The sequence below is a fragment of the Actinoplanes sp. NPDC051411 genome, from assembly GCF_040682075.1.
GTDB lineage: Bacteria > Actinomycetota > Actinomycetes > Mycobacteriales > Micromonosporaceae > Actinoplanes.
Genome location: NZ_JBFBAD010000017.1, coordinates 1 through 54,955 on the forward strand (window position 1 = coordinate 1; position 54,955 = coordinate 54,955).

Genomic DNA, 54,955 nt, shown 5'->3' on the forward strand with positions numbered 1-54,955 from the left:
CAGGGATACGGGCGTAACTGCGCTGTGTGACGAAATCGGCGCCGGACAATACTGTCGGTTTATCGACACAGGTCAGGGGCCTGTGTCCGCGGGCACAAAGCCGGCGACAAGGTTCAGGCAACCGATCCCACGACGGGGAAGACAACGAGCCAGACGGTCACCGCCATTCATGTCGACCACGACAAGGCATTGACCGATCTCACCGTGAAGGTCAAGGGTCGCAACACCGTCGTGCACACGACGCAGCAGCACCCGTTCTGGGACAAGACCAGAAAGATGTGGGTCGGTGCCGGCGACCTTGCGCCTTCTGACAAGGTCGCGACCGGCGACGGATCAGCCGCGGTCGTCGCGGTCGTCAACTTCGCCGCGGCGCGGGACATGTACGACCTCACGGTCAGCGCCGTCCACACTTTCTACATCGTGGCGGGCTACACCCCGGTCATAGTGCACAACTGCCCGGGTGGCACGGACGCGCAGGGAAATGCCTGCTCGTGCTCGAAATCACTTGCGGCGAAGTTTGGAATCAAAGGCGGCCAGGGCGGCGTCTATACCATCCATCTTCCGGGCCGGGCCAAGTACGTCGGAATGTCATTGAACGACGTCGCCGGACGCGTGAACGCATCCGTCTCCAGTGCGTCCCACTCGGTATACAAGGCGGGGTACCGGGAACAGGACGTTCTAAATGTCACCTTCGTACCGTTGACCGGCTTCTCGAGAACTGTGCTGAGGACCATCGAACAGACAACGATGGACTCCCTCACCAATATGGGCTTTAATGTGGTAAACACGCGTAACCCCGAAATACGCCTGCCCTCTTAGTCGCTGAGTCGGCGGCCTCGGAGTCCGGTGCGTCGTTAGGGAGGATCGTGCAGTCGACCGAGTTTTGGAGCATCGTCGGGAAGTGTCGGGAAGACGCCGAGCTACTGGTGGATTTCAACACGAACCTGGTGCTCGAACTTGACGCGTTACCCGTCGAGGAGATTGCAAGTTTTCGTCTGGCCTGGCTGGCGGCGTCCGATGGTCTCTATTCATGGGACGTCTGGGATGCCTCTGCCCTTATGCTGAACGGGACCGACGACGACTCGTTCATGGACTTTCGTTCGTGGGCTATCAGCCTGGGTCGGCCGGATTATGATTCGATACGCGCTGACGCGGACAATCTCGCAGAATATGGCCGGATCGTGGCCGATGCGGAATCCGCGGAGGCTGAGGAATTGAGTGGCATCCCGGAGCGTCTGTATTTGGCTCGTGCCGGCGTGAGTCCTCCAGACCCGCCGGATCAGTCAGTGCTGACGAAGCCATTCGGAAAGCGGACCGATCTTCATGACACCGAAGCCGTCATGGCTCGCTTCCCTCGCATCCATGCTTGGCGATCACGAGCGGTTCGATAGCAGAATTGCGATCGGGACGATTCAGGGGAGGCCGGTCAGCAGGCGCAGGGAACCGTTGAACTGGGGTTGGGCGCGCCACGACGCGTACGTCTCATCCCACCGGCCGGAGGCCAGGTCCTGGCGCAAGCCGGCGACGGTGCGCTGGGTCGCCTCCGGCGTGATGAAGCCCCACGCCGACTGCGCCGCCCGCACCCGTGGGTCGAGGAAGCTCTCCGGCCGGGCATAGAACGCCTCGGTGAAGCCGTCGACGCAGTCGATCGGAATGGGGACCTCGGCGACCGATGACGAACGGCCGATGGCGTCGGCGAGCAGCGGGATCGCGGGGTAGCGGCGGCGTTCGGCGGCGATCAGCTCGGGGGCGTAGGCGGCCAGCCAGAAGCGGTCCAGCGCGTCGCCGTCGAAGGTGAGGATGACGACCGGGCCCCGGGCGACTCGCCGCAGTTCGGACAGGCCGCGGGCAAGGTCGCGCCACTGGTGGACGGTGACGGTGGCCATGGCCGCGTCGAAGGAGTTGTCGTCGAACGGGAGTTGCTCGGCGGTCGCGTTCACAGCGGTAACCAGAGAAGGTGGCCGCTGGGCGCGCATAGCGGCCGACGGTTCGACGGCGACCACGTGCCGGTCGGAAGGCTCGTAAGAACCGGCGCCGGCACCGACATTGAGCACGGTGGGGGCGTCGCCCAGCGCGGAGTGGATCAGGGACGCGATCCGCGGGTCGGGGCGTCGGATGGTCGCGTAGTCGTGGCCGTGAGCGTCGTAGTCGAAGTCGCCGGAAGACATGCGGCGACGTTAAACCCGCACCTCAGGGCCGGGTCGAGAGTGGGTTTCGTCACGCTCGGGTAAGAAATGGGCGTAAGGCGCTCGTAAGCGTCGATTAATAACATTCTCCCGGAGGCGGTGATGGAATTCCGTCGATCGGTTCCCACGGATGGGAACCGTCGTCCAGGAGGGGCAGAAATGGGATTCCTGAACAGCCGTGTCCGGCCGGCCATGCTGGCGATCGGGGTGGCGGCGGCCGTCGTCGCGGTGCCCGCCGCGGCCCACGCTTCGACGTCGGACTCGTTCCACGTGTTCTCGCGCAGCTTCGTCGAGGACCCGGCGACCCACACGGTGAGCCTGCCGCTGCACACCGGTTATGTCGCCGGGAAACCGGTGTCCTATGTGATCACCGACGCTTCGACCGAGAAGGCGGCCGAGGCGCTCGGCGTGAACTTCGCGCCCCGGCTGGCCAACGCCCGCGGCACGGCCGCCGTGCAGAAGGCGACCGCTACGCCGGCCGGGCTGAAGATCCCGGCCACGGTCGACTTCACTCCCTCCCGGGTCGTGGTTCCCGGGCCGACCGGATTCCCGCCGGACCAGGCCGTGCCGGGGGCCGAGGCCCAGCCCGGCTACAGCTCGCTGCTCCAGCTGCCCGACGGTACGGTGATCAACGCTCCGCAGATCGCCAACGCCAGCGGGCAGGCCGACAAGGTGGTCACGATCGACCGGAAGCACGGCCGGGTCGTCTACCGCGAGACCGACGGCTTCTACGACCACCAGCGCGTGCACTACGTCTCGTTCGAGGCGTCGATTCCGCTGACGGCGGCGCTGGAGAACGCGGCCGACGTGCCCGCCCTGAACGCGGCCCCGGCCGACGACGACTCGACCGGCGTCCAGCCGGCCCGGGAGGAGATCGGCATCGTGACCAACGGGCAGCTCGGTAAGGACAACCCGCAGCGACAGGGCCTGTCGAGTGCGCTGCTCGACGGTCTCGACCCGCTGAACATCCTCGGCGAGGTGCCGGAGAACGACCCGGCCTCGGAGTACAGCCCGCTGTGGGACGCCAACCTCGCCCAGTGGACCCCGGCCGCGGTGACGGCCGGTCAGGTCAAGCGGGTCACCGACTTCGACGACCTGCGCGCGCTGGCCGGCAAGGGCCTGATCACCGCGCCCGACGGCAGCAAGTTCGGCCGTTCCGGCTTCCTGATCAACTGCCCGGCCATCAGCATCGCCAAGTGACGCGGTTCTAACGCGCCTCGAGCCACTGCGCGAGGCCGTCGAGGATGCGCTCCAAACCGAAGGCGAAGCCCTCGTCCCAGATTTTCACCGGGTCGAAGGCTTCGCCGGCGTTTTCGCGGCGCCACTTGTCGTAGTTGGGGTGCTCGGGGGCGAGCCGGTCGAGGTAGGGCTCCATCTGGGCGGCCAGCTCGGCCATCGGGACGCCGGCCTGGCGGGTGGCGCGGGCCACGGCGTTCTGCGTGGCGGCCGAGCCGAGGGCGTGGGCGTTGACCAGCGATATCACGTGGGTGACCTCGAGCCCCCGGAAGCCGGCCCCGGTGAGCAGGGTGATCGCCCGCTCGCCGATGCGCATCGCGTTGGGGCCGATGGTCGGCCGGGTGCCGAGGAGGCCGGTGACCCAGGGGTGGCGCAGCAGCATGGCGTGCATGCCGTTGGCCCAGACCGAGAGGCCGATCCGCCACGAGGTGTCGCGCGCCTCCGGAACGTACGCCTCGCCCATCACCTCGTCGACCGCCAGCTCCAGCAGTTCGTCCTTGTTGGTGACGTGCCAGTACATCGAGGTGGCGCCGGCGCCGAGGCGGGTGCCGAGTTTGCGCATGCTCAGGCCGGACGGGCCCTCCGCGTCGAGCAGTTCGATCGCCGCCTTGACGATCTGTTCGCGGCTCAGGGTGGGCTGGCCGCTCCGGGTGCGGGGCGGTCGCAGGAACACCGAGTCGGCGAAGAAGTCCGGCATTGCGCTATCTTAGCCGGCCTCGTACGGTGTGCGAGTGAGTAGTACAGCGTACGAGAAAGAGCGCGACCCGCGTCGCTGGCTGATCCTCGCCGTGCTCTGCCTGAGCATGTTGGTGGTCGTCATCGACAACATGGTGCTCAACATCGCGATCCCGTCGCTGATCCGCGACCTCGGCGCGAGCACCGCCGACATCCAGTGGATCATCGACGCCTACATCCTGGTCTTCGCCGGACTGCTGCTCACCGCGGGCGGTCTCTCGGACCGGCACGGGCGGCGGAAAGGCCTGGTCACAGGCATGGCGATCTTCGGGATCGCCTCGGCCGTCGCCACCTTCTGCCAGACGCCGGGCCAGCTCATCGCCGTACGCGCGGTGATGGGTGTCGGCGCCGCCTTCCTCATGCCCGGCACGCTGTCGATCCTGACCACGGTGTTCGACGACGCCGAGCGCAAGAAGGCGATCGCCATCTGGAGTTCGGTGCTGATGCTCGGCGCGCTCGGTTCCCCGCTGGTCGGTGGCGTTCTGCTGCAGCACTTCTGGTGGGGCTCGATCTTCCTGATCAACATCCCGGTCGCCGGCCTGGGGATCGTCGCCGCGCTGGCCATCATCCCCGAGTCGCGCGGACCGTCCGGCCGGCCCGACCTGCTCGGCGCGCTGTTCTCCACGATCGGCATGACCGCGCTGGTCTGGGGCGTGATCAACTCGTCCCGGCTCGGGTGGGGCTCGGCCCAGACTCTCGGCGGGTTCATGACCGCGGTCGTGGGCCTGGTCGCGTTCGTCCTCTGGGAGCGCCGGGTCGCCGAGCCGATGCTGCCGATGACCCTGTTCCGCGACCGCAACTTCGGCGGCGCCAGCTTCTCGATCGTGCTGCTCTCCTTCTCAGCCGGCGGCATCGGGCTCGCGCTCACCCAATATCTGCAGTTCGTGCTCGGCTACACCCCGCTCAAGGCCGGGCTGGCGTTCATTCCGATGCTGGTCACCGCGATGGCGTTCAACGGGATCGGGGTGCTGGTCGACAAGAAGCTCGGCACCCGGGCCGCCGTCGCCACCGGAATGTTGCTGATGGCGGCCGGCTTCGGGGTGCTGGCCTCGCTCGGGGCGTACGACGGCTACGTCAAGCTGGCGATCGCGATGGTCGTGATCGGCATGGGCAGCGGGATCACCGGGCCGGCGGCGTACGGGACGCTGCTCGCGGCGCTGCCGCAAGAGCGGGCCGGAGTCGGGTCGGCGGTCAACGACACTGTGCAGCAGATCGGGTCGGCGCTCAGCGTCGCCGTGCTGGGAAGTGTGCTGACCACGGCCTACCAGTCGGCGATGCCGCACGGATTGCCGGCGGCCGCCCGCCACTCGATCGGTGAGGCGCTCGGAATCGCGGCCGCGACCGGAGACGGCCAGTTGGCTCAGGTCGCGAAGAGCGCGTTCGTGCACGCGACCTCCACGGCGTCCCTGATCGGGGTCTTCGGCGGGATCGCGGCCGCGGTGGTGGCGGTGTCGGTGCTCAGGCCGGCGAAGAAAGAGGCGGGGGATAAGGCGGAACTCGTCGAACAGGCGTACTAATATGGCCGCATGAGCTACCAGCCTTCAATGCTCGGCGACCTCGATGCGGCACCCGCGCTCAGCCCTCTGCGGCCGCAGAGACACCGGCTGACCGCCGGCGCGTGGGTCGACGTGCTGCCGGGCTGGCTGAGCAACTCCGACGAGGTTTTCGAGCGCCTCCTCGGCATCGACTGGCGAGCCGACCGCCGAAAGATGTATGACAACGTCGTCGACGTGCCGCGGCTGCTGCGCTGGTTCGGCGCCGAGGAGACGCTGCCTCATCCGGTGCTGACCGCGGCCCGGGCCGAGCTCTCGTCGCACTATGCCGACGAGCTCGGCGAACCGTTCGTCACCGCCGGCATGTGCCTCTATCGCGACGGCCGCGACAGCGTCGCCTGGCACGGCGACACGATCGGCCGCTCGTCGCGGCACGACACCATGGTCGCGATCCTCTCGCTCGGCTCACCGCGCAATCTGGCGCTGCGCCCGCGGGCCGGCGGTCACGAGTCGCTGCGGTTCCCGCTCGGTCACGGCGACCTCATCGTGATGGGCGGCTCCTGCCAGCGCACGTGGGAGCACGCGATCCCCAAGACGGCCAGGGCGGTCGGGCCACGCATCAGCGTGCAGTTCCGGCCGGTCGACGTCGCCTGAGAAGCCCGCCCGAGCGGGCGCCGCTCGGCGGTGCGTGGAAACGACCGCGCGACGGGGCCGGGTGGTGCGTGGAAATGATCGCGCGACGGGGCCGGGTGGTGCGTGGAAATGATCGCGCGACGGGGCCGGGTGGTGCGTGGAAATGATCGCGCGACGGGGCCGGGCGGTGCGTGGAAATGATCGCGCGACGCGGCCGGGCGGTGCCTGGAGACGATCGCGCGACGCGGCCGGGTGGTGCCTGGAGACGATTGCGCGACGAGGGTCGCCCGGTGGCGCGCGGAAACGACCGCGCGACCGGCGACGGGCTCAACGACTGGGACGGCCGCGGCGCTCGACGGCGCCTGGGAACGACCGCCCGGCAGGAGCTGCCCGGCGCCTCGGGACGCCCGGCGCCTCGGGACGCCCGGCGCCTCGGGACGCCCGGCGCCTCGCGACGCCCGGCAGCTCAGCGACGCCCGGCAGCTCAGCGACGCCTGGCAGCTCAGCGACGCCTGGCAGCTCAGCGACGCCTGGCAGCTCGCGACGTCCGAGTTGAAGCGGCCGCGGACGGCCGTTGGGCGGCGGGCCTTATATGTTCGTCCGGCTTGACGCCTCGGTCTTCAAGGTCCGCGAACCCGGCCGCATCATCAACGTCCGTGCCCTCGTCGCGGTTGGCGTCAACGCCGACGGCAGCCGTGAGGTAGCTGGGCCTGTACATCCGCTCGGATGAGGGCGGCGCCGGCCCTGCGCTGGCGGTTCGGCGGTCGTCTCCGACGCTCACCTCGGCCTCGTGACGGCGATCGGCGCCGCGCGTCCCGGCAGCGCTGCCGGACCCCACTGCCTGCGGCAACCTGCTGGCCGAGGTCCCTGAGACGCCTGACCAAAGAGATCCGTCGGCGCCGGGATCTGCCCGAATCGGGCCGCGATCATCCGCCTCGTCGGCTCTCTCCTGGCCGAGCGGACCGACGAGTGAGTCGAAGGCCGCCGCTGCACGGGCCCCGACCGGCCCCGCAAAGCCCAGCCAGGACACCCGAACGCGACCAGGCGTCCGAGATCGCTCCACAGCATCAACCCGCGAGGGCCGGCGAGCGCCGACCCTCACCCGGCGAGTCGCCCGACCGGGCCCGGGCGGCGGTGGCCTGACCTCCCCGGTAACGCTTCGAAAATGCCGGTTGACCAGCGCGCGCTGAAAGTTACACTCCAAGTGTAAATAGTTGACCTTCACGCTCCACAAGGGATCGCCATCGGTCCGGCTAGGGGTGCACCATGTCAACAAGCACCGCGTCAACAACCGGGCTCGCGCTCGAACACCTGACCGTTCGCTTCGGCGGCCTGACCGCGCTCGATGACGTCTCGCTCCAGGTTCCGCCCGGCCGGGTCGTGGGCATCATCGGTCCCAACGGGGCCGGCAAGACCACCCTCTTCAACGTCGTCTGTGGCTTCGTCCGCCACAACGGGGGCGCGATGACGCTGGACGGCCGTCCCTTTCGGCCCCGGCCGCACCATCTCGCGCGGCACGGCATCGCGCGCACGCTTCAGGGGGTCGGCCAGTTCAACGGCATGACCGTGCTGGAAAACGTGCTGGTCGGCGGGAAGAACGCCAAGGGCGCGCTGGAGCGTTGCGGGGTCGCCGAGCACGCCCACGAGTTACCCGGCCGGCTGCCCTATGCCCTGCGCAAGCGGGTGGAGCTGGCCCGGGCCCTCGTCGCCGAGCCGCGCATTCTGCTGCTCGACGAGCCGGCCGGCGGTCTCGACGCCGACGAGATCGCCTGGCTGGAGGGTCTGATCCGCGAGCTCGACACCACGATTCTGCTGGTCGAGCACCATATGGATCTCGTGATGGCGGTGTGCGACGAGATTCTGGTGCTCGACTTCGGCAAGCCGATCGCGATCGGGCCGCCCGATCAGATCAAGGATGATCCCGCGGTGGCCGATGCCTATCTGGGGGCTGCCGCATGATGGAGGTCGAGGGCCTGACCGCGGGTTACGGGGCGGCCCCGGTGCTGCACGAGATCAGTTTCCAGGTGCCGGCCGGCAAGATCGTCGCGGTGCTGGGGGCGAACGGGGCCGGCAAGACGACCCTCCTGCGTACGCTCTCCGGGCTCGTCCCGGCGACCGCCGGGCGCATCCTGTTCGACGGTGTTGATCTTCGCAAGGAAAGCGTCGAGCGGATGGTCCGCCGGGGCGTCGCGCACGTGCCGGAGGGACGTGGCGTGATCACCGAGCTGACGGTGGACGAAAATCTGCGGCTCGGTGGCCTGTGGCGCAAGCCGCGGCCGGCACTCGACGAGATCTATGAGCTCTTTCCGCCGCTCGCCCAGCGGCGCGACCGGCCCGGAAGTGAACTCTCCGGTGGCGAGCGCCAGATGCTGGCGATCGGCCGCGCGCTGGCCGCCGGCCCGCGCCTGCTCCTGCTCGACGAGCCGTCGCTCGGGCTGGCGCCCCGGGTGACCGCCCAGATCATGTCGCTGCTGCGAGACCTGCGCGACCGCACCGGCCTGGCCGTGCTGCTGGTCGAGCAGAACGTGCGCAGTGCGATGTCGGTGGCCGACGAGGCTCTCGTGCTGGCGCTCGGCCGGGTCGTCGCTCGCGGGCCGTCCGCCGACCTGCGCGACGACGCCGAACTGCGGCACGCCTACCTGGGGTTCTGACATGGACAGATTCATTTACCTGACCTTCGACGGGCTCAGCCGGGGCGCGGTCTACGCGGCGTTCGCGCTGGCCCTGGTGCTGATCTGGCGGGCCGCCCGCATCGTCAATTTCGCCCAGGGCGCGATGGCGATCGCCACCGTCTACGCCGGCTATTCGGTCAGCACCGCGACCGGCTCCTACTGGCTCGGCTTCGCCGTCGCGATCATCGGCGGGCTGGTGCTCGGCGCGGCGGTCGAGCGGGTGGTGATGCGGTTCGTCGACCATTCGTCGCCGCTCAACGGGGTGGTGGTCGCGCTCGGCCTGGTGCTGATCATCCAGGGCGTGCTCGGGATGATCTACGGCGACGACTACAAGCCGGCCGCGGCCCCGTTCAGCCGGGACGGGTTCGAGGTCGGTGGCGTCGCGTTGCTGTCACGCTACGACCTGTTCGTGTTCGCCGCGGTGGGTGCGGTCGTCGTTCTTCTCTCGCTTCTGTTCCGGGGCACGTCGACCGGCCTGCGGATGCGGGCGGCCGCCTTCGCGCCGGACGTCTCCCGGCTGCTCGGCGTGCCGGTCGGCGGCATGCTGACGCTGGGCTGGGCGCTGGCCGCCGCGACCGGGTCGCTGGCCGGGATGCTGGTCATCCCGACCGAATTGGGGCTGCATCCCAACGCGATGGATCTGCTGTTCATCTCGGCCTTCACGGCCGCGGTGGTCGGCGGCCTCGACAGCCCGATCGGCGCGGTGGTCGGCGGCGTGATCGTCGGGCTGCTGCTGTCCTACGTCAGCGGCTACATGGGTGCCACGGTCGCCCCGATGGCGGTCCTGATCCTGCTCGTGGTCGTGCTCCTGGGCCGGCCGGACGGGCTCTTCGCCCGCTCGAAAGCGAGGACGGCATGACGTTGATCAAGGACCGCATCAAACCGGCCAGCGTGCCGGCGATCACAACCCGGCGGCTCAACCCGATCGTGGTCTTCGTCGCCGGCGCGATCGTGATCGTCGCGCTGACCTACATGCTGCCGCCGTTTCGCACCTATCAACTGGCCACGATCGGGGCCTACTTCTGCGTCACCGCCGGCCTGACCGTTCTCACCGGACTCAACGGGCAGCTCTCCCTGGGCCACGGCGCCCTGCTGGCGACCGGGGCCTACACGTTCGCGCTGATGCAGAACAAGTTCGACCTGCTGATCGCCGGAATCGTGGTGGCGATCCTGGTCACCACCGCCGTGGGGGCGGTGATCGGGCTGGCCGCGGCCCGGCTGCGCGGTCCCTATCTGGCCGGGCTCACCCTGGCGGTCGCGGTCGTGGTGCCGTCGGTCACCAGCACGTTCGACGGCACGTTCAACAGTGACCAGGGTCTGCCGGTGGCGCTCGAGCCGCCGCCCGGCACGATCCCGGTCGAGCGCTGGCAGGCGTGGCTCTGCTGGGCCGGTGCGCTGGTCACGGTGCTGGTGCTGGCCTATCTCACCCGCAGCCGGTTCGGCCTGCGGATGCGGGCGGTGCGCGACGACGAGACGGCGGCGAGGCTGGCCGGCATCGGCGTGGCGCGTACACAAGTTTTGGCCTTTGTCGTCTCGGCCGCCTGCGCCGGCCTGGCCGGCGCCCTGTTCGCGCTCCTCGCCCAGAGCGTCTCGCCGGGCGCCTTCCCGCTGACCCTTTCGCTGTTCCTGGTGATGGCGATCGTGATCGGTGGGCTGGGCCGGCTGGCCGGGGCGCTGATCGGCGCGTTTCTGCTCGTCGCACTGCCCGCGGTCGCCCAGTCGATCGGGGAGAACGCGGGCTCGCAGCGGCTGGAGGGCAACCTCTCGCTCACCTTCTTCGGCGTCGTCCTCGTCGCCGTCATGCTGGCCGCCCCCGGCGGTCTCGCGGCGTTGCGAATCCGCCCTCGGCGGGCTCGCGGCGCCGCGAAGCAGCACTGATCCCTCCGGAATACCGCGCAGAAAGGCCAAGAATGAAACGCACCGCGACCGTCCTCGCCGCCGTGCTGCTGGCCGCCGGCTGTAGCAGCGGAAACAGCAGTGGAGGCGGGGGGAGTTCCAGCACCCCCGGCGTCACCGATTCGTCGATCCTGATCGGCACCCATCAACCGCTCACCGGGCCGGCCGCCGCCGGCTACTCCGAGATCTCCCCCGCCACCAAGGCCTACTTCGACTTCGTCAATGCGAACGGCGGCGTCTACGGCCGGCAGATCACATACAAGATCATGGACGACACCTACAACCCGGCCACCACCCAGCAGGTGGTGCGGCAGATGGTGCTCCAGGACAAGGTCTTCGCGATCCTCAACGGGCTCGGCACGCCGACCCACACCGGTGTGCTCGACTTCCTCAAGACCAACCGGGTGCCCGACCTCTTCGTGGCCAGCGGCAGCCGCAGCTGGAACCAGCCCGACAAATATCCGGGCACGTTCGGCTTCAACCCGGACTACACGGTCGAGGGCAAGATCCTGGCGACCTACGTCAAGACGTCGCTGGCCGGCAAGAAGGTCTGCTTCCTCGGCCAGGACGACGACTTCGGCCGGGACAGCCTGGCCGGCATCGAGCAGATCCTCGGCCCGGTCGCGGCCAAGCAGTCCTACGTGACCAGCAACCCCAACGTCGGCCCGCAGATGGGCGCGCTCAAGGCGGCCGCCTGCCAGGTCGTCATGCTGGCGACCGTGCCCGGTTTCACCGCGCTGGCGATCGGCACCGGCGCCAAGATCGGCTTCAAGCCGCAGTACGTGGTGAGCAACGTCGGCGCCGACCCGACCACGCTGACCAAGACCCTGGGCCCGGCCGCCGGGCTGCTCGAAGGTGTCGTGGCGGCCAACTACCTGCCGCTGGCCAGCGACACCAGCAACCCGTGGATCCAGCTGTTCCAGAAGGTCAACACGCAGTACAACAAGGGCGCCCAGTTCGACGACAACGTCGTCTACGGCATGTCGGTCGGCTACCTCTTCGTGCAGACCCTCCAGGCCGCGGGGAAGGACCTCACCCGCGACAAACTGACCGCCGCGGTCGAAAAGGGCGGATTCACCGGGCCTGGGATGGTTCCCTTGCGCTTCTCGGACAAAGATCATTCCGGGTACGCGGGTGAGCAGTTGACCAAGCTCGTCGGCGGCAAGTCCACGTACTTCGGCACGGCGTTCCAGACCGACGACGCCGCCGGACCGGTCAGCCCGTACTCGGGCACCGCGGCCGCGCCCCCGGCCAACGGAATCCCGCCGGCGCAGTAGCGTCGGGGCTGAGCGCTAATTACTGTTCGCACGTCAAGTGCACAAACTGGAGAAGGAGCGGCGATGGCAGACCAAGTGGCGATCGTGACCGGGGCCAGCCGAGGGATCGGTTTCGCCATCGCCCAACGCTTCGTCGCCGAGGGCTGGAAGGTCGCCATCACCGGCCGCAACGCGGAGGCGCTCGACCAGGCGGCCAAGGACCTGGGCGGCCCGGAGGTGGCGATCGGCATCGCCGGCAAGGGTGACGATGCCGACCACCGGGCCGCCGTGGTCGACACCGTCCTCGGTCAGTTCGGGCCGGTGACGACGCTGGTCAACAACATCGGGATCAACCCGGCGTACGGCCCGCTCGGCACCCTCGACCTGACCGCCGCCCGCAAGATGATCGATGTGAACGTGCTCGGCACCCTCGGCTGGGTGCAGGAGGCGCTGCGCGGCGGCCTGAGCGACGGCGGCTCGATCGTCAACATCTCGTCGGTCTCCGGTGTCCGCCCGGCGCCGGGCATCGGCTTCTACGGCGTGACCAAGGCGGCGCTGATCCACCTCACCGAGGAGCTGGCGGTCGAGCTGGCGCCCAAGGTGCGGGTCAACGCGGTCGCCCCGGCCGTGGTCAAGACCCGCTTCGCGACCGTGCTCTACGAGGGTCGCGAGGAGGAGGTCGCGGCGAGGTACCCGCTGGGCCGCCTCGGCGTGCCGGAGGACGTGGCCGGCGCGGTCGCGTTCCTGTGCGGGCGGGACGCGGGCTGGATCACCGGGCAGACGCTCGTCCTCGACGGCGGAGTGACGCTGACCGGGAACGTCCAGTGAAACGGGTCGTGGTCACCGGCGCGGGCGGCGGGATCGGGGCCGCGCTGGCCCGGCACTTCGCCGGCGCCGGCGCCGAGGTGATCGTCAGCGACATCGACCCGGACGCCGCCCAGGCGGTGGCGTCCGACATCGGCGGCCTGGCGGTGCCGGGCGACGCGGCGAACGAGGACGACACCCGGCGCCTGATCGACACCGCGTGGAACGAGCTGGGCGGCATCGACCTGTTCTGCTCCAACGCGGGCGTGCTCGACGCGGGCGACCAGACCGTGCCCGACGAGATCTGGGGCCGCGACTGGGCGGTCAACGTGATGTCGCACGTCTACGTGACCCGGGCGCTGCTGCCGCGCTGGCTCGACCAGGGCGAGTCCAAGCGCCTGCTGATCACGGTGAGCGCGGCCGGGCTGCTCTCGCTGCTGGGCAGCGCGCCCTATGCGGTCACGAAACACGCCGCCCTGGCCTATGCGGAATGGCTGCGGGCCACGTACGCCCATCGCGGCCTGATCGTGCAGGCGCTGTGCCCGCAGGGGGTGCGCACCGACATGCTCGCCCGCGGTGGTGACCGCGCGAGCGCGAGCGCCGCGCTCCTGGCCGAGTCCGCGATCGAGCCGGACGAGGTCGCGGCGACCGTCGCGTCGGCGCTGGAGGGCGAGAGCTTCCTGATCCTGCCCCACCCCGAGGTCGCCGACTACTACAAGCTGCGCGCCGCCGACCCCGACCGCTGGCTGGGCGGGATGAACAAGATGCAGCGGGCGTTCGAGTCATGAAAGGCCTCGACCTCGAACGCCTGCGGGACTATCTCGGCTCGGACCGGGAGCTGACCGGCCGCATGTTCGCCGGTGGCCGGTCCAACCTGACCTATGCGATCACCGACGGCGAGCGGCGCTGGGTGCTGCGCCGGCCGCCGCTCGGGCACGTGCTGCCGACCGCGCACGACATGGTCCGTGAGCACCGGGTGCTGGAGGCGCTCTCCAAGGCCGGCTTCCCGGCGCCCCGGCCGATGCTGCTCTGCACCGACACCGAGGTGATCGGGGCGCCGTTCTATCTGATGGAGCACGTCGACGGCACGATCTACCGCGACGAGAACGACCTCCAGGCGCTCGGTGGCCCGGCCATGCACGCGCTGGTGCTGTCGCTGGTCGACACGCTGGTCCAGCTGCACGGTCTGGAACCGGCCGCGATCGGGCTGGCCGACTTCGGCCGGCCGGAGGGGTTCAACGCCCGCCAGGTGCACCGGTGGAAGAAGCAGCTCGACGCGTCGCGCAGCCGCGAGGTGCCGGGCATCGAGGAGTTGCACGCCCGGCTGGCGGTCGACATCCCGGCCGGCGGCCCGGGCGCCGTCGTGCACGGCGACTACCGGCTCGACAACGTGCTGATCGGGCCCGACATGCGGATCAACGCGGTGCTCGACTGGGAGATGTCGACGCTCGGCGACCCGCTCAGCGATGTCGCGCTGATGCTGGTCTACGCCGGCCTGCCCCTCGAGGTCAAAAACGGGCGCGGGGTGGTTCCGCTGGCCGTTCCCGGTCACCCTTCGATTCTCGAGATCTCTTCCCGGTACGCGGAACGCAGCGGCCGGGATGTCAGCGACCTGCACTGGTACGTCGGGTTCGCCGCGTTCAAGTTGGCGGTGATCCTCGAGGGCGTGCACTACCGGTACGTTCAGGGCCAGACCGTGGGTGCGGGGTTCGACACGATCGGCAGCCTGGTGGGCCCGCTCGTGATGCGGGGACACGAGGCGCTGGAGGGGAACTGATGGACTTCACCTTCGACGAGAAGACCGAGGACTACCGCAAGCGGTTGCTCGACTTCATGGATGCTTTTGTGTATCCGGCCGAGGCATCGTTCCATCCCTCTGGATGGGACATTCCGCCCGTCATCGCTCAATTGCAGGCTTCCGCCCGCGACGCCGGGCTGTGGAACCTCTTCCTCCCCGGCTCGCATGGCGCGGGTCTGACCAACCTTCAATACGCGCCGCTGGCCGAGATCACCGGGCGCAGCCCCTCGATCGCCCCGGCCGCGCTCAACTGCGCCGCCCCCGACACCGGCAACATGGAGGTGCTGGCCCAGTTCGGCACCGAATCGCAGAAGCGGGAATGGCTGCAGCCGCTGCTCGACGGGGAAATCCGGTCGGCGTTCGCGATGACCGAGCCCGACGTCGCCTCCTCCGACGCGACCAACATCGGCACCCTCATCGAGCGCGACGGCGACGACTACGTCATCACCGGCCGCAAGTTCTACATCTCCGGCGCGATGAACCCGAACTGCAAGATCTTCATCGTGATGGGCAAGACCGACCCCTCGGCCGACCGGCACGTCCAGCAGAGCATGATCCTGGTTCCGCGCGACACCCCGGGCATGACCGTCAAGCGGGGCATGACCGTGTTCGGCTACACCGACGGCGACCACGGCGGGCACGCCGAGGTGCTCTTCGACCGGGTCCGGGTCCCGGCGGCCAACCTGATCAGCACCGAGGGCAGCGGGTTCGCGATCTCGCAGGCCCGCCTCGGCCCGGGCCGCATCCACCACTGCATGCGGCTGATCGGCATGGCCGAGCGGGCTCTCGAACTGATGTGCAAGCGGGCGCTGGCCCGCAACGCGTTCGGCAAGCCGCTGGCCGACCAGGGCGTGGTGCAGGACTGGATCGCCGAGTCGCGGGTCCGCATCGAACAGGCCCGGCTGCTGGTGCTCAAGGCGGCCTGGCTGATGGACACCGTCGGCAACAAGGGCGCCCACACCGAGATCCAGGCCATCAAGATCGTGGTGCCGTCGACCGTCGAGTGGATCGTCGACAAGGCCATCCAGGCCCACGGCGCGGCCGGCGTCAGCCAGGACACCCCACTGGCCCACCTCTGGGCGGCGGCCCGCACGCTGCGCCTGGCCGACGGGCCCGACGAGGTGCACAAGCGGTCGCTGGCCCGGCGCGAACTCGGCCGCTACCGGAGCCGCTCGTGACCCAGCCTCGCGTCGACGGCCGCACCGCCCGGTCCGAGCGCACCCGCAACGCCATCGTCGACGCGCACCTCCAGCTGATCCGGGAGGGCGACCTGCGGCCGACCGCGGACCGGATCGCCAAGCAGGCCGGCGTCTCGCTGCGCGCGCTGTGGAGCCACTTCGCCGACATGGAGGCGCTGTTCGCGGCCAGCGGGCAGCGGATTCTCGAGGTGCGGGACGGGTCGCACCGGCCGATCTCAGGGAAGCTTCCGCTGGGTGAGCGGATCGAGGCGTACTGCCGGCAGCGGGCCCGGCTGCTCGAGCAGATCGCCCCGACGGCCAAGGCGTCGGCGATCAAGGAGCCGTTCTCGGATACGCTGCAGCGCTATCGCCGCCTGCACGTCGAGCGGGTGCGCGACGAGCTGTCGGCGTTGTTCGCGGCCGAGATCGACGGCAACGAGGAGTTGCTCAACGCTCTCACCGCGGTGAGCATGTGGCCGACCTGGTCGACCTGGCGTGAGGCGATGAACCTGTCGGTGAACGCGTCCCGGGCTACGCTGGCCCGCACGATCAGTTCCCTCCTTGCCGTTTCTCGCCCATAGCCCTACGATCTGGTACACATAGGACAGTAGGGGGCGGTCGCGGTGACTGATACCAATCTTGACACCACGCGGCCCCACGTCGCCCGGATATACGACTACTATCTCGGCGGCAAAGACAACTTCGAGGTCGACCGGGACGCCGTGGTCGCGGTCGAGGCCGCGATGCCCGAGGTGCGCCAGCTGGCCCTGGAAAACCGGGCCTTCCTGCGCCGGGCGGTGTCACACATGACCGCGGCCGGCATCCGCCAGTTCATCGACATCGGCGCCGGCCTGCCCACCGCGGGCAACACGCACGAGGTCGCGCAGACCCTCGCCCCCGGCGCCCGCGTCGTCTATGTGGACAACGATCCGATAGTGCTTTCGCACGGCCGCGCCTTGCTGGCCACCAACGCCGACACCACCGTCGTCACCGCCGACCTGCGCGACCCGGCCGACGTGGTCGGGCGGCCCGAGGTCCGCAAGCTCATCGACTTCAGCCAGCCGGTCGGCGTGCTGCTGATCGCCATGACCCACTTCCTGCGCGACGACGAACGCGACGAGGTCATGGGCGAGCTGCGCCGGTCGCTGGCCCCCGGCAGCCACCTGGCCACCACCCACGTCACGGTCGACCAGCACTCGGCGGAGGCGGTCGAGGGCGTCGAGGCGGTCTACCGTCAAACCCCGACCCCGATCTTCTTCCGCACCCACGACGAGATCGCCCGCTTCTTCGACGGCTTCGACCTGCTCGACCCGGGCCTGGTCACCGTCGACGCGTGGCGCCCCGACCCGGCCGACCCGGCGCCCGAGGCGACCCGCTGGCTCTACGGCGGAGTCGGCCGCCGACGCTAGGCCGTCGCGTCGGCTCCAGGGGAGAGCCGCCCACCGTCGCCAGGTCGTCCCGCGTGAACACCCGGAACTCGGCGCTGCGGTAGAGCCCGCGACCCTCGGATGTCCCGGCGTGCCTGGCGTCCACATGGGACTGAAGAGCGGCCTCGTCGGCGCCCGGGAATGCCCGAGGCGCACCTCGACCCCGATCCTGTGCTGATCGGCCCCGGCCGACCGCGCTCACACGGCCGCATGCCTTCCGGCTCGAGGTGCAGCAAGGGCAGCTTCGCCGCCAGCCCCTTCGCCGCCAGCCCCTTCGCCGCCAGCCCCTTTGTCCCAGCCCCTTTGTCCCAGCCCCTTTGTCCCGGCGCCGCGTCGTCGGCGCGGCCTCGGTTGGTGCCACCTCGGTTGGTGCCACCTCGGTTGGTGCCACCTCGGTTGGTGCCACCTCGGTTGGTGCCACCTCGGTCGGCGGTGTCTCGCCGGCGGCGTGGCGCCGGGCGCCGTCCGGTAGCGCCGGTCGTTCCAGGTCATCGACGTCGGGCGCCTGAGCTGCGGTCGAACACCCGATGTCGCCGCGTGGGTCGCGGTCGGGCTCTTAGCCGTGCGTCAAGCGGCGTGCGTGGTCCGCAATAGTTGCGTGATGCGCTGAACTTGCGTATCACGCAATTACCGTGCACACTGAGGGCGTGGCCGGACTTCCTAGCTCTCCCGAAGCGACACCCAAGCGCCGCCGGGATCTTCAAAAAGAACAGACCCGACTCGACCTGGCCCTGGCCGCGTTCGAGTTGGCCCGCACCGAGGGCTTGGCGAACGTGCGGGTTCCCCAGATCGCCGAGTCGGTCGGCGTCTCGACCCGCACGTTCAACAACTATTTCCCCAGCAAGGAGGCGGCGATCGTCTGGCCCGCCACGCTTCGGGGCGCCCAGCTGACGACGAACCTCGCCGATCGCCCGACCGGCGAACCTCTGGCCGACGCCCTAGTCGAGGCCGTGGCCGGCCTCTACGGGCCGGGCGGCCAGGACGGCCTGCCCAAGGGCTGGCTGGACGGATTCCGGGCCCTGGTCGCGGCCGAGCCGACGTTGCAGGGCGAATACCTCAAGGCTCAGGCCGCCGGCGAGCGGGCGCTCGCCGGGGCCGTTGCCCGCCGCATCGGGGCGGAACCGGGCAGCCTCCAACCGCTGGTGCTCGCCGGAGTGGTCCTCGCCGCCGAGCGAGCCGCCGTCTTGCACTGGTCCACCCAGAGCGAGCGAACCGCCCGCTTGATCGAGGTCGTCCGCACCGCCGTCGCCCTGGCGGTGGGTGGCACCGCCCTCAACGACATCACCCTGCACTGATCCTCAGAAAGCGAGGCCGGTCATGTTGTTCCTCTTCCGCGGCAGGCACGGGCCGCTCGTCCGCATCATCCTCGGCGCGATCATGGTCGCCGTCGGTCTGCTTCTCCACGGCTGGGTGATCCTGGCCGCGGTCGGCGCCGTTCTCCTCATCTGGGGCGTGTTCGGACTCGTCAGCGAGCAACGCAATGGGCGAGTGCGGTGAGCGCCATTGTCGTAGAAGCGCTCACCAAACGCTTCGCCGACTTCGCCGCCGTTGACGGCGTCAGCTTCGAGGTCCCCGAGGGGCAACTCGTCGCCCTGCTCGGGCCGAACGGGGCCGGCAAGACCACCACGCTGGAGATGCTCGAGGGGTTCCTCAGTCCCACCAGCGGCACCGCCCGGGTGCTCGGCGTCGACCCGCATCGAGGCGATCGCCGGTGGCGGGCGCGGATCGGCCTGGTGCTCCAGTCGACCAGCCTGGACACCGATCTCACTGTCCGCGACACCCTGGCGATCTTCGCCGGCCTCTATCCCGACCCGCGCAGGATCGGCGAGGCGCTCGACCTGGTCGATCTGGCCGACGATGCCGGGACCAAGATCGGGTTGCTCTCCGGCGGTCAACGTCGGCGGGTCGACGTCGCCATCGGCATCATCGGCCGGCCCGAGGTGCTCTTCCTGGACGAGCCGACGACCGGCCTCGATCCGGAGGCCCGCCGGCGAGCCTGGTCGGCGGTGGAAAACCTGACCACCACCGGCACCACGGTCATCCTCACCACGCACTACATCGACGAGGCCGATCATCTCGCCGACCGCCTGATCCTCCTCGTCGGCGGACGCGTCCTGGCCGACACCACACCGGCCGGGCTCCGATCGCAGGCCGGACCGTCGACCATCCGCTACCGCCCTCCGGATGGTCTGCCCGGCGACGACCTCCCGCCGAGCCTCGCGAAGTATCTGAACCCCGATACGCACACCTTGAACGTCCCGGCCGAGAACCCGGCTGGTCCGCTGCGTGACCTGCTCCTCTGGGCCGACGGCCACCACCTCGACCTCACCGGGGTCGAGATCGGACAGCCGAGTCTGGAAGACGCCTACCTCGCCGCGATCGGCGGCCCGGCCGAGCCGAAAGCGAACCCGTCATGACTGATGCCACCCGTGCTCTCCCGCCGCGGATGCCGAGCATCGGACGGATGCTCGCCGCCCAGATCACCTACCAGGCCCGGCTGCTGGCCGGCGGCCGGGCGATCATCATCGGCGTCGGACTTCCCGTCCTCCTGCTCATCGCCTCCCACGGCAGCCGCACCGACACCGAGGCGGCCGGCGTCGCCGGCTACGCCACCTTCGGCCTCACTCTGACCGCCTGGAACACCTACGGTGTTCGCCTCGTCGCCGCCCGCGAGTCCGGTGTCCTGAAGCGGTGGCGGGCCACACCGTTGCCCCGCTGGTGCTACTTCCTGGGCCGCATCCTCGCCACCATCGTCGTGGCTGTCCTCGCCGGGGCCGCCACGGTCGCCGCCAGCATGCTGCTCTTTCACACCAAGGTGAGCGTCGGCGGTGCCCTCGGAGCACTCGTCGTCTTCACCCTCGGTGCCTTCGCCTGGGCGGCCACCGCCACCGCCCTCACCGCCCTCATCCCCACCACCGAGGCCGCGGCACCCACCTGCATGGTCACCTACTTCCCGGTCATCATCATCTCCGGCGTCTTCGGCTCCATCCACGAACCGTCGTGGCTGGCCACCATCGCCCGCTATCTCCCCGCCCAACCGCTCATTCACGCGCTGACCACCGTGCTCGGCAACACCACCGGGGGATTCCGGCTCCCCGCCCACGACATCCTCGTGCTCGCCGCCTGGACGATCGCCGGGCTCGCGGTCGCTATCGCCACGTTCCGCTGGGAGCCCCACCGGCCGACCCAGAAGCGGCCGGCCCGGACCTCACCCGCCGACTGACGGAGAGCGATGACGGGGCGCGGCGTTGCGGAGGCGGATGCCGCTGAAGAGGGCGGTGGAGGCGACCACCGCGTCCCAGTACGGCCAGAGGTTGTCGAGGACCCGCAGCTGGATGCCGGCCGCGGCGTGGCAGGCCAGCAGGTCGCCGACCGGTTCGGCCGGCCCCAGCGGCTCGACCGGCTCCTCCGCGACGTAGGCGTGCGGGCGTTCGGCCTCGCCGAAGGGGCGGAACCGGTCGGCCGGCAACCGGTAGGCGTACAGCTTCGCGGCCAGGAGCGCCGGCAGCCAGGAGTATTCGACGGCATGGACCCGGGTGCCGCCGCCGGCGCCGATGAGGCGGTCGCGGTCGGCGCCCGTGGTCGCGGGACCGGCCCAGACCAGGGCGCGCGGGCACTGCCGCGGGAACCAGTAGTCGGGCGCATGATCGTGGTCGACCGCCCACACGTACGGCTCGGGCTGTTGCGCGGTCAGCGCGACATGGGGTCGAAAGAGCGTGATCGTCGGGTCTTCGGAGAAATGGAGCACTTCGCCGGGGCGTGGGCGCATCCTGAATTCTTATCGGTTGACCCGCACCCGAGGGTACGGGTTTATGGTCGCCGCATGCGGGTGGGGGAGTTGGCGCGCCGGACCGGGACGACCGTGCGGGCGCTGCGCTATTACGAGGCGGCGGGCCTGGTCGTGCCGCGGCGGCAGTCGAACGGCTATCGGGAATATGCCCCGATCGCGGTCGATCTGGTGCGGCAGATTCGGGAGTTGACCGCGCTCGGCCTCAGCGTCGAGGAGACGCGGCCGTTCGTCGAGAGCCTGGCCGACGGGCGGGAGGCCGACGTGTGCGGGGCCGCGGTCGCCACCTACCGCAGCGCGATCAGCGGGCTCCAGGAGCGGATCGGCCGGCTCACCGCGCAGCGCGACAGCCTGCACGAGAGGCTCGAGGCCGCGGTCGAGCGCCTGCCCGGCCGGATCAGGCGGGCGAGCGCCGACCCGCGCGAGCTCGTCGGTGTGGCGGTGCCGAGCCTCGAGTTCTACGCCACCGACGGCCGGCTGATCGATCTCGGCGCGCTGGGCCCGGGCCGCAGCGTCGTCTTCGTCTATCCGCTGACCGGGCGGCCGGGCGTCGACCTGCCGGACAGCGCGCTCAACATCCCGGGGGCGCGCGGGTCGACCGAGGAGGCGTCCTGGTTTCGCGACCACCACGCCGAGTTGCTGTCGGCCGGGGCGGCCCGGGTGTTCGGCCTGTCGGCGCAGTCGACCGGCTATCAGCGCGAGCTCGTGCACCGGCTGCGCCTGCCGTACCCCCTGCTGCCGGACCCCCGGATGGCGCTCGCCGCCGCACTCGGCGTGCCCACCTTCGGCGCCGGCGACATGGTCCTCTACCGGCGTCTCACGCTGATCATCCGCGACGGCGTGATCGAACACGTCTTCCACCCGATTCCGGCGCCGGCCATGCACGCCCTCGACGTCATGCAGTGGCTGGCCCGCCGCCCGGCCCGACCCTGATCAGCGCGAACCCGTCCCAGCCCTTGCAGCCGACGGGTCTGCGCGTGCCCCGGGGGGCCGGGTCAAGCGTTCTTGGCCAGCGCGACCAGGTAGCGGGTCGTCGTCTTGCCGGGGTTGGCGTAGGTGCATGGCTGGGGCGGTCCGAGCTCCAGGCAGTCGCCGGCCGCGAGGTCGTGCTCGGCGTCGCCCTCGCGGAAGAGCAGTCGCCCGGCGAGGACCCAGATCTGGTGGTGGGTGCGGACGAACGGATCGGGCGGGTAGGAGACCGACCGGCCCGGCGGCAGCTCGACCTCGACCAGTTGAAGGTGGCCGTCGGGGGGCGACACGGCCCGCCGCTGGTAGCCGGTCTCCGGATCGGTCCACAGTGGCTGGTCAGCCCGCCGGGCGAGGCGGTTGCGCGGGCCCTCGACCCGGGTGAACAGCTCCGACATGGTCAGGCCCAGGGGCCCGATCAGCCGGCCGAGGAGCGCGGCGGTCGGCTGCGCCTCGCCGCGCTCGATCTTGCCGATCATCGCGCGGGAAACCCCGGAGAGGTCGGCGAGGGCGTTCGCGGACAGGCCGCGACTTTCCCGTACGCCCTGAAGCGTCGCCGCCAGCCGCGCCGTTCCGTCATCGCCGTCGGACGTCATGGGTGCCATTATGTAACACGAGCTGGCTACTATCGTGGCATGCTGACCGTTCGTGACGCTGTTGAAGCCGACGCACCGGCCTGTGCCCTGATCTACCGGCCCTACGTGACCGACACGGCGATCACCTTCGAGAGCGTGCCGCCGTCCCCGTCCGAGATGTCCGCCCGGATCGTGGCCGCCACCGCGACCCACGCCTGGTTCGTGGCCGAGATCGACGGCGAGGTCGTCGGCTATGCGTACGCTCGCCCGTTCGCCGCCCGCGACGCCTATCGGTGGTCGTGCGAGGTCAGCGTCTATCTTCAGACGGGCCGCCGGCGGACCGGGGCCGGCCGCGCGCTCTACGAGGCGCTGCTGGCGCGACTGGTCGAGCGCGGCTTCCGGGTCGCGGTGGCCAAGATGACGATTCCCAACGACGCGAGCCTCGGCCTGCACGCCGCGATGGGGTTCATCGAGGTCGGGGTGCACCGGCGCATCGGTTTCAAGGGCGGCGCCTGGCACGACGTGGCGATCGCCCAGTTGGAGCTCGTCACCGGCGATGCGGCGCCGCCCGGCGCGGCCTGAAAACGGGCGGCACGATCGATGATCACAGTGCTACGGTTCCGCTGCTCGAAGGCGGAAAAGGAGAAACTGTGGCTCGCCTCAACCAGATCATCGCGGTGGAGAAGGGCGTCAAGAGCAAGTCGTTCGCCGACTTGACCGAGGCGCATCACGCGCTGCAAAAGACGGCCCCGCTGTCCGGCATCGCCCGCACCTATCAGCCCAAGGACGAGGAGGGTGAGCAGCTGCCGCCCGAGTCGACCCGGGTGCAGATCAAGGGCGAGGACATCCTGCGCCAGATCGCGACCACGCTGACCCGGTTGTTCGACGTGACGGCGACCAAGGACTGGACCAACTGCGTGGCCCGGGCCGACGTCGTGGTCGAGGGCCGCACGATCGCCGCCCAGGTGCCGGTGAGCTACCTGCTCTTCCTCGAGAAGCAGCTGGTCGACCTGCACACGTTCGTCAAGAAGCTGCCGGTCCTCGACGCGGCCGAGTCGTGGCTGCGCGACGACTCGACCGACAGCTGGCGCACCGAGCCGGTCCGCACCATCCGCACCAAGAAGGTGCCGCGCAACCACGTCAAGGCCGAGGCGACCGAGAAGCACCCGGCCCAGGTCGAGGTCTACTACGAAGACATCGCGGTCGGCTACTGGACGACCGTGAAGTTCTCGGGTGCGCTTCCGGCCAAGCGGGTCAACGAGATCCTCGACCGGGTCGTCGCCCTGCAGAACGCCGTGAAGTTCGCCCGCGAGGAGGCCAACAACTCCGACGCCGTCGACCAGCAGGTCGGTGCCGCGGTCTTCGGCTACCTGTTCGGCTAGCCGTCATGGATTCCCCTGTGGGAGCGCAGGGGGCGCCGTAAAGGCGCGAAGCTGAAGCTGAAGTCGAAGCTGAACACCGTGGTCCCAGTGCAGGTTCAAATCCTGCCCCCGGCATTCAAACGTGCCGGGGTAGCCCAAGCGGCAGAGGCAGCCATGATCAATCTCAGATTCTCGCTCCAGATTCAGCATTCTCACCGAACACCAGGTCGACCGGGAGCAGACGAAGATCGTCGGATGCTGGTTCAAATCCAGCTCGCTCCTCCAGCGCGGAGCGATAGTTTAATGGCAAAACTCGACGTCATCACGAATGATCTGCGCTCTTAAACGTGCTGGTGTGTGCAATTCGGTGAACACCGAGGCCCGGGGATTGGACACATCCCCGGGCCTCCCTAAATCTGATCCTCAGTGCTCGTCGCTGATGTCGCCGGGCGGTGAGGGCTGGGTGTAGGTGAAGTCGCCGGTCGCGAGCGGGAACTCCTGCTCGTCGCCGAACGGCGACAGCGCGGCCTGCAGGGGAGACGCCAACTCGGAGACGTCGAGCTTGCCGTCCACGTTGACCGCCGGTGACTCGCCCTGCCGGGCGCTGGTGAACGGCGTGCCCGACGTGTGCACCTCGATGTCGTCGGTGTCGCCGCCGTGCGCCGAGCGGGCCGACGCGAACACCGGCTGCTGCTCCTGTTCGAGCTCGTCCCGGCGGAAGATCTTGCGGCCGAGCCAGACCAGCGGGTCGTACCGGCGGTCGACCACGCGCTCCTTCATCGGGATGATCGCGTTGTCCGTGATCTTGATGTGCTCGGGGCAGACCTCGGTGCAGCACTTGGTGATGTTGCAGTAGCCGAGACCCTGGTGGGCCTGGGCGTACTGCTTGCGGTCGGACCGGGCGTCGAGCGGGTGCATGTCGAGCTCGGCCGCACGGATGAAGAACCGGGGGCCGGAGAACGCCGGCTTGTTCTCCTCGTGGTCGCGCACCACGTGACACGTGTTCTGGCAGAGGTAGCACTCGATGCACTTGCGGAACTCCTGCGACCGCTCCACATCGACCTGCTGCATGCGGTACTGGCCCGGCGCGACGTCCTTCGGCGGCGCGAAGGCCGGCGTCTCACGCGCCTTCTGGTAGTTGAAGGACACGTCGGTGACCAGGTCGCGGATCACCGGGAAGGTGCGCAGCGGCGTGATCGTGACGGTCTCGGTCTCCTCGAACGTCGACATCCGCGTCATGCAGCCGAGCCGCGGCATGCCGTTGATCTCCATCGAGCAGGAGCCGCACTTGCCGGCCTTGCAGTTCCAGCGGCAGGCCAGGTCGGGGGTCTGGGTGGCCTGGAGCCGGTGGATGATGTCGAGGACGACCTCGCCCTCGTTGACCTCGACGTCGTAGTCCTGGATGTCGCCGCCCGACTCGTCACCGCGCCAGACGCGGAAGTGGCGCTGGGTGCCCATTACTTCGCCTCCGTGTTACTGGGGATCGCGTCGAACTCGGCCAGTTCGCCGTCGGTGAGGTACTTCGAGAGTTCGGTGCGATCGAAGAGGGAGATCAGCTCGTCGCGCATCCTGGGCAGCGGCTTGTGCTCGAGACGCACGTCGCCCGACTCCTCCAGCGAGCAGACCAGGTTGACCTGGCGCCACTTCGGATCCATCTTCGGGAAGTCCTCCCGGGTGTGGCCGCCGCGCGACTCCTCGCGCTCCAGCGCCGCCTTGGCCGTGCACTCCGAGACGACCATCATGTTGCGCAGGTCGAGCGCGAGGTGCCAGCCCGGGTTGTAGCGCCGGCCGCCGGCCGCGCCGACGTTGGCCACCCGCAGCTTGAGCTCCTGCAGACGCTTGAGCGCGTCGGTCAGCTCGCCCTCCCGCCGGATGATGCCGACCAGGTCGCCCATCACCGCCTGCAGGTCCTGCTGCAGGGTGTACGGGCTTTCCCCGCCCTGCCGCTGCAGCGGGGCCAGCGCGGTGTCGACCGCCGACTCGACGTCGGAGGTGACCACCCGCGGGCGCCGGGCCAGCGTGTCGACGTACGACGAGGCGTGCTCGCCCGCCCGCTTGCCGAACACCAGCAGGTCGGAGAGCGAGTTGCCGCCGAGCCGGTTGGAGCCGTGCATGCCGCCCGAGACCTCGCCGGCCGCGAACAGGCCCTCCACGGTGCCGAACGCCGCGCCCGAGTCGGGCTCGACCTCGACGCCACCCATCACGTAGTGGCAGGTCGGGCCGACCTCCATCGGCTCCTTGGTGATGTCGACGTCGGCCAGTTCCTTGAACTGGTGGTGCATCGACGGAAGCCGCTTGATGATCTGCTCGGCCGGCAGCCGGGACGCGATGTCGAGGAACACGCCGCCGGCCGGGCTGCCACGACCCTCCTTGACCTCGGAGTTGATCGCGCGGGCGACCTCGTCGCGGGGCAGCAGCTCGGGCGGGCGCCGGTTGTTGTCCGGGTCGGTGTACCAGCGGTCGGCCTCCTCCTCGGTCTCCGCGTACTGCTTGCGGAAGACGTCGGGGACGTAGTTGAACATGAACCGCTTGCCGTCGGAGTTGCGCAGCACGCCGCCGTCGCCTCGGACCGACTCGGTGACCAGGATGCCCTTGACGCTGGGCGGCCAGACCATGCCGGTCGGGTGGAACTGCAGGAACTCCATGTTGATCAGTGTCGCGCCGGCCCGCAGGGCGAGGGCGTGGCCGTCTCCGGTGTATTCCCACGAGTTCGACGTGACCTTGTAGCTGCGGCCGACGCCGCCGGTCGCGAGCACCACCGCGGGGGCCTCGAGCAGGATGAACTCGCCCGACTCGCGGTAGTAGCCGAAGGCGCCGGCGATCCGGTCGCCGTCGAGCATCAGCTCGGTGATCGTGGTCTCGGCGAACACCCGGATCTTGGCGTCGTAGTTGCCGGTCTCGGCGTAGTCCTCCTGCTGCAGCGAGACGATCTTCTGCTGCAGGGTGCGGATCAGCTCCAGGCCCGTACGGTCGCCGACGTGCGCGAGCCGCGGGTATTCGTGTCCGCCGAAGTTGCGCTGCGAGATCTTGCCGTCCTTGGTCCGGTCGAAGAGCGCGCCGTACGTCTCGAGCTCCCAGATGCGCTCGGGAGCCTCCTTGGCGTGCAGTTCGGCCATCCGGAAGTTGTTGAGGAACTTCCCGCCGCGCATGGTGTCGCGGTAGTGGACCATCCAGTTGTCTTTGGAGTTGACGTTGCCCATCGCGGCCGCCGCGCCGCCCTCGGCCATGACCGTGTGGGCCTTGCCGAACAGCGACTTCGAGATGATCGCGGTCTTCTTGCCGGCCATCCGGGCCTCGATCGCCGCGCGCAGACCGGCGCCGCCGGCCCCGATCACGACGACGTCGTAGTGGTGTCGTTCGATACGTGTGGTCACTTTGGAAGGCCCCCTCAGCCCACGAACCGCAGGTCGGAGAACCAGTGCGCCGACACGGCCATGACGTAGAAATCGGTCAGCGCGAGCGTGCCGAGCGTGATCCAGGCCAGCATCATGTGGCGCGTGTTGAGCTTGGACACGAAGGTCCAGAAGCGGTAGCGCACCGGGTGCTTGGAGAAGTGCTTGAGGCGTCCGCCGGCGATGTGCCGGCAGGAGTGGCAGGACAGTGTGTAGGCCCAGAGCATCACCACGTTGCCGACCAGGATGATGTTGCCCAGGCCGAAGCCGAACCCGTTGCCGCTGTGGAACGCGCGGATGGCGTCCCAGGTGTTGATCAGCGAGATGATCCCGGCCGCGAAGAACGCGTAGCGGTGAATGTTCTGGAAGATCAGCGGGAACCGGGTCTCACCCGAGTACTTGCTGTGGGCGTCGGGCACCGCACAGGCCGGCGGCGACAGCCAGAACGCCCGGTAATAGGCCTTGCGGTAGTAATAGCAAGTCAACCGGAACAGCAGCAGGAACGGCAGGGTGAATGCCGCCTCGGGGATCAGCCAGAATTTCGGCAGCGGGGTGCCGAACTCGGCCGAGCCGGGCACACACCGGTCGGTCAAGCATGGTGAATAGAACGGTGTGAGGTAGTGGTATTCGCTCACGTAATACCACTTGTGCATGAAGACGCGGACGGTCGCGTAGATGACCCATGCCGCTAGCCCCACGAAGGTGACCAGTGGAGGGAACCACCACCGGTCAGTACGCAACGTCCTAGCCGCGATAGCAGCGCGTGCCTTCGCTGCGTCCGGCCTCGTTGCCGTCGTCGTCATTTGCTCTCCCTGACGTGCCTGACCCTGTCATCGGGCATTGGCCCGGCTGTTAACGGGCGGGGGCGCCCAGCAGCCGTCATGCACCCCTGATGTGTGGCACACGTTACGCCGCGCCTAAGAGGTATTGCGGCTCAGGGATGCTGTTTATGTCACAAGATCGAGGTCTGCTCACATTGATGAGCGCCGAGCGACCTAGCCGGAAGCGTTCCCGGTCAGGTTCCAGGACGCGAGATGCAGCGCCGGAGCGGCATATCGGACGCCGGACCATCGATCGGGCAGCAGCACCGACTCGCCGCCGACGCCGTGCACCATGCCCGGGCCGAGGGCCTGCGGATAGGCCTGGGTGAAGCGCATGTTGCCGACCGCGCCCCTGATCTCGCCGTCCTCGACCAGCCAGACCCCGTTGCGGGTCAGACCGGTCATGATCAGGGCTTTCTGGTCGAGGCACCTCGTGTACCAGAAGTCGGTGATCAGCAGGCCCCGCTGAAGATGGGCCACCAACGGCTGGGCGGCCGGGGCCACCGGGCTCGAGGGGTCGGCCGGTGGCCGCGAGGAGGGCGGGGCCGCCTCGAGGCTCATGTGGGTGGCGACCGGCCCCCAGGTGCGCGACGAGGCGGACGCGTGGCCGGTCGACACGGCGCCGGACGCCGCCGCCGAGGACCGGTCGTGGGTGACCGCCTTGGTGACGCCCTCGCGCACGAGCACCAGCGACTGGGTGGGCGTGCCCTCGATGTCGAACGGCAGGCCCGGCGCCGGTTCGGGGCGGCTGCCCAGCGGCTCGTCGATCAGCGTGATCGACGGGTCGAACTGCTCATGGCCGATCGACGCGAACGACTGGTGCTGGCTCCACGCCTTGCCGTTGAAGCCGAAGGTGGCCAGGTTGTGCAGCAGGTCGGAGACCGCCTCCGGTTCGAGCACCACCTCATAGCGGCCGGGCGGCAGCTCGACCGGTCGCGCACCGGCCCGGGCCTTGGCCGCCGCGCGGGTCCCGAGCAGCGCGCCGTCGAGGTCGGCGAGCCGGCCACTGGCCAGCCGGGCCACGCCGTCGGCGCCGTCGCGGCGGGCGATGCCGTCGAGCGCGGCCTCGGCGGTGCGGCCCTCGACCGACTGCCCGGCCGTGTTGGCGAACGCCGCCGCCGTCGAGGTCGTGCGGCAGTAGCCGGCCGTCTCGAGCCCGCCCGCCGCCCGCACGAAATCGAGCACCCGGGTCGCCCGCTCCCCGGGCGTGGCGTGCGCGGTCGCCTCGTCGAAGCCGAAGTCGAGCCCGGAGCCGCCGCCCGAGCCGTGGTAGCCCGCCGAGTGGTGCGGCGGGGTGGGCGGGGTGAGCCCGGGCCACGTCTTGTCGGGCGGGCTGACCCGGGCCGCGGCCAGCGTGCGCTCGACGAGCGCGCGCAGTCCGCCGGGCGAGACGACCGTGGTGGTCGCCGCCGCCGTGCGGCCGTCGGCGTGCAGCCGCAGCCGCACACGCGTGGTCGCCTCGGCCACGTTCTGATGGATCGCCGAGTTGGCGAACCGGGTCAGCGCCTCGGCGTCCAGCGACACCGTCACCTCGGCCTCGGCCCCCGGGCCGGCCACGGTGGTGACCAGGTCGATGACCTGGGACGCGAGATCGAGTTGGGTCGTCATGCGCGCACCCCCACGCGTACGTCCTTGAAGCGGGCCGGCGCCGCCGGATGCCCGGTGTGCCCGGTCTGACCGGGTTGGCCCTTGCCGCAGTTGGGCGTGCCCCAGGCCACCGTCTCGGACGAGAGCATGTCCATCGACTGCCAGAACCGGGGGCCGATGCCGGTGTAGGTCGGGTTGCGCAGCATGCGGCCGAGCTTGCCGTTCTTGATCTCGTAGCCGACCTCGCAGCCGAACTGGAAGTTGAGCCGGCGGTCGTCGATCGACCAGGACCGGTTGATGTCCATGAACACGCCGTCGTCGGTGGCCGCGATGATCTCGTCGAGGGTGTGCGGGCCGGGCTCGAGGCCGACGTTGGTCATGCGGACCATGGGCAGCCGGGCCCAGCCGTCGGAGCGCACGCTGCCCGCGTAGGAGAGGCCGGCGGTGGCGGCCGAGTCGCGCCCGGCCAGCACGCCGACCCAGATGCCCTCGCGCACCGCGTCGCGGGCCTCGGCCGGCGTGCCCTCGTCGTCGAAGCCGAAGCTGCCGAGAGCGCCCGGGATCGTCGGGTCGATGGTGATGTTCATCAGCTCGGAGCCGTAGCGCAGCGAGCCCAGCCGGCGCAGGTCGAGCCAGCTGGTGCCGGCGAACGCGGCCTCCCAGCCGAGGATGCGGTCGAGCTCGATGGCGTGCCCCACCGACTCGTGGATCTGCAGCGCCAACTGCTCGCCGCCGAGCACCAGGTCGGTCGTGCCGGACGGGCAGAGCGGCGCGGTGAGCAGGGCCCGGGCCTCCTCGGCCATGCGGGGCGCGTTGGCCACCAGGTCGAGCTCGTCGACGATCTCCCAGCCGCTGGTGCGGTACTGCCCGCGGTGCGACGGCCAGGAGCGGCGCTGGATCTCGTCCTCGCCGTACGCGCTGGCCGTCAGCCCGGCCCCGGTCTCGCGGATGTGCTGGTCGATGCGGTGGCCCTCGCTGGAGACGAACCACTTGCGGGTGTCCCAGATCTGGTAGAGCGCCTCGGCCAGGTCGGCGCCCGCCGACTTGGCCGCCGCGGTGGCCGCGACCAGCAGATCACCCTTGGTCGAGAGCGGCACGCCGAACGGATCGACCGCGCACTCACTGGCCCAGGACGCCTCGACCGGCGACGACGGCACCAGCTCGATCTCGGGCCCGGCGACCAGGCCGGAGGCGGCCGCGATCTGGGCCGCCTGGCGGCCGGCCGACCGCGCGGCCGCGTCGGAGAGGTCGGGCACCGCGTAGAAACCCCAGCTGGAGCCGACCAGAGCGCGCACGCCGAGGCCGGCGCTCTCGACCGAATCGAGGTCTTCCACGTCGCCGTCGCGGGCGGTCATCGACTCGGAACGCCGGAGCATGACGCGGGCGTCGGCATAGCGGGCCCCACCGTCGAGCGCGGCTTGAACAGCCACACCCGCCTCATCGAAGTGGCTCATGAACTCGACCCTAGGCGACGGGTCCGACAGAACTCATCCCCGAAGGAAGTGAAGTTCCTCCGCCAGGGTGGCCGCCGGCCGGGAGGGGACGCCCGGCAACTCCGCGCCGATGATCAGAAGCGGCCGGGAGTGATCGGACTGGGCGGCCGCCTCGGCCAGGCTGTGGTGTGCGTAGACCTCGGGCGCGTCGACCGGATCGCCCAGGTAGCGCTCGGCGAACGGCCCCGGCAGGGAACCCCAGTCGACCACCGGGTCGCGGCCCACCGCGCGGTGGAAGACGTCGGGCCGGCGCAGCACGGCCATCGCGGCCAGCCAGCCGCCGAGCCCGTGCCCGCGCGCCGCGACCGCGGTCAGATCCAGGTCGGGATGCTTGCCGACGAGCGCGCGCAGGGCGTCGACCTGGTCGGTCAGCGCCACGTCGACCAGCCGGCGGTGCACCACCTTCTCGAAGCTCGGCGCCACCCCGGGCGTGCCGCGCCCGTCGACGCTCACCACCGCGTACCCGGCGTCGGCCCACCACTGCCGCTCCTGCCAGGCCGCCGGATCGCTCACGACCTCCTGATGACCGGGGCCGGCCCCGAAGGTCATCAGCACCGGAATCTTCGCCCCGGCCACGTAGGAGGCCGGATAGAGCACGGCCGCCGGCAACCGCCGGTCGGTCACCCGTTCCAGCAGCGGTCGCGGTTCGTAAGGCAGGGGAGCGGCGTGCGACGCGAGAACGGCGACGGTGACGTCGCCCCGGCGCACCTCGCCGTCGATCACGAGAACGTCGCCGCCGACCGCGGCGCGATGCCACCCGGCGGTTGCGGTGATCTTCGCGGCTTCCGGTCCGCCTCCCCCCAATGACGTACGCACGCGGAAGACGTCCTGCCTCGACGGGTCACCCTCGGTCCCCTCGACGACCAGGTCGGGCGCGCCGGTCGGACCGCCGGCCCGGGGCAGCGTGCCGAGCACCCGGCGCACGTAGAGGGCGGGCGGAGTCAGCAGACTGCCGTCGGCGAACAGGCAGCGGGCGTCGAACCCGTCGTGCGCCAGCTCGCCGCCGACCAGCACCCGCCCGTCCGGCAGGTGCCGCGGGGTGCCCGGCACCGGCTCGACCCAGCGGGCGTCGGCCAGCTCGGCGTGCACCTGGGTCTCGCCGGTGCGCGGGTCGATCGCCAGCACCAGGCCGTGCTGCTGTTCCCGCCGGAGCACGGTGACCAGCGGCCCGCCGCTCTCCGACCAGCGCACGTTGACCACGTGCGGATAGGTCTCGCGGTCCCAGTGCACGTCGACCCAGCCGCTGTCGAGGTCGAGCAGGTGCAGGCTGGTCGCGCCGGCCGTGCGGGCGGCCAGGATCTGCTGCCCGTCCGGCGACCACCACCAGCCGCGGTCGCGCCCGAACCGGACCGCCGCCGGGTCGGGCACCCCCCAGTTGATCGGCCCGCCGTGCTCGCGCCAGGCGTTGCCCGGCTCGCCGGCCAGCAGACGGTCGCCGTCCGGCCCGGCCACGCGCAGCGCCGCCGAACCGTCCTGCCAGGTCACATAGCCGATGGCCCGGCCCATCGGATCGGGCCGCGGATCATGCACCGGCACGGCGACCGGCACCGCCCGCACCTCACCGGAGACCAGATCTGCGCGCCAGAGGCGCCCTTCCCGGGTGTACGCGGCCACGCGCGCATCACGGTCGGCCGCGTAACTGTCGATCGGACCGGGTGCGATCAGGCGCTCGGCCCCGGTCGCCACGGTGCACGTCCAGAGGGCGGCCTCCGGGTCCTCCGGGCCGGCCGATCGCAGGAAGACGACCCGGGCACCGTCGGCACCGACCGTCACCGCGTGCGGGGCGCCGAAGCTGAAGTGACCGGTGCGACCGGCGAGTCCGGGGTAGTCCACGTGCCCAGCATCGCTGATCAAGGCACATTCCGGTCGGCGAACCGGCCAGCACGGCGTCCGGATTCCCGCCGGTGCCGCCGCGTAGAGTTGCCGCCGTGACAGAAGCCCTGCCCGCGCGCCGCCTCCTACTGGTGCACGCGCACCCGGACGACGAGGTCACCGGCACCGGCGCGACGATGGCTCACTATGCCTCGGCCGGCGCCCACGTGACGCTCGTGACCTGCACCCTCGGCGAAGAGGGCGAGATCCACGTCCCCGCGCTGGCCCAGCTCGAGGCGGCCCAGGCCGACCAGCTGGGCGGCTACCGCATAGTCGAGTTGGAGCGGGCGTGCGCCGCGCTGGGGGTCACCGACCATCGGTTCCTCGGCGGGGCCGGCCGGTTCCGCGACTCGGGGATGATGGGGCTCGAGACCAATAGTCATCCGCGGGCGTTCTGGCAGGCCGACGTCGACGAGGCGGCGGCGATGCTGGTCGAGGTCATCCGCGAGGTCCGCCCGCAGGTCATGATCACCTACGATCCGAACGGCTTCTACGGCCACCCCGACCACATCCAGGCCCACCGGGTCGCGATGCGGGCGGCCGAACTGGCCGGGGCCGACGCGCCGCAGAAGATCTACTGGACGGCGATGCCGCGCAGCGTCCTCAAGGAGGGCATGGAGGCGTTCCGCCAGCTCGACGACAACCCGTTCGCCGGGGTGGAAAACGTCGAGGAGCTGCCGTTCGGCCACGCCGACGACGAGATCGCGGCCCGCATCGACGGCACCGACTATTACGACCGGAAGATGGCCGCGATGAAGGCGCACGCGACCCAGATCCCCGACAACTCGTGGCTCTACGGCATCGCCGGCGACTTCGGCGGCGAGTTCATGGGCGTCGAGTTCTTCCTACTCGCACAGGGGGAGCGGGGTTCCGGCGAGGGCCCGCACGGGTGGGAGAGCGACCTGTTCAGCGGCCTCGACCTCGAGCAGCCGGCAGCCGCCGGCGAGTCGGCCGCGCGATGAGCAAGGCCGCCCGCCCCACCGACAGCCGAGGTCCCGCCACGCCCGCCCAGCCGGCCCCGGCAACTGCCGCTGAGCCCGCCGCCGCCTCCGCCGCCGGGCCGCCCGCCGCGGCTGCCGCCGCTGAGTCTGCCGCCGCGGTCCCTGCGGCTGCTTCCGCCGCCGCGGCTGCCGCCGGTTCCGCCGCCGGGCCTGCCGCGGCCGGCTCGGCCGAGCCGGGTGGCAACGCCGAGCCGGGTGGCAAGGCGGAGCCCTGGGGTGGCTGGGAGCCGATCGTCCGGGCCGGTGGCGTGGTGGTGTCGATCGTCTTCGCGTTCGTCAGCGCCGTGCTGGAACTGCTGTTCTCGACGCTGCGGGCGGGCGACTTCGTGTCGATCTGGCACGGCGACCCGATCGGCTCCGGCCACGGACCGCTGATCCCGCTCGCGGTCGTGCTGGCGGTCGCAGGCAACATCGGCATCGCCTGGTTCGCGGTCGGCACCACCGGCCGCCGCTGGGCGCTCGGCCCGCCCTGGGCGCTCTGGACGATCGTCATGTTGATCGCCGCCGGGGTCCGCACCCACGAGGGCGACTACCTGCTGAGCGGCACCAACTATGTCGCCCTGGCGATGATCCTGATCGGCAGCCTGACCTTCGCGATCTACGCCTATCGGATGATCCTCAAGCGGATCCCGCCGGCCGTGTCCACATCGGCCGCGCCGAAGACCGCCGCCGCCCGGGCGAAGAAGCACAACTGACAGCAGACTCCCAGCTTTCCTCCAGGGACGTGAGCCGCGTCATCCGCAAAGATGGCCCACAGGCAAGCACGAGAAATACACCTGGCGTTACGATCCCGACCCACCACGTGTGCGGCGCCGCCGTCACCGCCAGGTCCCCCGGGAGGAAAGATGAGGCAGCAGCGCTGGTTCCCGATCGCGGCGCTGGCGGTCGGGTTGTTCGCGATCAATGTGGTGACCCGGCTGGTCATCCACTTCGCGTTCAATAACGACGACGGGGTCCAGAGCGGGGCGTCGATCGTCATGTTCGCCCTGATCGGTCTCACCCTGGCCGTCTGGACGTTCCGCGCCGCCCAGCGCAAGAAGCCGCTCGACTGGCTGGTGCCCGACTGGTTCCTCGGCGCGGTCGGTGCCCTGGTGCTGACCGTCCTGGTCGGACCCTTCGTCAGCGGCAGTCAGCCGTTCGCCGACGGCGCGGGGAGCTTCTTCCTGCAGATCTGGCTCTACGCCGGCTTCGCCATCGTCGGCACGCTGTTGGGTTACTGGGTCGCGGTCATGGTGGGCGCCGACTACCGCTCGCGCTCGCTCAAGGCGTACACCGAACGCAGCGCGGCCAAGCCGCGCAAGGTCGTCCGCCGCTGAGGTTGAAGGCCCGCGCTCCGGAGTGGCCCCGCCTCGCTCCCGCGTGACCGGGCGGGCCGGGCCCCTAGACCGGCGCCTCGCGCGTGAGATAGGTGTGGTGGGTCGCGAAACCCACCTTGCCGTAGAGCGCGACCGCGGCCGTGTTGCGCTCCTCGACCTGCAGATAGGCCCGGTGGCTGCCGTGCTGCACGCCCCACTGCAGCAGCTCGCGCAGCATGTGCTGGGCCAGCCCCTGCCGGCGGGCGGCTGGGGCGGTCTGCAGCAGCGAGACGCCGAGCCAGCGGTCGGGGCCGGTCACCGCGCCGCGGGCCACCCCGATCAGGGTGCCGTCGGCGTCGTGCACGTGGACGAAGACCACCTCGGCCGGGCCGGTGAGGATGCGCACCGCGGTCGGGGGCAGCGTGCCTTTGTGCTCGGCGACCATGGCGAACCAGTCGTCGGAGGGCGCGTCGGCCAGTTCGACCGGCGGCCGGTCGTGACGCACCGGCAGCGCGTTGAGCAGCGGGGTGATCAGCGCGGTCTGCACGAGGGTCAGCGGGCGGGCACTCCAGCCGCGCCCGTCGAGGGCCGCGTTGACCGGTGCGGCCAGCGGCATCGGCGCGTTGATCAGGGGGCGCTGGCCGTGATCCGCATACCACTCGACGACGCCGTCGATCGCCGCCTCGAGGGTGCGGTCGGGGTCGCCGACCGCGAGCGCCGAGTTGGCGCGACCGGTCCAGTTGCCGGCGGCGCGCAGGATCCAGCCACCGAGCCGGGCCTGGGTCGGGGCGGGCCACGCCTCGTTCGCCGCGAGCTCGACCGAGATGACCTCGGACGCCGGGGGCCGGCGGGCGGCCGGAACCCGTTTGGCCCGGTGCACCTCGCGGAGCGGAACCCGCAGCGTGCCCTTGTCAGTGGCGATTGTGAGATCCGTCTCGGTGAGGTCGACGAGCTCGCCGAGAGCGTCTGTGAACTGCGGGCGATCCTGGGAAACCCCCACAATCCGGCGTACTACCACCCGGTGTCCCACATCCTGCCGACGGAGCACGTGTCACCTCCTCCGGCGGAGATACTAGGCTCTGCAACTGTCGCCGGCGGTCCCGGCGGCATGGTTCTTCAAGGGCCAGGCTTTGGAGGGAAAGACCCGTGACCTACATCATCGCCGAGCCGTGCGTCGATGTGCTCGACAAGGCGTGCATCGAGGAGTGCCCCGTCGACTGCATCTACGAGGGCAACCGGATGCTCTACATCCACCCCGATGAGTGCGTCGACTGCGGGGCCTGCGAGCCGGTCTGTCCGGTGGAGGCGATCTTCTACGAGGACGACGTCCCGGAGCAGTGGAAGGACTACACCAACGCGAACTACGAGTTCTTCGAAGATCTCGGTTCGCCCGGTGGCGCCTCCAAGGTCGGCAAGATCGACAAGGACACCCCGTTCGTGGTTTCCCAGCCGCCCCGCGGCGAGGGCAACTGAGCATGCTGTCGTCGGCTCTGCCGGACTTCCCCTGGGATCTGCTGGAGCCGGCGAAGGCCAAGGCCGCCGCGCATCCCGACGGCCTTGTCGACCTGTCGGTCGGCACGCCGGTCGACCCGGTCCCGGCGCTGATCCGGCAGGCCCTCACCGACGCTTCCGACGCGCCGGGTTACCCGCTCACCGCGGGCACCCCGGCGCTGCGGGCGGCGATCGCCGACTGGTTCCGGCGTTCCTGCAACGCCTCGGGCCGGCTGGGCGTCCTGCCGACCATCGGCTCCAAGGAGCTGGTGGCCTGGCTGCCGACGCTGCTCGGGGTCCGTCCCGGCGACACCGTGGTGATCCCCTCGGTGTGCTATCCGACCTATGAGGTCGGCGTCCAGCTGGCCGGGGCAGATGTGGTGCGGTCCGATTCGCTCGCCGCCCTGGGCCCGGCCCCGGTCAAGATGATCTGGATCAACTCGCCGTCCAACCCGACCGGCCAGGTGCTGCCCACGGCCCACCTGCGCAAGGTCGTCGCGTGGGCCCGCGAGCGCGGCGCGGTCGTGGTCAGCGACGAGTGCTACCACTCGCTGGGCTGGGAGACCCGCCCGGTGTCGGTGCTCGACGACGAGGTGACCGGCGGCGACTACACCGGCGTCCTGGCCGTCCACTCGCTGTCCAAGCGTTCCAACCTGGCCGGCTACCGCGCGGGTTACCTGGGCGGCGACCCGGCCCTGGTGGCCGAGCTGCTGGCCGTCCGCAAGCACGCCGGCATGATCGTCCCGGCCCCGGTGCAGGCGGCGATGGTGGCCGCGCTCGGCGACGAGGCCCACGTGGCCGCTCAGCGAGAGCTCTACGCGGCCCGCCGCGACCTGCTGCGCACCGCGCTGACCAAGGCGGGTTTCGAGATCAGCCACTCCGAGGCCGGTCTCTACCTGTGGTCGACCCGGGGCGAAGACTGCTGGCAGACCGTCGACTGGCTGGCCGGGCACGGCATCCTGGCCGCACCCGGCGTCTTCTACGGCCCGGCCGCGATCCAGCACGTGCGGGTCGCCCTGACCGCCACCGACGAGCGCGTCGCCGCGGCCGTCGCCCGCCTGACCTAGCGACGCGACCGACGACCAGGCCGCCCGACCTGGCGACGCGACGGCCGGCCGGCCCGCCTGACCTGGCGACGGGGCAGCCGATGAGCGCGCCGCGCTCGCCTGACCTGGGGACGTGAAAAGTGGCTGAGCAGCCGACGATCGTGGTGCGTGGCGAGGTGCAGCGCGAGGTGCCGCCCGACCAGGCCGAGATCGGTGTGACCATCCGGGCCCGCGACCGCGACCGCGAGTCGGTGCTGGCCCGCCTCACCGAGCGGGCCGCCGAGGTCCGCGCGGTCGTCGACGATTTTTCGGTCGAGCGGCGGGAGACCGGCCACATGCGGATCTACCCCGAACTCAAGCGGGGCGGCGAGCGCGTCGTCGCGTACACCGGAAGCATGTTCACGACGGTCGTCGTGACCGACTTCGACCGCCTCGGTGATCTTCTGATGCGGTTGGCCAGGCTCGACCTCGCGACCGTCGCCGGTCCCTGGTGGCAGCTTCGGCCGGGCAGCCCGGCCGAGGCTGAGGTTCGCAAGGAGGCCGTCCGTGAGGCGCTGCGGCGGGCCGCCGAATACGCGGAGGCGGTCGGCGCCCGGGTCGACCGGCTGATCGAGATCGCCGACGAAGCGACGGCACCCGCCTTCGGCATGCCGGGCTTCGCCGTCGCGGGCGGCGCCCGTTCGACCGAGGCGTCGATCGAGGTCGACCCGGAGCTGCAGACCGTGCGGGCGTCGGTGATCGTGCGGGTGGCGATCACCGAGCCCACGCTCCCGGGCTAGTTGCCGGGGATCCAGTCCATCGAGTCGGGGTGACCGCCGATGCGGCCCTTCTCGCCCCGGTCCAGGTCGCTGATCGACGCCATCGAGGGCTCGTCGAGTTCGAAGTCGAACAGGGCGAAGTTCTCGCGTACGCGATCTTCGGTTTTCGATTTGGGAATGACGATGTCGCCGCGCTGAAGATGCCAGCGGAGCACCACCTGGGCCGGAGTCCGGCCGACCTGCCGGGCGACGGCGACGACCGCCGGGTCGTCGAGCACGGCACCCTGCGCGATCGGCGAGTACGCCTCGTTGGCGATCTCGTTGTCGACGTCGTAGGCCCGGGTCATGTCGTTGGTCAGGTACGGGTGGATCTCGATCTGGTTGACCGCCGGCCGGATCTCGGTCTCCGCCCGCAGGCGGCCCAGCTGGTGCGGGGTGAAGTTGGACACCCCGATCGAGCGGGCCCGGCCCTCCCGGTAGAACTCCTCCAGCGCGCGCCAGGTCTGCACGAAGTCGCCGTCGTAGCGGGTCGGCAGCGGCCAGTGGATCAGGAAGAGGTCGACGTAGTCGGTGCCGAGCGCCTTCAGCGTGCCCTCGAAGGCCTGCCGGGCGTCGTCCGGCCGGTGGGCCGCGTTGCTGAGCTTGCTGGTGATGAAGACCTCACCGCGGTCGAGCCCGGACGCGGCGATCGCCTCGCCGACCCCGCTCTCGTTCCGGTACATCTGCGCGGTGTCGATGTGCCGGTAGCCGACGTTCAGCGCCGTCTCGACCGCGGTGCGGGTCTCGGCGGGTGGCACCTGGAAGACACCGAAACCCAGCTGCGGAATGGTACGGCCGTCGTTGAGTGTCAGTTCCGGAATCGCGGAATCCATGCTGTTCACCTACCCACCTCACCACTGATCCACCGATTTTGGGCACGGATACTCCTGTGATCGGAGAGACTCGGCAACATGCCGAAGGGTCGCCGGGACACGCTGTTGAGGGTGGCGAACGTCAACCCGGAAAGCGTGACCACGCACACCGATCGCGTTCTGTACTCCGCGATCGGCATGTTCGTGTTGCTCTACTTCGTCTACGCCACGATCGGTGGCGCCGCCTTCATCGACGCCAGCTCCAACTACACCCACCCGTGGTATCGGTGGATGGTCGGGCCGCTGGTCGCGGCCGGGGTGGTGGCGTACGACCGGGCGGTCGTCGGCCGGGTGTCGATCAGCTACGACAAGCTGGACTCGACCGACCCGAAGGACTTCCTGAAACGCCCCACCATCAGCCTCTACGCGGGCCGGCTCGCGCTCGCCCTGCTGTTCGCGGTGCTGATCACCGAGCCGTTGATGCTCGCGCGCTACCAGGGCGAGATCGACGCGCGGCTCAACCAGGTGCACAACGAGCAGCTCAGCTCGATCGACACCAGCGGAGCGATCGCCACGTACACCGCCCAGCTCAACCAGCTGAAGAAGGACGAGGCGGCCGACGACGCGGCGGTGCAGGCCCTGACCGACCGGGCCGCCCAGAAGCGGCACGACTCCAGCTCGCTCTACCAGCAGGCCCTCGCCGACTCATCCGGTAAGGGCGTCACGCATTCCGGCGGCTGTCCGGCCGGTGGCTACTGCTACAACCTGGTGCTCCAGTCGCGCGCGCTCAGCAAGCAGGCGGCCGCGCTCGACGCCCAGGCCGGTCAGCTGCTGGCCACCCAGCGGGCGGACCGGGAGGCGCGGGCCACGGAACAGTCCGACCTGTCCCGGCGCATCAGCGCCCAGCGCTCTGACAACTCGGCCGCGGTCAAGGCGGACGCCGGTTTCGGTGCGCGTACGGCGGCGATGTGGCACCTGGTGAGCAGCGACTTCTGGGGCGTCGGCGTCTTCTACCTGGGCATCACGCTGCTGCTGGTCGCCCTGGACTGCGCGGCGGTAGCGCTCAAGTTCGCCTCGCGGGGCAACGCCTACGAGCGCAACGAGGCCCGGGTGGCCCGGCGGCGCGAGCACGAGGCGGCGCTGATCCACGAGCGGGAGATCCACGACGCGCGGAACTACGGCGAGGCGATGGCCAAGGTGGTCGCGTCCGGCATCGAGGCGGCGGCCCACGACGAGCAGGTCGCCCGGGCGTCGGCGGCGCGGGCGTCGGCGGTGCTGCGGACCGCGGTGGTCACCGGCGAGGAGTCGCCCGGCCTGCACAAAGGCAACGGGGTCACCGGTGACAAGCCGGCGCTGCACGCCGCCCGCGAGGAGGAACCGGCTCCGGCGGAGCCGCTGCGCAACGGCCGGCATCGTCGTCCGCTGCGGCTTCCGGTCATCGACGCTTCCGACGTACGCTCGTTGCCGCCCCACAACGGACAGCACTACGGCCCGGTCAACCCGGGTTCGGACCGAATTCACAGCAAGTAGGGTCTGCCGAGATCGATCCTTCGGGCGGTACGATGATCGGCGGTGCTTTCGTAGCCCACGCTCTGTTGAGTCGGGCCCCTCGCCTTGTGCGGGGGGCCCGATGCGTTTTTCCGGTCTTGTTCGCGCTCGGCTCTACCGCTTCTTCGCGGCGGCCCATCCGAGGCCGACCGCCAGTGCGCCGCCCGCCGCCGCCAGCAGGCCGTGGTGCTGCGACGCCCAGAGCTGGAAGCTGCGGTTCGTGGACTTGTCGTCGAACTCGCCGTGCGCCCCGGCGTCGGCCTCGTGCCGCCCGTCGGCCGGCTCCCACAGGTTGACCGGCTGGCCGGGATCGCGCCGCTCGTCGGTCTGCTGGCTGTCGAAACCGGTGCGGGCCAGGTAGCGGTCGAGGATGCCGGGGGCGAGCGCGTTGGCGAGCAGGGTGCCCGCGGTCGAGCCGCCGACCCAGTACTCGCGGCGCTTCGGGTGATCAGCCGCGTAGAGGACGGCCTTGGCCGCCACCTCGGGCTGATAGATCGGGGGCACCGGCTGCGCCTTGCGGGGCAGCCGGGACAGCACCCAGCTGAACTGGGGCGTGTTCACGGCCGGCATCTGCACCATGGTCACGTGCACGTTCCGCTTGTCGTGCATCAGTTCGACCCGTAGCGACTCGTTGAACCCCTGGATCGCGTGCTTCGCCCCGCAGTAGGCGCTCTGCAGCGGGATGCCGCGGTAGGCCAGAGCCGAGCCGACCTGCACGATCACGCCCCGGTCGCGGGGAAGCATCCGGTTGAGCGCCGCCTTGGTGCCGTGCACATAACCCAGGTACGAGACCTCGGTGGTGCGCCGGAACTCGGCCATGTCGATGTCGGCGAACCGGGCGAACACCGAACTGAAGGCGTCGTTCACCCACAGGTCGATCGGGCCGAGATCCTTCTCGACCTGCTCCGCGGCCTCGTCGACCGCGGCGAAGTCGGCCACGTCGACCTCCAGCGGCAGGGGGATGCCGCCGGCCCGGCGTACGTCCTCGGCCGCGGCCGCCAAGCCATCCTCGCCCCGCGCGAGCAGCGCCACCGCGTCGCCGCGCGCGGCGAGCGCGCGAGCCGTCGCCCGGCCGATTCCACCGCTCGCGCCCGTCACCACCGAAACTCGTGTCATGGAGGTGAAGTTCCGCGAAGGCGGCGGAAGGAAACCTCCAGTTCAGGCCGAATCGGTGCTGTAGCCGGTGACCTGCACCGGAACGGTGTAGGTGGCGCCCTTGCAGGCGTGTTTTTGGCCGGGGCTCATGGACAGCGCCCCCGGGATCGTGAACGCTCCGACGGTGTTCCGCGGCACATCCCACGACACGTCGAACCGCGGCCGCGTCAGCGACACCCCCGGCGCCGTGCACCCGGCATCCCGGTGCTCGTCGTCGGCGACGACGTTGCCGCTACCCGGGGTCACCAGCTTGATCCGGATCGGGAAGTCGTACTCGTTGGCCACCGTCACGGTCAGGTTGCCGGCCCCGCCCGGGGTGAGCGGCCGGTTGAGGTCGTTGCGGGCGCGCAGCGTCAACTCGACCGCGGTGCCGGTGTCCCGGCCACCGACCTTCGGCTCGGTGATGCGCCAGTACGCCCAGGCCGCGCCCGCGTTCACCACGATCGCGGCGGCGGCGGCGATGCTGAGGATCGTCCGGGTCCGCCCGTCGATGCGCCTCTTCCGGGCCTGACCGGCCGGGCGCACCTCCCAGGTCGGCTCCTCGTGATCGGCCGTCTCCAGCTCGATATGAAAGTCTTCGTTGTCGTCGTGCTCCCGGTTTCCCTCACCGGAGAGCAGATCCCGGCGGATCACGGCCGTCTGCCAAGTCTTCGCATGCGGCGCTTTCCTCCTCAAGGGCGGGATGGGGACTGGTCATATAACGTTCCCCGAACGAGCCGGATCCTGTGATCGGGATTTAGTCCGCCCTTGTGCGCGCATAAATCGCACAGGAGCGGCTATCCGGCTTAACCCTCCCGGGGGAACCCCGGGGCGTGGCGACCGCGGCGGCCATGACCTGCGATTTTCTACGAACCGCTCCACCTGCGCGGCGACAGGGACATAGCAGCGGGACCCGCCGGCCACAAATCCGCGCCGGTCAAGGTCGAAGATTACCCACGGCGCCAGGCCATTCTCCTGTACGCCTGCACGTGCACCCATCCTACGATCGGCGCCGGCGGTTGAGGAGTTGCCTAATCCGTTCGGGTCGGTGCCCTATTCGGAGGCGCTCGGGGCGGGCGAAGGACCGATCACGGAAGGACTGTCCGAAGGAGTCGAATCCGCCTTCGGGGATTCGGTTTTCTCCGGCGCCTTTTCGGTCGCCTCCGGGGCCGGGTCGGTCTCCGGCCTCTTGACCGGAGCGTCGGTGGTCGACGCCGGTGTCGGAGTGGTCTCGACGGGAGCGGCGGCTTGGGCCGCTTCGCTGCCGGTTCTCGCGGTGGCGGCCTTGGCCAGGGCGGTGGCCGGTGCCGGTGCGGGGAAGATCAGCTTGGGGTTGCTGAGGGGGCCTTCGGGGCCGGTCCAGGACTGAAGCTTCGGCTTGATCGCCCACTTCCACTTGCCGCCGGCCAGCTCGGCGCCGGTGAAGGTGGCCGACTCGTCCCCGGAACCCGACGCGGCGACAGTGCGGGCGATCGAGGGAAGCGGAGTCTCATCGGTGTCGTGCGCGGTGACGACGTAGGCGGTCATCTTCACGCCGGCGAGGTTCTGAGCCTTCCAGTGCACGACCGCTTTGCCGTCACTGATCTCCGAGGTCGGCGTGGGGCCGCCGGGCATGGAAGGGGTTTGCACCTTCGCGGTTGCCGCAGGATCGGGGACGACCCAACTGGCATAGGAGACCAACGTGCCGCTGACGACCACGGCAGCGGTGGCCCCGAGGAAGAGGCCGACCTTGACGATCCGTCTCATCGGCCTGACCTCGCTGCGTCGCTGTCGATGTGGATGACGAACCGTGCTCGCTGGCAGGCGTCGACCACCGAACCCGGCATGTGGAGCTCGAGGTGCCCGGCGTCGCGCCGGCCGAACGGGGCGACGACCAGCGGAAGGCGGCCGGTGTAGGGCCGGACCTGGAGATTGGAGGCTGTGGGCCGGCACCCGGTCCGGGAGGTCGACGCGAGTCGCCCCTTGATCATGCGCACCGTAATGGGAAACGGATTCGGGTTCACGATGGTCAGGCTGATCTTGCGTGTGGCGCCCGGGTAGAGCAGCCCGGTCGAAGAGGTCCGGATCTGGAATGCCTGGCGATCCGAAGAATGCCCGTGCCAGTCCACCAAGGAGATTGTCTCGCCGGGCGGCGCGGACGAAGGCGCAGCACTGCCCAGCATGAGGCTTCCGGTCAGCGCGACCGAACCTGCCAGCACGAGCCGCCACTTGGACACATCGTTCCCTTCGCGATGATGAGGTGGCGGGCGATACTGCCGCCCGCCACCACGGGGATCAGGCGCTGGCGTTACTCGCCGCGGTCAGGTTGACCTTGAAAGCGAAGTTCGCGTTCTGGCAGCCGTCGTCGGGGTTGGTCTTGAGCCGCAGCGCATTCGCGAAATTGAGGGGCTTGGTCTCGCTCGCGGCGAAACCGATGTTGGTCACCAAGTCGGGTGCGACGAGGTTGTTGGTGGGGCAGGTCGTTTCGTTGCTCGTGTGAATCTCGCTGAACGAGACCTTCGACACGACGACCGGGAAGCTGTTGGGGTTCTTTGCGGAGAAGCTGACCGCCACGGGCGTCCCGGGGACCAGTGTGCCGACGATCTGCAGGCCGTTTACCTCCAACCGGGTCGCCGATCCGGCCCGGGTGCTCGCGTCGTCGGCCGAGTTCAGGCTGCGAAGGCGGCGCCGGCGCCGCCCACGGCGACCGCGACGGCGGCGGCGACGACGGCGGTGCGCTTGGTGATTTTGCGCATGGGGGGTTCCTCCTGGAACGGTGAGAATCGCGAGTGGGGCTTCGGAATTGGGGGCCGGAGTTCCGCGGAATCGTTCCGGCGCTGCGACCAAGATGACCGACGGCATCGGGTCTGGCGATAGTGCTTCCGCTTGTCCTGTTCGGAACTGTGCGGCAGCCGACTGGGGCCGACGGGTGGACCCCGGAAGGGTTACGACGGCCCTCACCGTGTTCGGACCTGACCAGCGCAAACAATCGGCACAAGGGTCACTGGCTGGGAGAATGCTGTGCCTAACAGGCACCCGCAAGCTGTTCAAGCCAGGTATCGATCAAGCTCACCGAAATCGTCGTCGAAACACGAAAGGCGGCGCGGTTTTCTCGAAATAGGATCAGAGGGGGCACACCGAACGGGTTAGGCTTTTCGTCTGAAAGACGCGTTCGGCTGACGGTTCTGTCCGGGCGGCGATCGTCAGGAGGGGAGCGCGGCGACCGCTTCGATCTCGATGCGGAAGGACGGGTGGACCAGTGCGCTGACCTGAACCAGCGAGCTCGCGGGCGGCCGCCACGGGTCGACGAACTCGTCGCGGACCTCGCGGAAATCGGCCAGATCGGCCATGTTGGTCAGGAACACCGTCAGCTTGACCAGGTCGGCCATGCGGGCCCCGGCCGCGGCCAGCGCCATCTGCAGGTTGCGGAAGACCTGCCGGGTCTGCGCCCGCGTGTCGTCGGGGCCGACCAGGCGGCCGTCGGAGTCCAGCGGCACCTGACCGCTCACCATGACCATCGTGCCGGTGAAGGCGACGACGTGGCTGTAACCGTTCGTCGGCGGCATGCCCTCGGGCTGGATCAGGTGCTGCGGCATGCCGAGAGCGTATCCGTGCCCGCAAGACCGGTGAGTTCGGGCGAGGCGGGCGGTCAACCAACAGAAAGAGCGAAAGGAGTACGGCGGATGTTGCTGGAAGGACGGAACGCGATCGTCTACGGCGGTGGCGGCTCGATCGGTGGGGCGATGGCGCGGGCGTTCGCGGAGCAGGGCGCGCACGTCTTCCTGGCCGGGCGCACCCAGGCCGGCCTCGACGCGGTCGCGGCGGAGATCGTGGCGAACGGTGGCCGGGCCGACACCGCGATCGTCGACGCGCGGGACGAGGCGGCGGTCGACGCGCACGCCGACGAGGTCGCGCGGGCGGCGGGCGGGATCCAGATCTCGGTCAATGTGATCACGGACAACGACGTACAGGGAAAGCCCGCCGCCGAAATGGCGGTGGCCGATTATCTTGCCCCGGTCGAGGTCGGCCTGCGGTCGCGGTTTTTGACCGCGCGGGCGGCGGCCCGGCACATGAAGCAGCAGCGGGACGGTGTGATCCTGATGTTCGGCGGGGACGGCGACCGGTCGGCCCACCGGCGGAATCACCAGCTGGGTGGGCTGGTCACCGGGTTCTCGGCGATCGAGGCGCTGCGCCGGCAGCTGGCGTGTGAGCTGGGCGAATACGGCATCCGCGTGATCACCCTGCAGACCGGGGGCGTGCCCGAGTCGATCCCGGCCGAGCTCGAGTGGCGCGCCCCGATCGAGAAGAGCCTGGTCGAGAGCACCCTGCTGGGTCGCGCCGCGACCCTGGAGGACGTCGGCAACGTGGCCGTCTTCGCCGCGTCGGACTGGGCCCGCACCATCACCGGCGCCGCCATCAACATGACCTGCGGCGCGTTCGTCGACTAGACCGGCCGGGATCAGGGCCGGCCGGGATCAGGGGCGGGCGGCCACGACCAGGAACCGGTGCGCGGTCACGGTGAACGACCCCCGGGCCCGGATCACCGCGTCGAGGCGGCGCAGCTCCCGGGCGTAGCGCTCCGGGGTGAAGTCGCGTATCTGCCACGGCGACGCCCCGAGCTGCCGCACCACCTCTTCGATCGAGTGGAAGGCGACCGGCGGGTGCTCCTCGCGTACGTCAGTCACCCGGAGCCCCGCGGCGGCGAGAGCCGCCGTCGCGACCTCGGCATTCCACCGCTGCATGCGGGGTGGGGTGGCGCCCAGCGTGTCGTTGAGCGCGACCAGGTCGTCGCTGCCCACCTGCTGGCTCAGCACCCGGCCGCCGCGCCGCAGCAGGCGGGCGATGTCGGCCGCCGGGAGGCGCCCGTGCCGGCTGAGCACGACGTCGAACTCCTCCTCGCCGCCCGGCAGCTCGGTGAGGACGGGGACGCCGAACGGCATCAGGCGGTCGCGCGCGACCGGGATGTTGCGGGCCCAGCTCTCCACGGCGATCGTGTGCGTCGGGAGCGGGGCCAGCTCGGCCAGCAATTCGCCGCTGCCGGTGTCGAGATCGAGGAGGCTGGTGGCGTTGCGCAGCTGGGCGCGGGCCAAGCCGGGGTACGACCATGACGGCTCGGACCCGAGGGCACGACCGTCCAGCCAGGCGAACTCCCAGCCGGTGCCGTGCACGCCCGAGGCCTCGCCGACCAGATCGTCGTACCGCCCGCTGCGCACAAGCGAACGGTAGCCAGCGACGCTGTGTGCCAACCGTCTCTCCCCGGCGCCCGTTAAGGGGTCTGAGCTGGGCAAACTAGGCTAGATAGACCCCAGTGACAGTCGAATCGTTGGCCATCCGTTACCGACCTGGTGCCACTAAAGAAGTCGTGCGAACGTCTCGCCGATGAACTCCGGGTTATGGCGCAAGGTGGCGCTGCCGACGGTGAGCTCGATCACTACCGTGCCGGGCAGTTCGGTGCTCGCCGCGCGGGGCGAAACCCACAGCTTGTCGGTCTCGGCCAGGCGCTTCGCGTTCTCGGCGTAACGCTCGGCGGTCGTCGGCAGCCAGACGTGCATCATCGGCGTCTGCGGCGGCGAGGGCAGCACCCGTACGCCCGGCACGGCTTCCAGCGCGGCCGCCACCGCGTGGGCGTGTTCCATCCGGGCCGGCATCTCGGCGAGCGCGCCCGGCAGCCGGTTACGGGCCGACGCGGCGGCCGGCCAGAGCGCGAAGAGGGTGCCGCCGAGCCTCCGGCGCCACTCCTTGACCTGGGCCACGTCGGCCACCGACCCGGCTACGCAGCAGCCGGGCAGCGCGCCGACGCCCTTGTAGAACGAGACGTAGACGGTGTCGAACAGGGCCGCGATCTCGGCCGGCGTCTTGCGGTAGCCGGCCGTGGCCTCCCAGAGCCGGGCGCCGTCCATGTGAACCGCGGCTCCCCGGTCGCGGGCCCAGCCGGTCTGCGCGACCAGGTCGTCGAAGGGCGGCAACTGGCCGCCCAGGTCGCGCTGCGGCAGTTCGAGCAGCAGCGCCGCGACCGGCTCGGCGACCGCCCGCAGATCGTCGAGCGTGATCAGCCGGGTCAGCTCGCCGACCGAGCGCCCGACCAGGCCGTGCATTCGCGCATAGCCCTCCTGCTCGTGCCGGGCGACGTGACAGTAGGGATGCCACAGGACGGTGCGCGGCCCACGGGTGTCGGCGTGCACGCGCAGGGTGGCGGCCTGGGCCATCGTGCCGCTGGGCAGGAAGACGGCGGCCGGCTTGCCGAGCAGCGCGGCGACCTCACGCTCGAGGTCGGCGACGACGCCGCCCTCGCCATAATGGTCGGGCTCGACGTCGTCGCCGATCGAGGCGATCATCTCGGCCGGGTGGCCGAAGCCGTTGCCGAGGAAGGTGTCGGTGCATGCGGCGCGGCGTGCGGCAATCTCGTCCACCGCGCCAGTCTGGCAGAGCCGGCTAGTGCCGGACCGGCATCAGGATCGAGAATCGCGAATCGTCGCCCGGCACCCGGAACGCCAGCGGCTTGATCGGCCCGTCGAGCTCCAGCACGAGCTGGCCGGCCGCGCCGGCATCGAGCGCCTCGAGCAGGAACTCGCGCCGCACGGCCACATGCGAGGCGGCATCCGCCGCCCACTCACCCTCGGCGACCAGACGCACGCTCCCGGCCGGGTCAATGCCCAAAACCGAGATTTCGTACGCCGTGCCCTCGTGCTCCCGCATCGTCGCCGGAGCGGCCGCGACCGCCTCCCGCAGCACCGCGGTGTCGACCGTGATCTGTTTCCGCTGATCGCCGGGCGGCAGCAGCCGGCGGAAGTCGGGAAACTCGAACGGCAGCGGCTTGGTCTCGACCACGCCGTCCGCCGTCTCGGCCTTCGCCGCCTCGGCGGTCAAGTCGAGTGTCACCTGGCCGGTGCGCACCGCCCGGACCTGATCGACAAAGGTCAACGGCAGGAACGCCCGGGCCGGCGGCCCCTCGATCGAGGCCGCCGCTTTGGCCGCGGCCAGCCGGTAGCGGTCGGTCGCGACCAACGTCAGCGTCATCCCGTCGGTCTCGGCGTGGACACCGGCCGGAACCGGGCCGTCGGTGCCGGCCGGCGCGGCGAAGCGGACGGCGTCGAGGGTGGCGGCCAGCGCGGCGGCCGGCAGGGTGATGCGGGTCATGAGATTTTCCTCCAGGTCGAGAAGGGCGTGGACGCGGAGGAGCTCACGCTTGGCGTCGGCCAGCCCGTCCTCGAGGCGGTGCCGGTGCCGGTCGAGCCGGCGGCGCACGGCCTCGGGGTCACCCAGGTCGTGGACCGCCCGGGCGATCTCGGCCACCGGCATGCCCACCCGCCGCAGCCCGGCGATCAGCCGGGCCGCCCGCACCTGCTCGTCGGTATAACGGCGATAGCCGGTCGCCGGGTCGACCTCGGCCGGCACCAGCACCCCGGCCCCGTCGTAGAACCGCAGCGCGCTGACGCTGAGCCCACTGGCCCGCGCCGCCTCGCCGATGCCTCGCATGTCTCCTGCCACCCCGCCGACCCTGCTCCCTCAACCTGCTGGAGGGTCAAGTCTGCCCGCCCGAGCGGCACGCAGCCGGAGTTATCCACAGCGGCTTGGTGGTGAGGTGGGGCCGTTGAGTGCAGAAATACCCCTGATCACTCAGGTCGGATGCCCGCCAGGATTTATCCGGAATCCTAGGCCTGATCGGCCGTACCTCGACTCTCGATCGTCGCAAGGCGGCGACAGGTAGTAACGCAGTTGTACGCTTCCCGGACGATGCACAGGAACCCGACTGAGCGGAATATGTCGATGGACGCCATCGCATGTCGCGGTTTCGAACGCCCGGCCTGGCGCGAGTTCAATCGGCCCTAGTCGAGGCGGAGAAAGAGCCATGTCCAAAGACGCGGTTGACCGCCCGGGGCCTACGGCCAGGCGACGGCGGAGAACCGGAGGTTTTCGTCGCTACCGTCCGCCGCGGCGCGGATCCGGGAGCCGCGCTCGGCTGCAGCCTCCGCTGGTCGCGTCGTGAAGGGGCCGGACTCCACCCGGCGGCCGATGGCCGTCGTGCTGACCGCGCTCGAACTGGAGCATGCCGCGGTCGTCGCCCACCTGTCGCGGCCGATCGTCGAACAGGTCGAACGTGGTCTGATCTTCGATGTCGGGACCTTCTCCGGACGCCGGCCGTGGCGCGTCGCGGTTGCTCAGGCCGGGCCTGGCAACCCCTCGGCCGGAGTGCTGCTCGAGCGGGCGGTGTCGGTGTTCGCGCCCGAGGTCGCGATGTTTGTCGGCATTGCGGGTGGCCGTAAGGACGTCCGGCACGGGGACGTGGTCGCCGCCGATGCGGTCTACGACTACGAGTCCGGCAAGGACGACGAAAGCCGCTACCTTCCGCGGATCAAGACGGCGGCGCCGTCGTTCGCGCTCGTGCAGCGGGCGCAGGCCGTCGCGCGCCGGGCGAAGTGGCCCGAACGCATCAAGCCGGCTCCGCCGGAAAGCCGGCCGTCGGCGTTCGTGAAGCCGATCGCGGCCGGCGGCAAGGTCGTGGCGCACGACCGGTCGAGTACCGCCCGGCTCGTTGCCGCCTCGTGCGGCGATGCCCTGGCCGTGGACATGGAGAGTTACGGCTTTCTCCGCGGCGCGTACGTCAATGACGGTGTCGCCACGCTCGTGGTGCGGGGAATCTCCGACCTGCTCAGCGACAAGACCGCACGCAACGACGAGCAGTGGCAGGTCGTCGCCGCGCGTCATGCCGCCGCGTTCGCGTTCGAGGTGCTCGCGTCCGCGGACGTTGCCGCCGTGGGTTCGGCGGGTCGTCCGCCGGCCGCCACGTGGGTCCAGAACAACCAGCCGGCCGGCGGCACGGTCTACGCGAACCAGGGCGGCCACCAGACGATCTACGTTTCCGATCCGGGGCGAGGAGAACGATGAACCCCTCTGGCAACCAGAACCCGAACCAGTTCACTCAGAACAACTCTCCACGCCGCGGTGGCAACGTGTACGCCAACCAGGGCGGAAACCAGATCATCCACACTGGGCCGGCCAAGCGCGGAGGCGGCGACACCAAGGCTCTTCTCGTGACGCTCGGCTCGGACGCCGTCTTCTTTCTCTACGGCATGCTGTCGTACACCGGCCAGAACTCCTCCGGGGACGAATGGCGCGCCGGGATCTTCATAGTGCTGCTGGTCGTGACCGCGGGCATGATCAGGCGCTGGTTGCGCCGTCGTGTCTGAGAGCGGGCGATGGCGGGTGCGCGGGGTTCAGTAGGCGAAGATCAGGCTTGCCGCGACGGCGAGCATGACGGCGGCGATCAGGGCGTCGAGCAGGCGCCAGGCGGCTGGGCGGGCGAGCAGCGGGGCCAGCCGGTGGGCGCCGGCGCCCAGGGCGGTGAACCAGGTCAGGCTGGCGGCCGCCGCGCCGAGGCCGAAGAGCCAGTGGTGGGGGTGCTGTTGGGCGATCGAGCCGAGCAGCAGCACGGTGTCGAGGTAGACGTGCGGGTTGAGGTAGGTGAAGGCCAGGCACGCGAGCAGGGTGGCGCGCAGGGTGGCCGGGGCGCGTTCGGCCGGGCTGAGCGCGGCGGGGCGTAGCGCCCGGCGGGCGGCCAGGATCGCGTACGCGGTGAGGAAGGCCGCGCCGATCCAGCGGATGGCCGTGACCGCGTCGGGGCGGGCCGTGATCACCGCGCCGAGGCCGCCGATGCCCGCCATGATCAGGATCAGGTCGGAGAGCGCGCACGTCAGGACCACCGGCAGCACGTGTTCGCGGCGGAGTCCCTGGCGGAGGACGAACGCGTTCTGGGCGCCGATCGCGATGATCAGGACGGCGGAGGCGGCGAAGCCGGCGAGGGTGGAGGTGAGCACGTCTCCGACGGTAGAAGCCGGTCGGCGCGAAGAAAAACTAAAGATTCTTACGAGGGATTAGCATCGCTTAAGTGGATGCGGTGCAGCTGGCCACCTTCCAGGCGGTCGTCGATACGGGCAGCTTCGAGGCGGCGGCCCGGCAGCTGCACGTCACGCCGTCCGCGGTCAGTCAGCGGATCAAGGCGCTCGAGCGTTCCGTCGGTCAGGTGCTGGTGCGCCGGGCCAAGCCGTGTGTGGCGACGGCGGCCGGTGAGGCCCTGGTGCGGTTCGCCGGGCAGGTCGCGCTGCTCGAGCGGGAGGCCCTCGACCAGGCCCGCGACGGCACCCGGGTCTCGATCGTGGTGAACGCCGACTCGCTGCACACGTGGTTTCTGCCCGCGCTGGCCCGGGTGCCCGGCCCGCGCTACGAGCTGCACACCGACGACCAGGACTACACGGCCGACCTGCTGCGGTCGGGCACCGCGATGGCCGCGGTCACCTCGCAGCACGTCGCGGTGCAGGGGTGCCGGCTGGAGAAGCTCGGCGCGATGCGCTACCTGCCGGTCGGTCCCGCGACGAGCAGAGACGACCTGCCGAACGCGCCGATGATCGTCTACAACCGCAAGGACCGGTTACAGCACCGGTTCCTGGCCGGCCGGGTCAAGGATCCGCCGGTGCATCACGTGCCGGCCGCGTCGGCGTTCGTCGACGCGATCCGGCTCGGGCTGGGCTGGGGCATGGTGCCGGAGCCGATCGCCCGCCGCGACATCGAGGCCGGACTCTACGTACAGCTGGAGGACGCCCACCTGGACGTCCCCCTCTACTGGCAGTACTGGAAGATCGAGTCGACCGTGCTCGGCGAGCTGACGGCAGCGGTGAAAGAAGCCTTCAGTCGTTGGCGTGCAGAGCCGTGTTGAGCTCGATGCCGGTGCCCTTGCGCGGCCGGGCCTCGAGCACGCCGGTCACCGAGTTGCGCCAGAACAGCAGGCCGGGCACGCCGGAGAGCTCGCGCGCCTTGACCACCCGGCCGTCGGGCAGGGTGAGCTTGGAGCCGGCGGTGATATAGACGCCCGCCTCGACGACGCTGTCGTCGCCGAGCGAGATGCCGGTGCCCGCGTTGGCGCCGAGCAGGCAGCGCTCGCCGATCCAGACCTTGTCGGTGCCGCCGCCCGAGAGCGTGCCCATGATGGACGAGCCGGCGCCGATGTCGGTGTGGTCGCCGACGACGACGCCCTGCACGATGCGGCCCTCGACCATCGCGGTGCCCAGCGTGCCCGCGTTGAAGTTGATGAAGCCCTCGTGCATCACGGTGGTGCCGGAGGCGACGTGGGCGCCGAGCCGCACGCGGTCGGCGTCGGCGATGCGTACGCCCGAGGGCACCACGTAGTCGGTCATGCGCGGGAACTTGTCGACCCCGTAGACCGCCAGGTGCCGGCCGGCGGCGCGCTCGATCAGGCGCAGTTCGTCGACCCGGTCGGCCGGGCAGGGGCCGGCCGACGTCCAGGCGACGTTGGCCAGCTTGCCGAAGATGCCGTCCAGGTTGAGCGAGTTGGGCCGCGCGAGCCGGTGCGACAGCAGGTGGAGCCGGAGGTAGGCGTCCGACGCGTCGGCGATCGGCTCGGCCAGCGACTTGACCTCGACCCGCACTTCGACCGTGGACAGGCCGGGCAGGGCCCGGGGACCGGTCAGCCCGGCCGGCAACACCGGCTGGTCGTCTGAGGGGAGGGGGCCCAGCCCGAGGAAGCCCTCGGGGAACCAGGTGTCGAGCACCTGGCCCTCGGCGGTGACGGTGGCGAGGCCGATGCCCCAGGCGGGCGAGGTCGAGATCGCGATTTCCACGCTCCGCACCCTACTAAAAGGGCCGGTACGCCGTCGCGGCGCCAGCGTATTGACCTGCCTCAACGGCCTGGGCGTGCCGAAGATCGCAGAGGAGCCGGTGGTTCACCCTGCACAGGTATGGTGCGGCCTATGGCGAACCCGCTGTCTCCGGACGTGCTGGTCGACCCGGTCGTGTTGACCCGCGCCCTGGTCGACGTGCAGTCCGTTTCCCGCAACGAATCGGTGATCGCCGACTTCGTGGCCGAGGTGCTCCGGACGGCTCCCTATCTGAGTGTCGACCGGCTGGGCAACACGGTGATGGCGCGCACCGATCTGGGGCGCGAACAGCGGGTGGTGCTGGCCGGTCATCTCGACACCGTCCCGCTGAACGACAACTTTCCCTCCACCGTCGTCGACGATCTCATCTACGGCTGCGGGGCGTCGGACATGAAGTCCGGGGTCGCCCTCGCCCTCCACCTCGCGGCGACCCTGCCCGACCCGGCGTACGACGTCACCTACCTCTTCTACGAGGCCGAGGAGGTCGAGTCGCAGGCGAACGGGCTCCGGCACGTCGCCGAGGCGCGGCCCGAGTGGCTGACCGCCGATTTCGCGGTGCTGCTCGAACCGACGTACGGCGTGGTCGAGGCCGGCTGCCAGGGCACCCTCCAGGCGTCGGTGCACATCGGCGGCCGGCGGGCGCACACCGCGCGGGCCTGGCGCGGGATCAACGCGATCCACGCCGCGGGCGAGGTGCTGCGGCGGCTCGACGACTACCGCCCACGCACGGTGACGATCGACGGGTGTACGTACCGTGAGGGCCTGAACGCGGTCGAGATCTCCGGCGGCGTGGCCGGCAACGTCGTCCCCGACGTGTGCACGGTGCGGGTCAACATGCGGTTCGCGCCCGACCGCACGGAGAAGCAGGCGTTCGAACACCTGCACGACGTCTTCGAGGGCTACGAGGTCGAGCTGACCGACTCGGCGCCCGGGGCGATGCCGGGGCTCGACGCGGCACCGGCCCGCGAGTTCGTGGCCGCGGTCGGTGAGGCGCCGGCGGCCAAGCTGGGCTGGA

The 54,955-nt window shown here is 70.2% G+C and carries 59 protein-coding genes and 1 tRNA gene (1 of these 60 cut by a window edge); 37 read left to right on the top strand and 23 right to left on the bottom strand.

The genetic code is table 11. The features are described from left to right. Positions 1–51 precede the first annotated feature (51 nt). Positions 52–819 (top strand): polymorphic toxin-type HINT domain-containing protein, encoded by a 768-nt coding sequence (locus AB0M88_RS11965; protein WP_364099711.1) that lies wholly within the window; start codon positions 52–54, stop codon positions 817–819. Between the two features lie 47 nt (positions 820–866). After that, positions 867–1,391 (top strand): DUF4240 domain-containing protein, encoded by a 525-nt coding sequence (locus AB0M88_RS11970; RefSeq protein WP_364099401.1) that lies wholly within the window; start codon positions 867–869, stop codon positions 1,389–1,391. Positions 1,392–1,412: 21 nt separating this feature from the next. On the opposite strand, the gene AB0M88_RS11975 is transcribed toward AB0M88_RS11970, so the two are convergent. Beyond that, the gene (locus AB0M88_RS11975; protein WP_364099403.1) at positions 1,413–2,168 is read right to left on the bottom strand and encodes a class I SAM-dependent methyltransferase; all 756 of its coding nucleotides are present in this window, start codon (positions 2,166–2,168) and stop codon (positions 1,413–1,415) included. A gap of 177 nt (positions 2,169–2,345) precedes the next feature. Here AB0M88_RS11975 and AB0M88_RS11980 point away from each other — a divergent pair, with 177 nt between their 5' ends. Next, a complete protein-coding gene (locus tag AB0M88_RS11980; RefSeq protein ID WP_364099406.1) occupies positions 2,346–3,386 on the top strand; it encodes a hypothetical protein in 1,041 nt (346 codons plus the stop codon). Positions 3,387–3,393: 7 nt separating this feature from the next. On the opposite strand, the gene AB0M88_RS11985 is transcribed toward AB0M88_RS11980, so the two are convergent. Next, complete coding sequence (locus AB0M88_RS11985) at positions 3,394–4,119, bottom strand: TetR/AcrR family transcriptional regulator (RefSeq protein WP_364099408.1); 726 nt, start codon at positions 4,117–4,119, stop codon at positions 3,394–3,396. 34 nt (positions 4,120–4,153) lie between these two features. On the opposite strand from AB0M88_RS11985, the gene AB0M88_RS11990 reads away from it, so the two are divergent. From AB0M88_RS11990 to AB0M88_RS12075, 18 genes are all read left to right on the top strand, one after another. Further along, entirely contained in the window at positions 4,154–5,674 is a 1,521-nt protein-coding gene (locus AB0M88_RS11990; RefSeq protein ID WP_364099411.1) for an MFS transporter, read from the top strand. Between the two features lie 9 nt (positions 5,675–5,683). After that, positions 5,684–6,304: an alpha-ketoglutarate-dependent dioxygenase AlkB gene (locus tag AB0M88_RS11995; RefSeq protein ID WP_364099414.1), complete on the top strand. Its 621-nt coding sequence runs from the start codon at positions 5,684–5,686 to the stop codon at positions 6,302–6,304. A gap of 571 nt (positions 6,305–6,875) precedes the next feature. Beyond that, the gene (locus AB0M88_RS12000) at positions 6,876–7,013 is read left to right on the top strand and encodes a transposase (RefSeq protein WP_364099417.1); all 138 of its coding nucleotides are present in this window, start codon (positions 6,876–6,878) and stop codon (positions 7,011–7,013) included. Positions 7,014–7,549: 536 nt separating this feature from the next. Beyond that, the gene (locus AB0M88_RS12005; RefSeq protein WP_364099419.1) at positions 7,550–8,242 is read left to right on the top strand and encodes an ABC transporter ATP-binding protein; all 693 of its coding nucleotides are present in this window, start codon (positions 7,550–7,552) and stop codon (positions 8,240–8,242) included. After that, positions 8,239–8,934 carry an ABC transporter ATP-binding protein gene (locus tag AB0M88_RS12010; RefSeq protein WP_364099422.1) on the top strand — a complete coding sequence of 232 codons (696 nt, stop codon included), beginning with the start codon at positions 8,239–8,241 and terminating at the stop codon, positions 8,932–8,934. Before AB0M88_RS12005 ends, AB0M88_RS12010 begins: the two co-directional genes overlap by 4 nt. Position 8,935: 1 nt before the next feature. Next, a complete protein-coding gene (locus AB0M88_RS12015) occupies positions 8,936–9,814 on the top strand; it encodes a branched-chain amino acid ABC transporter permease (RefSeq protein ID WP_364099425.1) in 879 nt (292 codons plus the stop codon). Further along, positions 9,811–10,833 carry a branched-chain amino acid ABC transporter permease gene (locus tag AB0M88_RS12020; RefSeq protein ID WP_364099428.1) on the top strand — a complete coding sequence of 341 codons (1,023 nt, stop codon included), beginning with the start codon at positions 9,811–9,813 and terminating at the stop codon, positions 10,831–10,833. Before AB0M88_RS12015 ends, AB0M88_RS12020 begins: the two co-directional genes overlap by 4 nt. A 32-nt stretch (positions 10,834–10,865) precedes the next feature. Next, the gene (locus AB0M88_RS12025; protein ID WP_364099431.1) at positions 10,866–12,128 is read left to right on the top strand and encodes an ABC transporter substrate-binding protein; all 1,263 of its coding nucleotides are present in this window, start codon (positions 10,866–10,868) and stop codon (positions 12,126–12,128) included. Between the two features lie 63 nt (positions 12,129–12,191). Continuing rightward, positions 12,192–12,935, top strand: a complete 744-nt coding sequence (locus AB0M88_RS12030) for an SDR family oxidoreductase (RefSeq protein WP_364099433.1) — start codon at positions 12,192–12,194, stop codon at positions 12,933–12,935. After that, positions 12,932–13,699, top strand: a complete 768-nt coding sequence (locus AB0M88_RS12035) for an SDR family oxidoreductase (RefSeq protein ID WP_364099436.1) — start codon at positions 12,932–12,934, stop codon at positions 13,697–13,699. Before AB0M88_RS12030 ends, AB0M88_RS12035 begins: the two co-directional genes overlap by 4 nt. Next, positions 13,696–14,688 carry a phosphotransferase family protein gene (locus tag AB0M88_RS12040; RefSeq protein ID WP_364099439.1) on the top strand — a complete coding sequence of 331 codons (993 nt, stop codon included), beginning with the start codon at positions 13,696–13,698 and terminating at the stop codon, positions 14,686–14,688. Before AB0M88_RS12035 ends, AB0M88_RS12040 begins: the two co-directional genes overlap by 4 nt. Continuing rightward, positions 14,688–15,887, top strand: coding sequence for an acyl-CoA dehydrogenase family protein (locus AB0M88_RS12045; protein ID WP_364099442.1), 1,200 nt, complete (start codon positions 14,688–14,690; stop codon positions 15,885–15,887). Before AB0M88_RS12040 ends, AB0M88_RS12045 begins: the two co-directional genes overlap by 1 nt. Then, complete coding sequence (locus tag AB0M88_RS12050; RefSeq protein WP_364099445.1) at positions 15,884–16,468, top strand: helix-turn-helix domain-containing protein; 585 nt, start codon at positions 15,884–15,886, stop codon at positions 16,466–16,468. The genes AB0M88_RS12045 and AB0M88_RS12050 overlap by 4 nt, the downstream gene beginning before the upstream one ends. 42 nt (positions 16,469–16,510) lie before the next feature. Next, positions 16,511–17,296 (top strand): SAM-dependent methyltransferase, encoded by a 786-nt coding sequence (locus AB0M88_RS12055; RefSeq protein WP_364099448.1) that lies wholly within the window; start codon positions 16,511–16,513, stop codon positions 17,294–17,296. Positions 17,297–17,961: 665 nt separating this feature from the next. Then, positions 17,962–18,609, top strand: coding sequence for a TetR family transcriptional regulator (locus AB0M88_RS12060; protein ID WP_364099451.1), 648 nt, complete (start codon positions 17,962–17,964; stop codon positions 18,607–18,609). A 22-nt stretch (positions 18,610–18,631) separates the two neighbouring features. Further along, the gene (locus AB0M88_RS12065) at positions 18,632–18,811 is read left to right on the top strand and encodes a hypothetical protein (RefSeq protein ID WP_364099454.1); all 180 of its coding nucleotides are present in this window, start codon (positions 18,632–18,634) and stop codon (positions 18,809–18,811) included. After that, positions 18,808–19,731: an ABC transporter ATP-binding protein gene (locus AB0M88_RS12070; protein ID WP_364099457.1), complete on the top strand. Its 924-nt coding sequence runs from the start codon at positions 18,808–18,810 to the stop codon at positions 19,729–19,731. Before AB0M88_RS12065 ends, AB0M88_RS12070 begins: the two co-directional genes overlap by 4 nt. Next, on the top strand, positions 19,728–20,537 hold the full coding sequence (locus AB0M88_RS12075; RefSeq protein ID WP_364099460.1) for an ABC transporter permease: 810 nt from the start codon (positions 19,728–19,730) through the stop codon (positions 20,535–20,537). The genes AB0M88_RS12070 and AB0M88_RS12075 overlap by 4 nt, the downstream gene beginning before the upstream one ends. Here the strand turns inward: AB0M88_RS12075 and AB0M88_RS12080 are convergent. Further along, positions 20,523–21,083: a DUF6886 family protein gene (locus AB0M88_RS12080; RefSeq protein ID WP_364099463.1), complete on the bottom strand. Its 561-nt coding sequence runs from the start codon at positions 21,081–21,083 to the stop codon at positions 20,523–20,525. The two genes, AB0M88_RS12075 and AB0M88_RS12080, sit on opposite strands and share 15 nt — an antisense overlap. 54 nt (positions 21,084–21,137) lie before the next feature. Here AB0M88_RS12080 and AB0M88_RS12085 point away from each other — a divergent pair, with 54 nt between their 5' ends. Beyond that, complete coding sequence (locus tag AB0M88_RS12085; RefSeq protein WP_364099465.1) at positions 21,138–22,034, top strand: MerR family transcriptional regulator; 897 nt, start codon at positions 21,138–21,140, stop codon at positions 22,032–22,034. Positions 22,035–22,096: 62 nt separating this feature from the next. Here AB0M88_RS12085 and AB0M88_RS12090 read toward each other — a convergent pair whose 3' ends face one another. Beyond that, positions 22,097–22,663: an XRE family transcriptional regulator gene (locus AB0M88_RS12090; protein ID WP_364099468.1), complete on the bottom strand. Its 567-nt coding sequence runs from the start codon at positions 22,661–22,663 to the stop codon at positions 22,097–22,099. Positions 22,664–22,702: 39 nt separating this feature from the next. Here AB0M88_RS12090 and AB0M88_RS12095 point away from each other — a divergent pair, with 39 nt between their 5' ends. The 3 genes from AB0M88_RS12095 (at position 22,703) to AB0M88_RS12105 (ending at position 24,288) form a co-directional block, all read left to right on the top strand. Continuing rightward, the gene (locus tag AB0M88_RS12095; protein WP_364099471.1) at positions 22,703–23,224 is read left to right on the top strand and encodes an N-acetyltransferase family protein; all 522 of its coding nucleotides are present in this window, start codon (positions 22,703–22,705) and stop codon (positions 23,222–23,224) included. 68 nt (positions 23,225–23,292) lie between these two features. Further along, a complete protein-coding gene (locus AB0M88_RS12100) occupies positions 23,293–24,024 on the top strand; it encodes a hypothetical protein (RefSeq protein WP_364099474.1) in 732 nt (243 codons plus the stop codon). A 126-nt stretch (positions 24,025–24,150) separates the two neighbouring features. Then, positions 24,151–24,288, top strand: a tRNA-OTHER gene (locus tag AB0M88_RS12105). 138 nt (positions 24,289–24,426) lie between these two features. Here AB0M88_RS12105 and AB0M88_RS12110 read toward each other — a convergent pair. From AB0M88_RS12110 to AB0M88_RS12135, 6 genes are all read right to left on the bottom strand, one after another. Further along, positions 24,427–25,461: a succinate dehydrogenase/fumarate reductase iron-sulfur subunit gene (locus AB0M88_RS12110; protein ID WP_364099477.1), complete on the bottom strand. Its 1,035-nt coding sequence runs from the start codon at positions 25,459–25,461 to the stop codon at positions 24,427–24,429. Beyond that, a complete protein-coding gene (locus tag AB0M88_RS12115; RefSeq protein WP_364099480.1) occupies positions 25,461–27,377 on the bottom strand; it encodes a fumarate reductase/succinate dehydrogenase flavoprotein subunit in 1,917 nt (638 codons plus the stop codon). Before AB0M88_RS12115 ends, AB0M88_RS12110 begins: the two co-directional genes overlap by 1 nt. A gap of 14 nt (positions 27,378–27,391) precedes the next feature. Further along, a complete protein-coding gene (locus AB0M88_RS12120; protein ID WP_364099483.1) occupies positions 27,392–28,198 on the bottom strand; it encodes a hypothetical protein in 807 nt (268 codons plus the stop codon). A 192-nt stretch (positions 28,199–28,390) separates the two neighbouring features. Continuing rightward, positions 28,391–29,824: a metallopeptidase TldD-related protein gene (locus AB0M88_RS12125; RefSeq protein WP_364099486.1), complete on the bottom strand. Its 1,434-nt coding sequence runs from the start codon at positions 29,822–29,824 to the stop codon at positions 28,391–28,393. Further along, positions 29,821–31,257 carry a TldD/PmbA family protein gene (locus AB0M88_RS12130; RefSeq protein ID WP_364099489.1) on the bottom strand — a complete coding sequence of 479 codons (1,437 nt, stop codon included), beginning with the start codon at positions 31,255–31,257 and terminating at the stop codon, positions 29,821–29,823. Before AB0M88_RS12130 ends, AB0M88_RS12125 begins: the two co-directional genes overlap by 4 nt. 33 nt (positions 31,258–31,290) lie before the next feature. Then, on the bottom strand, positions 31,291–33,129 hold the full coding sequence (locus tag AB0M88_RS12135) for a prolyl oligopeptidase family serine peptidase (protein WP_364099492.1): 1,839 nt from the start codon (positions 33,127–33,129) through the stop codon (positions 31,291–31,293). A 95-nt stretch (positions 33,130–33,224) separates the two neighbouring features. On the opposite strand from AB0M88_RS12135, the gene mshB reads away from it, so the two are divergent. From mshB to AB0M88_RS12150, 3 genes are all read left to right on the top strand, one after another. Beyond that, positions 33,225–34,130, top strand: a complete 906-nt coding sequence (gene mshB / locus AB0M88_RS12140; RefSeq protein ID WP_364099495.1) for an N-acetyl-1-D-myo-inositol-2-amino-2-deoxy-alpha-D-glucopyranoside deacetylase — start codon at positions 33,225–33,227, stop codon at positions 34,128–34,130. Then, on the top strand, positions 34,127–34,864 hold the full coding sequence (locus AB0M88_RS12145) for a hypothetical protein (RefSeq protein ID WP_364099497.1): 738 nt from the start codon (positions 34,127–34,129) through the stop codon (positions 34,862–34,864). Before mshB ends, AB0M88_RS12145 begins: the two co-directional genes overlap by 4 nt. 150 nt (positions 34,865–35,014) lie before the next feature. Continuing rightward, a complete protein-coding gene (locus AB0M88_RS12150) occupies positions 35,015–35,485 on the top strand; it encodes a hypothetical protein (protein WP_364099500.1) in 471 nt (156 codons plus the stop codon). 64 nt (positions 35,486–35,549) lie between these two features. Here AB0M88_RS12150 and AB0M88_RS12155 read toward each other — a convergent pair whose 3' ends face one another. Then, the gene (locus tag AB0M88_RS12155; RefSeq protein ID WP_364099503.1) at positions 35,550–36,512 is read right to left on the bottom strand and encodes a GNAT family N-acetyltransferase; all 963 of its coding nucleotides are present in this window, start codon (positions 36,510–36,512) and stop codon (positions 35,550–35,552) included. A 98-nt stretch (positions 36,513–36,610) separates the two neighbouring features. Here AB0M88_RS12155 and fdxA point away from each other — a divergent pair, with 98 nt between their 5' ends. From fdxA to AB0M88_RS12170, 3 genes are all read left to right on the top strand, one after another. Continuing rightward, the gene (gene fdxA / locus AB0M88_RS12160) at positions 36,611–36,937 is read left to right on the top strand and encodes a ferredoxin (RefSeq protein ID WP_364099506.1); all 327 of its coding nucleotides are present in this window, start codon (positions 36,611–36,613) and stop codon (positions 36,935–36,937) included. 2 nt (positions 36,938–36,939) lie between these two features. Continuing rightward, complete coding sequence (gene dapC / locus AB0M88_RS12165; protein WP_364099509.1) at positions 36,940–38,022, top strand: succinyldiaminopimelate transaminase; 1,083 nt, start codon at positions 36,940–36,942, stop codon at positions 38,020–38,022. A gap of 119 nt (positions 38,023–38,141) precedes the next feature. Continuing rightward, the gene (locus AB0M88_RS12170; RefSeq protein WP_364099512.1) at positions 38,142–38,780 is read left to right on the top strand and encodes an SIMPL domain-containing protein; all 639 of its coding nucleotides are present in this window, start codon (positions 38,142–38,144) and stop codon (positions 38,778–38,780) included. On the opposite strand, the gene AB0M88_RS12175 is transcribed toward AB0M88_RS12170, so the two are convergent. Further along, positions 38,777–39,631, bottom strand: coding sequence for an aldo/keto reductase (locus AB0M88_RS12175; RefSeq protein WP_364099515.1), 855 nt, complete (start codon positions 39,629–39,631; stop codon positions 38,777–38,779). The two genes, AB0M88_RS12170 and AB0M88_RS12175, sit on opposite strands and share 4 nt — an antisense overlap. A gap of 78 nt (positions 39,632–39,709) precedes the next feature. Here AB0M88_RS12175 and AB0M88_RS12180 point away from each other — a divergent pair, with 78 nt between their 5' ends. Next, positions 39,710–41,140, top strand: a complete 1,431-nt coding sequence (locus tag AB0M88_RS12180) for a DUF4407 domain-containing protein (protein ID WP_364099518.1) — start codon at positions 39,710–39,712, stop codon at positions 41,138–41,140. 132 nt (positions 41,141–41,272) lie between these two features. Here the strand turns inward: AB0M88_RS12180 and AB0M88_RS12185 are convergent, their stop codons facing one another. The 6 genes from AB0M88_RS12185 to AB0M88_RS12210 form a co-directional block, all read right to left on the bottom strand. Beyond that, complete coding sequence (locus AB0M88_RS12185; protein WP_364099521.1) at positions 41,273–42,274, bottom strand: SDR family oxidoreductase; 1,002 nt, start codon at positions 42,272–42,274, stop codon at positions 41,273–41,275. Between the two features lie 42 nt (positions 42,275–42,316). Continuing rightward, on the bottom strand, positions 42,317–42,946 hold the full coding sequence (locus AB0M88_RS12190) for a hypothetical protein (protein WP_364099524.1): 630 nt from the start codon (positions 42,944–42,946) through the stop codon (positions 42,317–42,319). A gap of 399 nt (positions 42,947–43,345) precedes the next feature. Further along, complete coding sequence (locus AB0M88_RS12195) at positions 43,346–44,038, bottom strand: hypothetical protein (protein WP_364099527.1); 693 nt, start codon at positions 44,036–44,038, stop codon at positions 43,346–43,348. Beyond that, the gene (locus AB0M88_RS12200; protein WP_364099530.1) at positions 44,035–44,508 is read right to left on the bottom strand and encodes a hypothetical protein; all 474 of its coding nucleotides are present in this window, start codon (positions 44,506–44,508) and stop codon (positions 44,035–44,037) included. Before AB0M88_RS12200 ends, AB0M88_RS12195 begins: the two co-directional genes overlap by 4 nt. 58 nt (positions 44,509–44,566) lie before the next feature. Beyond that, entirely contained in the window at positions 44,567–45,133 is a 567-nt protein-coding gene (locus AB0M88_RS12205) for a hypothetical protein (RefSeq protein ID WP_364099532.1), read from the bottom strand. Positions 45,134–45,474: 341 nt separating this feature from the next. Further along, positions 45,475–45,867, bottom strand: coding sequence for a RidA family protein (locus tag AB0M88_RS12210; RefSeq protein ID WP_364099535.1), 393 nt, complete (start codon positions 45,865–45,867; stop codon positions 45,475–45,477). An 87-nt stretch (positions 45,868–45,954) separates the two neighbouring features. Between AB0M88_RS12210 and AB0M88_RS12215 the strand changes: the two genes are divergently transcribed. Next, complete coding sequence (locus tag AB0M88_RS12215; RefSeq protein WP_364099538.1) at positions 45,955–46,719, top strand: SDR family oxidoreductase; 765 nt, start codon at positions 45,955–45,957, stop codon at positions 46,717–46,719. A gap of 27 nt (positions 46,720–46,746) precedes the next feature. Here AB0M88_RS12215 and AB0M88_RS12220 read toward each other — a convergent pair whose 3' ends face one another. From AB0M88_RS12220 to AB0M88_RS12230, 3 genes are all read right to left on the bottom strand, one after another. Then, complete coding sequence (locus AB0M88_RS12220) at positions 46,747–47,484, bottom strand: methyltransferase (RefSeq protein ID WP_364099541.1); 738 nt, start codon at positions 47,482–47,484, stop codon at positions 46,747–46,749. Positions 47,485–47,622: 138 nt separating this feature from the next. Further along, on the bottom strand, positions 47,623–48,681 hold the full coding sequence (locus AB0M88_RS12225; RefSeq protein WP_364099544.1) for a beta-eliminating lyase-related protein: 1,059 nt from the start codon (positions 48,679–48,681) through the stop codon (positions 47,623–47,625). 22 nt (positions 48,682–48,703) lie between these two features. Continuing rightward, complete coding sequence (locus tag AB0M88_RS12230) at positions 48,704–49,747, bottom strand: MerR family transcriptional regulator (protein WP_364099714.1); 1,044 nt, start codon at positions 49,745–49,747, stop codon at positions 48,704–48,706. 507 nt (positions 49,748–50,254) lie between these two features. Here AB0M88_RS12230 and AB0M88_RS12235 point away from each other — a divergent pair. Continuing rightward, on the top strand, positions 50,255–51,157 hold the full coding sequence (locus AB0M88_RS12235; protein WP_364099547.1) for a phosphorylase: 903 nt from the start codon (positions 50,255–50,257) through the stop codon (positions 51,155–51,157). Then, positions 51,154–51,459 carry a hypothetical protein gene (locus AB0M88_RS12240; protein WP_364099550.1) on the top strand — a complete coding sequence of 102 codons (306 nt, stop codon included), beginning with the start codon at positions 51,154–51,156 and terminating at the stop codon, positions 51,457–51,459. The genes AB0M88_RS12235 and AB0M88_RS12240 overlap by 4 nt, the downstream gene beginning before the upstream one ends. 27 nt (positions 51,460–51,486) lie before the next feature. Here the strand turns inward: AB0M88_RS12240 and AB0M88_RS12245 are convergent, their stop codons facing one another. Then, complete coding sequence (locus AB0M88_RS12245) at positions 51,487–52,086, bottom strand: LysE/ArgO family amino acid transporter (protein WP_364099553.1); 600 nt, start codon at positions 52,084–52,086, stop codon at positions 51,487–51,489. Positions 52,087–52,157: 71 nt separating this feature from the next. Here AB0M88_RS12245 and AB0M88_RS12250 point away from each other — a divergent pair, with 71 nt between their 5' ends. Continuing rightward, a complete protein-coding gene (locus AB0M88_RS12250) occupies positions 52,158–52,982 on the top strand; it encodes a LysR family transcriptional regulator ArgP (protein WP_364099556.1) in 825 nt (274 codons plus the stop codon). On the opposite strand, the gene dapD is transcribed toward AB0M88_RS12250, so the two are convergent. Then, positions 52,954–53,904, bottom strand: coding sequence for a 2,3,4,5-tetrahydropyridine-2,6-dicarboxylate N-succinyltransferase (gene dapD, locus AB0M88_RS12255; protein ID WP_364099559.1), 951 nt, complete (start codon positions 53,902–53,904; stop codon positions 52,954–52,956). The two genes, AB0M88_RS12250 and dapD, sit on opposite strands and share 29 nt — an antisense overlap. Before the next feature lie 129 nt (positions 53,905–54,033). On the opposite strand from dapD, the gene dapE reads away from it, so the two are divergent. Beyond that, positions 54,034–54,955, top strand: the 5' portion of a protein-coding gene (gene dapE / locus AB0M88_RS12260) for a succinyl-diaminopimelate desuccinylase (RefSeq protein ID WP_364099562.1). It continues 158 nt past the right edge of the window; the window shows 922 of its 1,080 coding nt (coding positions 1–922); its start codon is at positions 54,034–54,036; the stop codon falls past the right edge of the window.

Bases quoted from the DNA above. Each gene is read 5' to 3' on its own strand.
- AB0M88_RS12210 (WP_364099535.1), bottom strand. From the start codon at position 45,867: ATGCCGCAGCACCTGATCCAGCCCGAGGGCATGCCGCCGACGAACGGT.
- AB0M88_RS12090 (WP_364099468.1), bottom strand. From the start codon at position 22,663: ATGACGTCCGACGGCGATGACGGAACGGCGCGGCTGGCGGCGACGCTT.
- AB0M88_RS11980 (WP_364099406.1), top strand. From the start codon at position 2,346: ATGGGATTCCTGAACAGCCGTGTCCGGCCGGCCATGCTGGCGATCGGG.
- AB0M88_RS12000 (WP_364099417.1), top strand. From the start codon at position 6,876: ATGTTCGTCCGGCTTGACGCCTCGGTCTTCAAGGTCCGCGAACCCGGC.
- AB0M88_RS12025 (WP_364099431.1), top strand. From the start codon at position 10,866: ATGAAACGCACCGCGACCGTCCTCGCCGCCGTGCTGCTGGCCGCCGGC.
- AB0M88_RS11985 (WP_364099408.1), bottom strand. From the start codon at position 4,119: ATGCCGGACTTCTTCGCCGACTCGGTGTTCCTGCGACCGCCCCGCACC.
- AB0M88_RS12010 (WP_364099422.1), top strand. From the start codon at position 8,239: ATGATGGAGGTCGAGGGCCTGACCGCGGGTTACGGGGCGGCCCCGGTG.
- AB0M88_RS12110 (WP_364099477.1), bottom strand. From the start codon at position 25,461: ATGGGCACCCAGCGCCACTTCCGCGTCTGGCGCGGTGACGAGTCGGGC.
- AB0M88_RS12005 (WP_364099419.1), top strand. From the start codon at position 7,550: ATGTCAACAAGCACCGCGTCAACAACCGGGCTCGCGCTCGAACACCTG.
- AB0M88_RS12125 (WP_364099486.1), bottom strand. From the start codon at position 29,824: ATGACGACCCAACTCGATCTCGCGTCCCAGGTCATCGACCTGGTCACC.
- AB0M88_RS11995 (WP_364099414.1), top strand. From the start codon at position 5,684: ATGAGCTACCAGCCTTCAATGCTCGGCGACCTCGATGCGGCACCCGCG.
- AB0M88_RS12065 (WP_364099454.1), top strand. From the start codon at position 18,632: ATGTTGTTCCTCTTCCGCGGCAGGCACGGGCCGCTCGTCCGCATCATC.
- AB0M88_RS12015 (WP_364099425.1), top strand. From the start codon at position 8,936: ATGGACAGATTCATTTACCTGACCTTCGACGGGCTCAGCCGGGGCGCG.
- AB0M88_RS12120 (WP_364099483.1), bottom strand. From the start codon at position 28,198: ATGACGACGACGGCAACGAGGCCGGACGCAGCGAAGGCACGCGCTGCT.
- AB0M88_RS12095 (WP_364099471.1), top strand. From the start codon at position 22,703: ATGCTGACCGTTCGTGACGCTGTTGAAGCCGACGCACCGGCCTGTGCC.
- AB0M88_RS12180 (WP_364099518.1), top strand. From the start codon at position 39,710: ATGCCGAAGGGTCGCCGGGACACGCTGTTGAGGGTGGCGAACGTCAAC.
- AB0M88_RS12185 (WP_364099521.1), bottom strand. From the start codon at position 42,274: ATGACACGAGTTTCGGTGGTGACGGGCGCGAGCGGTGGAATCGGCCGG.
- AB0M88_RS12040 (WP_364099439.1), top strand. From the start codon at position 13,696: ATGAAAGGCCTCGACCTCGAACGCCTGCGGGACTATCTCGGCTCGGAC.
- AB0M88_RS12195 (WP_364099527.1), bottom strand. From the start codon at position 44,038: ATGAGACGGATCGTCAAGGTCGGCCTCTTCCTCGGGGCCACCGCTGCC.
- AB0M88_RS12215 (WP_364099538.1), top strand. From the start codon at position 45,955: ATGTTGCTGGAAGGACGGAACGCGATCGTCTACGGCGGTGGCGGCTCG.
- AB0M88_RS12085 (WP_364099465.1), top strand. From the start codon at position 21,138: ATGCGGGTGGGGGAGTTGGCGCGCCGGACCGGGACGACCGTGCGGGCG.
- AB0M88_RS12230 (WP_364099714.1), bottom strand. From the start codon at position 49,747: ATGCGAGGCATCGGCGAGGCGGCGCGGGCCAGTGGGCTCAGCGTCAGC.
- AB0M88_RS12175 (WP_364099515.1), bottom strand. From the start codon at position 39,631: ATGGATTCCGCGATTCCGGAACTGACACTCAACGACGGCCGTACCATT.
- AB0M88_RS12150 (WP_364099500.1), top strand. From the start codon at position 35,015: ATGAGGCAGCAGCGCTGGTTCCCGATCGCGGCGCTGGCGGTCGGGTTG.
- AB0M88_RS12080 (WP_364099463.1), bottom strand. From the start codon at position 21,083: ATGCGCCCACGCCCCGGCGAAGTGCTCCATTTCTCCGAAGACCCGACG.
- AB0M88_RS12075 (WP_364099460.1), top strand. From the start codon at position 19,728: ATGACTGATGCCACCCGTGCTCTCCCGCCGCGGATGCCGAGCATCGGA.
- AB0M88_RS12020 (WP_364099428.1), top strand. From the start codon at position 9,811: ATGACGTTGATCAAGGACCGCATCAAACCGGCCAGCGTGCCGGCGATC.
- AB0M88_RS12240 (WP_364099550.1), top strand. From the start codon at position 51,154: ATGAACCCCTCTGGCAACCAGAACCCGAACCAGTTCACTCAGAACAAC.
- AB0M88_RS11975 (WP_364099403.1), bottom strand. From the start codon at position 2,168: ATGTCTTCCGGCGACTTCGACTACGACGCTCACGGCCACGACTACGCG.
- AB0M88_RS12130 (WP_364099489.1), bottom strand. From the start codon at position 31,257: ATGAGCCACTTCGATGAGGCGGGTGTGGCTGTTCAAGCCGCGCTCGAC.
- AB0M88_RS12045 (WP_364099442.1), top strand. From the start codon at position 14,688: ATGGACTTCACCTTCGACGAGAAGACCGAGGACTACCGCAAGCGGTTG.
- AB0M88_RS12030 (WP_364099433.1), top strand. From the start codon at position 12,192: ATGGCAGACCAAGTGGCGATCGTGACCGGGGCCAGCCGAGGGATCGGT.
- AB0M88_RS12205 (WP_364099532.1), bottom strand. From the start codon at position 45,133: ATGCCGTCGGTCATCTTGGTCGCAGCGCCGGAACGATTCCGCGGAACT.
- AB0M88_RS12145 (WP_364099497.1), top strand. From the start codon at position 34,127: ATGAGCAAGGCCGCCCGCCCCACCGACAGCCGAGGTCCCGCCACGCCC.
- dapC (WP_364099509.1), top strand. From the start codon at position 36,940: ATGCTGTCGTCGGCTCTGCCGGACTTCCCCTGGGATCTGCTGGAGCCG.